The sequence below is a fragment of the Shewanella xiamenensis genome, assembly GCF_014647135.1.
In the GTDB taxonomy this organism is placed as follows: domain Bacteria; phylum Pseudomonadota; class Gammaproteobacteria; order Enterobacterales; family Shewanellaceae; genus Shewanella; species Shewanella xiamenensis.
This window is the reverse complement of the sequence record NZ_BMOP01000003.1, coordinates 287,540-345,210: the sequence shown is the minus strand read 5'-3', so window position 1 is coordinate 345,210 and position 57,671 is coordinate 287,540. Positions and strand designations below refer to the sequence as shown.

43 protein-coding genes and 2 pseudogenes (1 of these 45 cut by a window edge) are annotated in these 57,671 nt (G+C 46.5%); 29 read left to right on the top strand and 16 right to left on the bottom strand.

Going from position 1 to position 57,671, the window contains the following annotated elements; all coding sequences use genetic code 11:
* The 12 genes from IEY09_RS04710 to IEY09_RS04655 form a co-directional block, all read left to right on the top strand.
* On the top strand, positions 1 to 829 hold the 3' portion of the coding sequence (locus IEY09_RS04710; protein WP_011715793.1) for a cytochrome b. It extends 386 nt beyond the left edge of the window; the window shows 829 of its 1,215 coding nt (coding positions 387–1,215); the start codon falls outside the window, past its left edge; its stop codon occupies positions 827 to 829.
* Positions 829 to 1,527 carry a cytochrome c1 gene (locus tag IEY09_RS04705; protein WP_055647225.1) on the top strand — a complete coding sequence of 233 codons (699 nt, stop codon included), beginning with the start codon at positions 829 to 831 and terminating at the stop codon, positions 1,525 to 1,527. The genes IEY09_RS04710 and IEY09_RS04705 overlap by 1 nt, the downstream gene beginning before the upstream one ends.
* Before the next feature lie 96 nt (positions 1,528 to 1,623).
* A complete protein-coding gene (gene sspA / locus IEY09_RS04700) occupies positions 1,624 to 2,253 on the top strand; it encodes a stringent starvation protein SspA (protein WP_037414175.1) in 630 nt (209 codons plus the stop codon).
* Entirely contained in the window at positions 2,253 to 2,690 is a 438-nt protein-coding gene (locus tag IEY09_RS04695) for a ClpXP protease specificity-enhancing factor (RefSeq protein ID WP_037414173.1), read from the top strand. The genes sspA and IEY09_RS04695 overlap by 1 nt, the downstream gene beginning before the upstream one ends.
* 155 nt (positions 2,691 to 2,845) lie before the next feature.
* The gene (locus IEY09_RS04690) at positions 2,846 to 3,421 is read left to right on the top strand and encodes an anthranilate synthase component II (protein WP_037426997.1); all 576 of its coding nucleotides are present in this window, start codon (positions 2,846 to 2,848) and stop codon (positions 3,419 to 3,421) included.
* Between the two features lie 175 nt (positions 3,422 to 3,596).
* Positions 3,597 to 6,077: a S9 family peptidase gene (locus IEY09_RS04685; protein WP_188870062.1), complete on the top strand. Its 2,481-nt coding sequence runs from the start codon at positions 3,597 to 3,599 to the stop codon at positions 6,075 to 6,077.
* Positions 6,078 to 6,276: 199 nt separating this feature from the next.
* Positions 6,277 to 7,422 (top strand): HDOD domain-containing protein, encoded by a 1,146-nt coding sequence (locus IEY09_RS04680; RefSeq protein WP_055648508.1) that lies wholly within the window; start codon positions 6,277 to 6,279, stop codon positions 7,420 to 7,422.
* 55 nt (positions 7,423 to 7,477) lie between these two features.
* Positions 7,478 to 8,389 carry an alpha/beta hydrolase gene (locus IEY09_RS04675; RefSeq protein ID WP_188870060.1) on the top strand — a complete coding sequence of 304 codons (912 nt, stop codon included), beginning with the start codon at positions 7,478 to 7,480 and terminating at the stop codon, positions 8,387 to 8,389.
* 308 nt (positions 8,390 to 8,697) lie between these two features.
* A complete protein-coding gene (locus IEY09_RS04670; RefSeq protein WP_188870058.1) occupies positions 8,698 to 9,915 on the top strand; it encodes an aspartate aminotransferase family protein in 1,218 nt (405 codons plus the stop codon).
* A gap of 127 nt (positions 9,916 to 10,042) precedes the next feature.
* Positions 10,043 to 11,062: an arginine N-succinyltransferase gene (gene astA, locus IEY09_RS04665; protein WP_188870056.1), complete on the top strand. Its 1,020-nt coding sequence runs from the start codon at positions 10,043 to 10,045 to the stop codon at positions 11,060 to 11,062.
* An 8-nt stretch (positions 11,063 to 11,070) separates the two neighbouring features.
* Complete coding sequence (gene astD, locus IEY09_RS04660) at positions 11,071 to 12,534, top strand: succinylglutamate-semialdehyde dehydrogenase (protein WP_188870054.1); 1,464 nt, start codon at positions 11,071 to 11,073, stop codon at positions 12,532 to 12,534.
* A gap of 164 nt (positions 12,535 to 12,698) precedes the next feature.
* Positions 12,699 to 13,502: a DUF1338 domain-containing protein gene (locus IEY09_RS04655; RefSeq protein WP_047539775.1), complete on the top strand. Its 804-nt coding sequence runs from the start codon at positions 12,699 to 12,701 to the stop codon at positions 13,500 to 13,502.
* A 144-nt stretch (positions 13,503 to 13,646) separates the two neighbouring features.
* On the opposite strand, the gene IEY09_RS04650 is transcribed toward IEY09_RS04655, so the two are convergent.
* The 4 genes from IEY09_RS04650 to crp form a co-directional block, all read right to left on the bottom strand.
* Positions 13,647 to 14,975: an ATP-binding protein gene (locus tag IEY09_RS04650; RefSeq protein ID WP_188870052.1), complete on the bottom strand. Its 1,329-nt coding sequence runs from the start codon at positions 14,973 to 14,975 to the stop codon at positions 13,647 to 13,649.
* Positions 14,972 to 15,646, bottom strand: coding sequence for a response regulator transcription factor (locus IEY09_RS04645; protein WP_037414152.1), 675 nt, complete (start codon positions 15,644 to 15,646; stop codon positions 14,972 to 14,974). The genes IEY09_RS04650 and IEY09_RS04645 overlap by 4 nt, the downstream gene beginning before the upstream one ends.
* Positions 15,627 to 15,974: a PepSY domain-containing protein gene (locus IEY09_RS04640; RefSeq protein WP_037414150.1), complete on the bottom strand. Its 348-nt coding sequence runs from the start codon at positions 15,972 to 15,974 to the stop codon at positions 15,627 to 15,629. Before IEY09_RS04640 ends, IEY09_RS04645 begins: the two co-directional genes overlap by 20 nt.
* Before the next feature lie 82 nt (positions 15,975 to 16,056).
* Positions 16,057 to 16,692 carry a cAMP-activated global transcriptional regulator CRP gene (gene crp, locus IEY09_RS04635; protein WP_011070954.1) on the bottom strand — a complete coding sequence of 212 codons (636 nt, stop codon included), beginning with the start codon at positions 16,690 to 16,692 and terminating at the stop codon, positions 16,057 to 16,059.
* A 421-nt stretch (positions 16,693 to 17,113) separates the two neighbouring features.
* Here crp and IEY09_RS04630 point away from each other — a divergent pair, with 421 nt between their 5' ends.
* A complete protein-coding gene (locus IEY09_RS04630) occupies positions 17,114 to 17,893 on the top strand; it encodes a tetratricopeptide repeat protein (protein ID WP_037414147.1) in 780 nt (259 codons plus the stop codon).
* A 68-nt stretch (positions 17,894 to 17,961) separates the two neighbouring features.
* On the opposite strand, the gene thpR is transcribed toward IEY09_RS04630, so the two are convergent.
* Positions 17,962 to 18,537 (bottom strand): RNA 2',3'-cyclic phosphodiesterase, encoded by a 576-nt coding sequence (gene thpR / locus IEY09_RS04625; RefSeq protein ID WP_188870050.1) that lies wholly within the window; start codon positions 18,535 to 18,537, stop codon positions 17,962 to 17,964.
* 171 nt (positions 18,538 to 18,708) lie between these two features.
* On the opposite strand from thpR, the gene IEY09_RS04620 reads away from it, so the two are divergent.
* From IEY09_RS04620 to IEY09_RS04585, 8 genes and pseudogenes are all read left to right on the top strand, one after another.
* Positions 18,709 to 20,895 carry a putative bifunctional diguanylate cyclase/phosphodiesterase gene (locus IEY09_RS04620; protein WP_055648512.1) on the top strand — a complete coding sequence of 729 codons (2,187 nt, stop codon included), beginning with the start codon at positions 18,709 to 18,711 and terminating at the stop codon, positions 20,893 to 20,895.
* A gap of 206 nt (positions 20,896 to 21,101) precedes the next feature.
* Positions 21,102 to 23,108, top strand: coding sequence for a TonB-dependent copper receptor (locus IEY09_RS04615; RefSeq protein ID WP_188870048.1), 2,007 nt, complete (start codon positions 21,102 to 21,104; stop codon positions 23,106 to 23,108).
* A gap of 169 nt (positions 23,109 to 23,277) precedes the next feature.
* Positions 23,278 to 25,806, top strand: a complete 2,529-nt coding sequence (gene hrpB / locus IEY09_RS04610; protein WP_188870046.1) for an ATP-dependent helicase HrpB — start codon at positions 23,278 to 23,280, stop codon at positions 25,804 to 25,806.
* A gap of 77 nt (positions 25,807 to 25,883) precedes the next feature.
* A complete protein-coding gene (mrcB, locus tag IEY09_RS04605) occupies positions 25,884 to 28,190 on the top strand; it encodes a penicillin-binding protein 1B (protein WP_080612339.1) in 2,307 nt (768 codons plus the stop codon).
* Positions 28,191 to 28,267: 77 nt separating this feature from the next.
* Positions 28,268 to 28,546, top strand: coding sequence for a peptidylprolyl isomerase (locus tag IEY09_RS04600; protein WP_011070961.1), 279 nt, complete (start codon positions 28,268 to 28,270; stop codon positions 28,544 to 28,546).
* A gap of 193 nt (positions 28,547 to 28,739) precedes the next feature.
* Complete coding sequence (locus IEY09_RS04595) at positions 28,740 to 29,219, top strand: hypothetical protein (protein ID WP_188870044.1); 480 nt, start codon at positions 28,740 to 28,742, stop codon at positions 29,217 to 29,219.
* Between the two features lie 149 nt (positions 29,220 to 29,368).
* Positions 29,369 to 30,393 (top strand): annotated as a pseudogene (locus IEY09_RS04590) (transposase).
* A 320-nt stretch (positions 30,394 to 30,713) separates the two neighbouring features.
* Positions 30,714 to 31,193 (top strand): hypothetical protein, encoded by a 480-nt coding sequence (locus IEY09_RS04585; protein WP_188870042.1) that lies wholly within the window; start codon positions 30,714 to 30,716, stop codon positions 31,191 to 31,193.
* A gap of 302 nt (positions 31,194 to 31,495) precedes the next feature.
* Here IEY09_RS04585 and IEY09_RS04580 read toward each other — a convergent pair whose 3' ends face one another.
* Positions 31,496 to 34,609, bottom strand: a complete 3,114-nt coding sequence (locus IEY09_RS04580; RefSeq protein WP_188870040.1) for a M9 family metallopeptidase — start codon at positions 34,607 to 34,609, stop codon at positions 31,496 to 31,498.
* 449 nt (positions 34,610 to 35,058) lie between these two features.
* Between IEY09_RS04580 and IEY09_RS04575 the strand changes: the two genes are divergently transcribed.
* Positions 35,059 to 36,057 (top strand): NAD(P)H-quinone oxidoreductase, encoded by a 999-nt coding sequence (locus IEY09_RS04575; RefSeq protein ID WP_188870038.1) that lies wholly within the window; start codon positions 35,059 to 35,061, stop codon positions 36,055 to 36,057.
* 321 nt (positions 36,058 to 36,378) lie between these two features.
* The gene (locus IEY09_RS04570; RefSeq protein ID WP_037414254.1) at positions 36,379 to 36,783 is read left to right on the top strand and encodes a hypothetical protein; all 405 of its coding nucleotides are present in this window, start codon (positions 36,379 to 36,381) and stop codon (positions 36,781 to 36,783) included.
* A 101-nt stretch (positions 36,784 to 36,884) separates the two neighbouring features.
* Here the strand turns inward: IEY09_RS04570 and IEY09_RS04565 are convergent, their stop codons facing one another.
* The 5 genes from IEY09_RS04565 to cutA form a co-directional block, all read right to left on the bottom strand.
* Positions 36,885 to 37,916 carry an aldose epimerase family protein gene (locus tag IEY09_RS04565; RefSeq protein ID WP_188870036.1) on the bottom strand — a complete coding sequence of 344 codons (1,032 nt, stop codon included), beginning with the start codon at positions 37,914 to 37,916 and terminating at the stop codon, positions 36,885 to 36,887.
* A gap of 141 nt (positions 37,917 to 38,057) precedes the next feature.
* Entirely contained in the window at positions 38,058 to 39,203 is a 1,146-nt protein-coding gene (galK, locus tag IEY09_RS04560) for a galactokinase (RefSeq protein WP_055647537.1), read from the bottom strand.
* Between the two features lie 298 nt (positions 39,204 to 39,501).
* Positions 39,502 to 41,142: a cation:proton antiporter domain-containing protein gene (locus IEY09_RS04555; protein ID WP_037430346.1), complete on the bottom strand. Its 1,641-nt coding sequence runs from the start codon at positions 41,140 to 41,142 to the stop codon at positions 39,502 to 39,504.
* Between the two features lie 151 nt (positions 41,143 to 41,293).
* Positions 41,294 to 43,135 (bottom strand): protein-disulfide reductase DsbD, encoded by a 1,842-nt coding sequence (locus tag IEY09_RS04550; RefSeq protein WP_188870034.1) that lies wholly within the window; start codon positions 43,133 to 43,135, stop codon positions 41,294 to 41,296.
* On the bottom strand, positions 43,132 to 43,455 hold the full coding sequence (gene cutA / locus IEY09_RS04545; RefSeq protein WP_188870032.1) for a divalent-cation tolerance protein CutA: 324 nt from the start codon (positions 43,453 to 43,455) through the stop codon (positions 43,132 to 43,134). Before cutA ends, IEY09_RS04550 begins: the two co-directional genes overlap by 4 nt.
* A 222-nt stretch (positions 43,456 to 43,677) precedes the next feature.
* On the opposite strand from cutA, the gene IEY09_RS04540 reads away from it, so the two are divergent.
* A complete protein-coding gene (locus tag IEY09_RS04540; protein ID WP_188870030.1) occupies positions 43,678 to 44,268 on the top strand; it encodes an FxsA family protein in 591 nt (196 codons plus the stop codon).
* Positions 44,269 to 44,422: 154 nt separating this feature from the next.
* Here the strand turns inward: IEY09_RS04540 and IEY09_RS04535 are convergent, their stop codons facing one another.
* Together IEY09_RS04535 and IEY09_RS04530 are read right to left on the bottom strand one after the other, a co-directional pair.
* A complete protein-coding gene (locus IEY09_RS04535) occupies positions 44,423 to 47,506 on the bottom strand; it encodes an efflux RND transporter permease subunit (protein WP_088586156.1) in 3,084 nt (1,027 codons plus the stop codon).
* A gap of 3 nt (positions 47,507 to 47,509) precedes the next feature.
* Positions 47,510 to 48,592: an efflux RND transporter periplasmic adaptor subunit gene (locus IEY09_RS04530; RefSeq protein ID WP_188870028.1), complete on the bottom strand. Its 1,083-nt coding sequence runs from the start codon at positions 48,590 to 48,592 to the stop codon at positions 47,510 to 47,512.
* Between the two features lie 128 nt (positions 48,593 to 48,720).
* Here IEY09_RS04530 and IEY09_RS04525 point away from each other — a divergent pair, with 128 nt between their 5' ends.
* Positions 48,721 to 49,710 (top strand): LysR family transcriptional regulator, encoded by a 990-nt coding sequence (locus IEY09_RS04525; RefSeq protein ID WP_109277898.1) that lies wholly within the window; start codon positions 48,721 to 48,723, stop codon positions 49,708 to 49,710.
* Here IEY09_RS04525 and IEY09_RS04520 read toward each other — a convergent pair.
* Positions 49,707 to 51,065 (bottom strand): MATE family efflux transporter, encoded by a 1,359-nt coding sequence (locus tag IEY09_RS04520; protein ID WP_140907373.1) that lies wholly within the window; start codon positions 51,063 to 51,065, stop codon positions 49,707 to 49,709. The genes IEY09_RS04525 and IEY09_RS04520 overlap by 4 nt on opposite strands.
* Before the next feature lie 227 nt (positions 51,066 to 51,292).
* On the opposite strand from IEY09_RS04520, the gene IEY09_RS04515 reads away from it, so the two are divergent.
* From IEY09_RS04515 to IEY09_RS04500, 4 genes and pseudogenes are all read left to right on the top strand, one after another.
* Positions 51,293 to 51,583: a co-chaperone GroES gene (locus IEY09_RS04515; protein ID WP_011071021.1), complete on the top strand. Its 291-nt coding sequence runs from the start codon at positions 51,293 to 51,295 to the stop codon at positions 51,581 to 51,583.
* A 58-nt stretch (positions 51,584 to 51,641) separates the two neighbouring features.
* Positions 51,642 to 53,279, top strand: coding sequence for a chaperonin GroEL (gene groL / locus IEY09_RS04510; protein WP_037430013.1), 1,638 nt, complete (start codon positions 51,642 to 51,644; stop codon positions 53,277 to 53,279).
* 425 nt (positions 53,280 to 53,704) lie between these two features.
* Positions 53,705 to 53,941 (top strand): type II toxin-antitoxin system antitoxin HipB, encoded by a 237-nt coding sequence (gene hipB, locus IEY09_RS04505; RefSeq protein ID WP_105253052.1) that lies wholly within the window; start codon positions 53,705 to 53,707, stop codon positions 53,939 to 53,941.
* Positions 53,942 to 53,944: 3 nt separating this feature from the next.
* Positions 53,945 to 54,088: pseudogene (locus tag IEY09_RS04500) on the top strand (type II toxin-antitoxin system HipA family toxin); the annotation flags it as partial.
* Positions 54,089 to 54,496: 408 nt separating this feature from the next.
* Here the strand turns inward: IEY09_RS04500 and IEY09_RS04495 are convergent.
* The gene (locus IEY09_RS04495) at positions 54,497 to 54,796 is read right to left on the bottom strand and encodes a type II toxin-antitoxin system HicB family antitoxin (protein ID WP_188870027.1); all 300 of its coding nucleotides are present in this window, start codon (positions 54,794 to 54,796) and stop codon (positions 54,497 to 54,499) included.
* Positions 54,797 to 55,385: 589 nt separating this feature from the next.
* Entirely contained in the window at positions 55,386 to 57,662 is a 2,277-nt protein-coding gene (locus IEY09_RS04490; protein WP_188870025.1) for an NACHT domain-containing protein, read from the bottom strand.
* Between the last annotated feature and the right edge of the window lie 9 nt (positions 57,663 to 57,671).

The following is a 57,671-nucleotide window of genomic DNA, read 5'->3' as shown; positions in this document are numbered from 1 at the left end:
GCTGATGGCTGAAGCCTTTATGGGTTACTTGTTGCCATGGGGACAAATGTCTTACTGGGGTGCGCAGGTAATTATTTCTCTGTTCGGTGCTATCCCTGTTATCGGTGATGACTTAACTCTATGGATCCGTGGTGACTACGTGATCTCTGGCGCCACACTGAACCGTTTCTTTGCTCTGCACGTTATCGCACTGCCATTAGTGTTAGTGGTTTTAGTGTTCTTACACTTAATCGCTCTGCACGAAGTGGGTTCAAACAACCCAGACGGTATCGAAATCAAGAAGAACAAAGACGAGAATGGCTGGCCAGTTGATGGTATTCCATTCCACCCATACTACACAGTTAAAGATATTATGGGCGTTGCGGGCTTCCTGATTGTGTTCTGTTACGTGCTGTTCTTCATCCCAGAAGGCGGCGGTTACTTCCTTGAAAAGCCAAACTTTGAAGCGGCTAACCCAATGAAGACACCTGAGCATATTGCGCCTGTATGGTACTTTACACCTTTCTACGCCATCTTACGTGCTGTTCCCGATAAATTGGGCGGTGTGGTTATGATGGGGCTGTCGATTGCAGTACTGTTCGTATTGCCTTGGTTAGATCGTTGTAAAGTGAAGTCAATTCGCTACCGCAGCACGCTGCACAAGTTGAACATCGCTCAGTTCGCTGTATCGTTCATCGTCTTAGGTTATTTAGGCGCTGTACCTGCAACACCAGAGCTGACTATTGTTGCACGTATCTTCACTGTGACGTATTTCGGCTACTTCTTATTACTGTGGTTATACAGCAAAAATGAGAAAACTAAGCCTGTTCCAGCGAGGTTGACACACTAATGAAAAAATTACTGATTGCATTAGTTACATTGCTCCCAACGCTGGCGATGGCCGCAACTGGACACAATGTACATTTAGAAAAAGCCAACGTTGATCTGCATGATAAGGCTTCTTTAGAGCGTGGTCTGGATATGTTCCAACACTATTGCTCTGGTTGTCATAGCACTCAGTATCAACGCTATGAGCGTGTGGCGAACGATCTCGGTATTTCTGCCGATGATATGCGTAGCAAGTACATGTTTACCGATGCCAAAATCGGTGAGCTGATGCAAAACGCAATTCCACATAAAGATGCGGCTAAGTGGTTCGGTGCAACACCACCAGATCTTACCTTAGTGGCACGGGTTCGTGGCGAAGATTGGGTGTATTCATACCTCAAAGGCTTCTATAAAGATCCAAGCCGCCCATTTGGCGTAAATAACACTGTATTCCCTTCTGTGGGTATGCCACATGTTCTTGAAGAACTGCAAGGCACGCCTGTTAAGCAAGAAGATGGTACAATTGTGGTTTCTGGTGGTAAGTTAAATGCTGAAGAGTATGACCAAGCGGTACGTGATATCACTGGTTTCTTAGTTTATTCAGCTGAACCTGTTAAGTTAGAGCGTCAAGCTTTAGGTTGGTGGGTGCTCGGATTCCTGTTTATATTCTTTATTGTGGCCTACCTCTTGAAGAAAGAGTATTGGAAAGATGTACACTAGGCACCAATAACGGGTAAAATATAGTATCCGCATAGTGTAAACGGGGGGCTTTGCCCCTCGTTTACTTTTGTTTTATTTCGACTCTGGAGGGTATCAATGGCTGTTGCTGCCAACAAACGCTCTGTCATGACACTGTTTTCAGGTGCTGATGATCTTTATAGCCATCAAGTCCGTATCGTGTTAGCTGAGAAAGGGGTTACTGTTGATGTTTTACAGGTCGACCCTAATGAAATGCCAGAGGATTTACTCGAAGTAAATCCTTATAACTCAGTACCTACTTTATTAGACCGTGAGCTCGTACTCTATGAGTCACGTATCATTATGGAATACTTGGATGAGCGTTTCCCTCATCCACCTTTGATGCCTGTTTACCCTGTATCTCGTGGTCAAAGCCGCTTGATGATGCATCGTATCGATACTGATTGGTACTCACTCGTCGCACGTATTCGTAAAGGTGACCGCGCAGAGGCTGCTCGTAAAGAGCTGACTGAAAGTTTACTGTCAATCGCGCCAGTATTTGCTGAAATGCCTTACTTTATGAGTGAAGAATTTGGTTTAGCGGATTGTTACCTCGGCCCATTATTATGGCGTTTGCCTGTATTGGGTATTGAGTTAGACAGCCGCGTAGCAAAAGACATCAAAGCTTACATGACACGTATTTTTGAGCGTGAATCTTTTAAAGCTTCGTTGACTGAAGCTGAACGCGAAATGCGCATGGGTATGTAATGAAAGCGTTGACTCCAAATCGTCCTTATTTACTCAGGGCTTACTACGATTGGTTGATGGATAACCAATTAACACCTCACGTTGTGGTTGATGCCTTTGTCAAGGGCACTCAAGTACCGCAGCAATATGTGAAGGATGGCCAGATTGTATTAAATATCGCGGCTGGTGCAGTGGGCAATTTGCAAATTGGTAATGAATTTGTGGAGTTCAATGCGCGTTTTGGTGGTGTACCTCAGCAGGTATTATTGCCAATGGCTTCGATTGTGGCCATTTACGCTCGTGAAAATGGCGCTGGGACTGTCTTCGATATTGAAGATGCGTACTTAGTCGAAGAGGAAGCCGAATCGGCCTTGTCTATCATTGAGACAAAAGACAAGCCAACCGAACCAACGGATGAACCGCCTAAGCGTCGTAGCCATTTAACCTTAGTCAAATAAGTTACTTGTGCTCTGATCTATACTATGGAAAGCCAGTCAATTGACTGGCTTTTTGTTTTTTTAATGCTTAATCCCAAGCTGGTGCTGTGGTAGCATTTGCGCCGCATTTCAGCCGTGGAGTGCATCGACTTCCCATTTGAGCCAATGGATTTTGTATGTTGCTAATGATCGACAATTACGACTCTTTTACCTTTAACTTAGTGCAGTATTTTCAGCAGTTAGGGCAAGAGATCGTGGTTAAACGCAATGATGAAATCAGCTTAGCGGAAATCGAGGTGTTATCGCCGAGTCATTTAGTCATCTCTCCTGGCCCTTGCTCACCCAACGAAGCGGGGATTTCCTTGGCAGCAATTGAGCATTTTGCTACTCGTTTACCGATCCTTGGCGTGTGCTTAGGACATCAAGCCATGGCGCAGGTGTTTGGGGCCAAAGTCGTGCGAGCACAGCGGGTGATGCACGGTAAAGTTAGCGAGATTACCCATACTGGTGAGCGCCTGTTTAAAGGGTTAAATCAGCCATTAACGGTAACTCGCTACCATTCCTTACTGGTTGATACCATACCTGACGGTTTTGTGCTGGATGCTTGGTTTGATGACCCGAACCATGGACGCGAAATTATGGCGATGAGTCATAAAGAGTTGCCGCTCTTTGGTGTGCAATTTCACCCCGAGTCGATTCTCACCGAGCAAGGGCATGAATTGTTGGCAAATTTCTTATCTCAATCGGCTTAGGTTGAATCCAAAAAATCGATTTTGCTCTACTCTTTGTTACAAGATTTCTCCTTCATTTAAGCAAATATGTCGCTCAAGTGTGATATAACTGCCGCAAAACGATGCCTGCTCACGTACTCATGGAGTTAGCTCCAAAGTGTAACTAGGGCTGCGATAACAATAAAAGGAAGGACAAATGAACAGCGTAATGCGAAATTTGGGTTTAAGTGCGTTAGCCGTTGCGGTATTGACGAGTTGCGCCGCCACCTCAACCGAAACGGCAACTCCCACGACCACACCACAGGCTTATCAAGTCCCTTTAGCTCAGCCTCCCCAAGTTTCACAACCGCTTACGCTGAATCAAATTATGGCGAACCCCGATTGGATGGGGATTTTCGCTAAGGAAGCCTACTGGAGCGATGACAGTCAGAGCGTTTTCTTTGCGCGCCAACCCAGTGCATCGCCATTACGGAATTATTATCAGCAGGGCATTAATGACAGCCGCGCCGTTGAACTGGCCATCGATAAGCTACATGCGGCTGATCAACAGTTTGGTGTGTTCGATAGCACTAAAGCTAACAAGGCGTATCTCTACCAAGGCAATATTTTTGTTAAGCATTTAAGCTCTGGCAAAATCACCCAGCTTACCCGCCAGCGCACTGCCATCAGTGGCCTGCGTTACCTTAACAATGGCGATATCGCCTATTGGCAAGGGGATAATGTTTTCCAAATCCATCAAGACAGTGGATTAGTGGAGCAGTTGGCTGAAATCAAAATGGCGAAAGCGCCTGAAGGTGTGAAAGAACCCAGCAGCTACTTAGCCAAGCAGCAGCACAGACTCATTCAATATGTGGCGTTGCAGCAGGAAAATGCCAAAGCCAAAGAACAGTTTAAGAACGAGCTGCAAAAGAGCGATCCGACCCTCGCCGCTAACACTTGGTATCTAGGTGATGCCGAGGTGGTGTCTGAGCTAAGTCTGTCGCCAGACGGTCGCTATCTGTTTGTAGCCCTAACCGATAAAAATTACACCGGCAGCAGTGAACACGACATCATGCCAAACTACCTCGGTAGCGAAGGCTATATCGACCCTGTGCCCGTGCGTGCCCGTGTCGCGGAAGATAATCCACCAGGACAGCGCTTTGTGGTGTTAGACCTCAATGAGCATAAACAGATCGATGTAACTATCGAAGGCTTAACCGGCTTCGATGAAGACGTTTTAGCTAAGGTTAAGAGTGAAAACGCTAAAGCAAAAGGTGAGTCATATCAAAGTACTAAGGCTCCACGTAAAATCCAGCTGATGCAGGATTGGGGCTGGACTCAAAGCGCGATTCAATGGCATGAGTCTGAGAACAAATTGGCGGTGATGGTCGAAGCGACCGATAACAAAGATCGTTGGATTGCCAGTGTCGATCTGGCAAAGGGCAAGTTTATCACCGAGCATCGCCTGCATGATGATGCTTGGGTGAACTACGACTATAACCAATTTGGCTGGTTACCCGGTACTGACAGTCTGTACTATCTCTCTGAAGAAACAGGTTATTCCCAGCTTTATATCAAGGCTCGTGGCGAAAAGCCCCGCGCTTTGACTCAAGGTAAGTTTGTGGTGAGTGATATTACCCTATCGCCCGATGCAAACTACATCTACTACAAGGCTAACCAAAGCCACCCTGGTATTTACAATGTTCACCGTGTGAATATCGCCTCGGGCAAAAACGAGCAATTAACTCAGTGGGACGGTAACTTAGATTACAGCTTAAGCCCCGATGGCACTAAGTTGCTGCTGAATGCCTCTCGCCGTACAGAGCCGAATGAGCTGTATGTTCAACCGATTGGCGGTGAGTTAAAACAGCTCACGTCATACACCAGCGATGCCTTTAAGCAATATCCATGGCAAGCACCCGAAGTAGTTGCCGTTCCTTCAAACCATGGCGCTGGCCAAGTGTATGCGCGGGTTTATTTGCCGCAGGGTTATGACAAATCTCGCGCCGAGAAATATCCTGCCGTTATCTTTAACCATGGCGCAGGTTACTTACAAAATGCCGATTATGGCTTTAGTGGTTACTTCCGTGAGTTTATGTTCCACAACCTACTGACCCAACAAGGCTATGTAGTGATGGACATGGATTACCGTGGTTCTAAAGGCTATGGTCGCGATTGGCGCACGGCGATTTATCGCAATATGGGGCATCCTGAAGTCGAAGATTTAAAAGATGGCGTGACTTGGATGGGCCAAAATGCCAACGTGGATATTAAGCGCGTCGGTACCTATGGCGGTTCTTACGGCGGTTTCTTAACCTTTATGTCCTTATTTACTGAGCCGGAATTATTCCAAGCAGGCGCAGCACTGCGCCCTGTGGCGGATTGGGCACATTACAACGCGCCATACACCTCCAATATTTTAAACACGCCGGATGTTGACCCTATCGCCTATGAGCGTAGCTCGCCTATCGAACATGCCCAAGGCTTGACTAAGCCATTACTGATCATGAGTGGCGTGATGGATGATAACGTGTTTTTCCAAGATAGCGTGCGCATGGTGCAGCATCTTATCGAGCTGGAAAAACCGATGTTCGAAACGGCGATTTATCCGGTTGAGCCCCACGGCTTCCGTCAGCCATCGAGCTGGTTAGACGAATATCGCCGTATTTACAAACTCTTTGAACAAGAGCTTAAGTAAATCTCGCGAAAGTATTAAGGCCTCAATATGAGGCCTTTTTGTTGCGTGGATTTCGGCGCGAGTGAATCTAATCAGGGTTGTAAAATAGTCACTTGTTTGCTTATTGCCAAGAGGTAACCTATATGCTGAAATTGCAATGTTTTTAACGATTTTAGCGTATGCGCGCCACTTAGCACGGGCGAGATAGGAAAGGTAAACTGTGGCGATATCGGTAGCGGGCGGCGTCAGACCTGGCAAAATTTTAGAGATAGAACATAGGCTCTATCAGCAACTTATTCTCGGTAAACAAAAAGCCAGTCCTACTCTATTGGATGATTTAGACCAAGAGCTTGAGGCTGATGCTAATAAACTCGATGTAGAGCGAGAGGCGATACTGTCACGGCTACTTAAACAAATTCAAGCTCGAGAAGTATTTGAGGCCATTTCAAAGCAACTTATTGACACAGTGAATAATGCTATTGAGCATCAATTAGCTTCCCCTGAGTTAGTGCTAGCCAAGTCGGATATTAACGAATCGCAAGTCCTGCTACTTGAATTACTGCTGGCTAAAAATCTTGATGCCACAAGATTAAGACCTTTAATCAGCAATTTAAGCTGGTTATGCCGCGATTTAACCAATATGGTTAATAGTCCTGCATTTCGGGCGCGTCGCCCGCAGAGTTCCGATGTACGCGTCACCGATATCAAATTAGTGATGAATTACATTGGCATCGAAAACCTGCGCACTATTATTCCTTATTTTTGCCTGCGTAATTGGCTGCCCAGTGGCAACGCTAAGTTACTCTGGACCACCCGCAAGTTGTGGCGCTATAGCATTGTCAGCGGAATAGCAGCGAATGCGTTAGCGCAGCTTCATAATACTGACTCAGCACTCGTCTATAGTGGTGCATTAATGAATCAGTTGGGCACTTCAGTCGTGCTGAGTCTTAGTGCGCGTTTATTTGATAAAACTTGGGGCAATTGGATCCGTGAGGCAAGCTCAAGTCGAGATAAAGAAGTGTACGATGCTGTTATTGCCACCGAATTCCCTGCTAAAGTGGTTTTTGAGCAAGTGTTAGCCCATGGACATAAGCTTAATTGGCAACTATTAGAGTTACTTAAGTTTGAACAGAGTCCATTAACTCAATTGCTTAAAGAGTTGGACCAAACCTTAACTTACCGCGAACTCTCGATGCCGGCCGCATTAGTGGCACGGGCGAATTGTTATGCTAAGGTGCTGTTGCTTGAAGAGATGCGCCAAATCGAGCCGCAGGAAAAACGCTTAATGTTCGATTATTACGAGCTCAGCGAGCAGGAAGTGCTGCGCCTAAAAGCACAAAATTATCGGAAGTTGGATCTGCTGTAATCTGCATGCCGTTCCCATCGGTGTCGAATTGCGGCACTGATGTGGAGAACGGAAAATGCCAAGCTGGCAAGCTTCTGTATTAAATACTATTTTATCCTATGTGGCACGGCCATCGATCAGCCGAGGTAAAGCCAAACTTCCCCTAAGCCAAGTACGGCAACGTTTATTAGAGCTGGATAAGCGCTGGTTGCCATGGCCTGAAAAGCTCGTTACGGCTTCAATTCCCTTACAACATTCCACACTACTGCATTACGTGCTGCTCAATGACATGCCGCGTTTGGGCAATCTATTTTACATTCGTGGCGGCGGATTCTGTTTTAAAACTCCCCATGCCCACGCAAGACTGGTGGCCGATATCAGCGAACGTTGTCGCCTCGATACGTTTATCCCTGATTATCGTTTAGCGCCAGAGCATCCGTATCCCGCGCCCTGTGACGATGTACTCGAGGCATACCTGCACTTAATTGAGTTGAAAGGCAGCGATAACCTAGTGCTGATGGGCGATTCTGCTGGCGGTAATTTAGCCTTAAGTCTGTTGCTCGAACTTAAAAAGCGCCATCTGCCCATGCCTAAAGCCTGTGTGTTGTTGTCTCCAGCGCTGGATTTAGCGATTACCGGCGATACCGAGCTGATTTTAGGCGCGGATGACCCGTTTTTTACCATTGAGTCGCTATTACGGCTGCGCGGGGCGTATCTTGCTGGGGCGAATCCTATGTCAGAACGGGTTTCACCTTTACAGGGGAACTTGGCAGACCTGCCACCACTCTTAGTGATTGCCGGTACGCGTGAGCTGCTTTTACAGGACTCAGAACGACTGGTTATGCAAGTTAAGGCTAGTGGTGGCGCGGTAGAATCGCGTTTTTATCACAACATGCCCCATGTTTTTCCCCTGTTCCATCTGTTGCCCGAAGCGCTTGAGGCGAGGGAACAAATTGCGGATTTTGTGCTTTCACAGCTGATTCGTTAAAATTGTGTAGTTATTCATATTCGGTGAATAGCTAGCAAAAATAGAGGTAAATAACTTTTTTTCTGACTAAATATGCTAAATGCCTCTGGCGTAAACGCTTGTATAGTTCTTAAACTGCAATCTTTATGCACTTTGGCATTAAGCATGGTGAATGTTGTTTGTGAAAAACTGGTATTTTGATCACAATTTCGCTAATAATGGCTATTAATAGACACAAGCATACCCTGTATCACTAACTCAAGATAAAGATACGTTGGGGACTCAGACGGCTCCCGATGCCGTTACATTTAAACAAAGGATGAAGAAGAATGAGCGTTGATATGAAGTTGAATCGTGCCCAGTTTGATGCGGTTATGGTGCCTAACTATGCGCCTGCTGCCGTGATCCCAGTACGTGGCGAAGGCAGCCGTGTATGGGATCAAGAGGGTAACGAATTTATCGATTTTGCTGGCGGTATTGCAGTAAATTGCTTAGGTCACTGTCATCCCGCCTTAGTGAATGCCTTAAAAACCCAAGGTGAAAAATTATGGCACCTGTCTAACGTAATGACCAACGAGCCTGCACTCGAGCTGGCCACTAAGTTAGTCAATAGCACTTTTGCTGAGCGTGTCTATTTTGCCAACTCTGGCGCCGAAGCCAACGAAGCGGCACTGAAATTAGCCCGTCGTTATGCTTTAGAAAAATACGGCGTAGAGAAAGATGAAATCATCGCCTTCGATAAAGCCTTCCACGGTCGTACTTTTTTCACTGTGAGCGTTGGTGGTCAAGCGGCCTATTCCGATGGTTTTGGTCCAAAACCGCAAAGCATCACCCACTTACCTTATAACGATGTTGCGGCATTAGAAGCGGCCGTATCGGATAAAACCTGCGCCATCATGCTAGAGCCGCTGCAAGGTGAGGGCGGTATTATTAATGCTGATCCTGCGTTCCTCAAAGCGGTGCGTGAACTGGCTAATAAACACAATGCACTGGTGATTTTCGACGAAGTACAAACCGGTGTTGGCCGTACGGGTGAACTTTATGCTTACATGGGCACCGACATTGTGCCGGATATTCTGACCACGGCTAAAGCGCTGGGCGGTGGTTTCCCGATCGCAGCTATGCTGACGACCGCAGAAATTGCTGAGCACTTGAAAGTCGGTACTCACGGTTCAACCTACGGTGGTAACCCATTAGCTTGCGCTATCGGCAACGCGGTATTAGATGTGGTTAACACGCCAGAAGTCTTGAATGGTGTGAAACATCGCGAGCAGTTATTACGCGATGGTCTGAACAAAATTAATGAAAAATATCATGTTTTCTCTGAAATTCGCGGTAAAGGCTTGCTGTTAGGGGCGGTCCTTAATGAACAGTACCAAGGTCGTTCACGTGACTTTTTAGTAGCGTCTGTTGCTGAAGGCTTAATGAGCCTGATGGCGGGTGCTAATGTGGTACGTTTTGCTCCTTCACTGGTGATCCCTGAGGCAGATATTGCAGAGGGCCTAGCACGTTTTGAGCGTGCTGTGGCGAGCATCGCTGCTGCCTAAGCGACCAAAGGAGTGCTGAATTTTATTCGCACTCCTTTTTTGTCAGGGAATACTTGCGTGTATCTATCCTGTCTTTTTTAAGATAGGCGCCTTGATGCACAGCAAGCTTAAGTGAGGAGACACTAAGATGTTAATCATACGTCCTATTAAGGCAGGCGATTTTGAATCTCTATATCAAATCGCCGAAGAGTCTGGCCATGGCTTTACCTCATTGCCAGTCAATGCCGATTTGCTTAGGCATAAAATTGCCCGTGCAGAAGCCTCATTCGTTAAGGTGGTTGATAAGCCCTTCGATGAAGGCTATTTGATGGTACTCGAGGATACCGCGACCCGCGAAGTGGTTGGTACTTGTGCCATTGAAGCCGCAGTGGGTATGGAGGATGCCTTCTACCACTATCGCCTCGGGACAGAGGTTTATCATTCTGAGCAAATCGAAGTTCGCAACGAGGTCGAAACCTTAACCCTGTGCCACGATTACACTGGCGCTGCTGAGCTTTGTACCCTGTTTTTACGGGAACCCTATCGTAAGGGGAATAATGGCCGCATGTTGTCACGCAGCCGTTTTCTGTTTTTAGCTCAACACGCTAAGCGTTTTGGCGAGACTGTGATTGCCGAAATGCGTGGTGTGAGCGATGCCGATGGTCATTCCCCCTTCTATGGTTGGCTGCAAAAAAACTTTTTAGGTATTGATTTTGTTCAGGCCGATTACCTGTCGGGTCTAGGCAAAAAAGCCTTTATGGCGGAGATGATGCCCCGCAACCCCGTGTACGTTTGCCTGCTGCCAGAAGAAGCACAAAAAGTGATAGGCGAAGTGCACACCAATACCCGTCCAGCCTTGAGTCTGCTTCAGGCCGAAGGCTTTAGATGCCGTGGTTATGTGGATATTTTCGATGGTGGTCCAACGGTGGAATGCCGTCTCACAGATATCCGCGCCGTGCGTGAGAGCCGTCTGCTGACTGTAGATATTGGTGAAATGCCTGAATCTGATAAGCAATTTATTATCTCTAACACTCAATTAGCCAATTACCGTGCGACCTCCGCTTGTCTTGCTGTGGATGACAAAACCGAGCAGGTGGTAATTAGTCCAGAACTCGCCGAGGGTTTGTTACTCGCAAAAGGCGATCAAATCCGTATTTTGGCAATGTAGGAATGCAAATGACACATTTTATTAAAGGCCAGTGGCAAGCTGGCAAGGGTCATGATGTGACCTCTAGCAACCCAGCAAATGGCGAAATTATTTGGCGCGGCCAAACGGCGACAGCCGATCAAGTCAACGCTGCCGTCGATGCCGCCCGTGAAGCTCAGTTCGATTGGTTTATGTTAGGTTTTGATGCGCGTCTAAAGATAGTTGAAGCTTATCGTAGCCAACTCGAAGCGAACAAAGCCGAATTAGCCGAAACGATCGCTCAGGAAACCGGTAAACCCCAGTGGGAAACGGCGACAGAAGTTGCTGCCATGATTGGTAAGATTGGCCTGTCGGCAACGGCTTATAACAAGCGCACCGGCACTGAAGCCAATGACACGCCAGCAGGGCGCGCCGTGCTACGCCATAAGCCTCACGGTGTGGTTGCTGTGTTTGGGCCCTATAACTTCCCAGGGCATTTACCCAATGGTCATATAGTGCCAGCATTGCTTGCGGGCAATACCGTGGTGTTTAAGCCCTCTGAATTGACGCCTAAAGTGGCCGAGTTAATGGTCTCTCTCTGGGAAAAAGCGGGTCTGCCCGCGGGTGTAATCAACTTAGTCCAAGGTGAAGTCGATACGGGTAAGGCGCTGGCGTCGCACCCACAACTCGACGGGCTGTTCTTTACCGGCAGTTCTCGCACCGGTCACCTGTTGCACCAGCAATATGCGGGTCATCCAGGTAAGATCCTCGCCTTAGAAATGGGCGGTAATAACCCGCTGATTATTAAAGGCGTGGCCGATATTAAAGCCGCTGTGCACGATATTCTGCAATCGGCCTATATTTCATCAGGCCAGCGTTGTACCTGTGCCCGCAGGCTCTATGTTGAGCAAGGCGAGCAGGGCGATGCCTTAGTAGCCAAGCTGGTTGAAGCGGTGAAACAGATTAAAGTCGGCCCTTGGAACGCGCAGCCACAACCATTTATGGGCTCAATGATTTCCGAAGCGGCAGCGAAAGGTATGGTGGCGGCGCAGGCTAACTTGCAGAGCTTAGGCGGCGTGTCGCTGGTTGAACTCACTCATTTGCAGGCGGGAACGGGCTTAGTCTCACCCGGGCTTATCGATGTCACAGCGGTGAGCGAGTTACCCGATGAGGAATACTTTGGACCATTGCTGCAATTAGTGCGCTACAGTGATTTTGACCAAGCGATTAAGCTGGCTAACCAAACCCGTTATGGCTTATCCGCAGGTATCTTGGCCGATAGCCGTGATGATTATGAGTATTTCCTTGCTCGCATTCGTGCGGGGATTGTGAACTGGAACAAGCAGATCACTGGTGCTTCGGGTGCTGCGCCCTTTGGTGGCGTAGGCGCTTCGGGTAACCACAGGGCGAGTGCATTTTATGCCGCAGACTACTGTGCTTATCCCGTTGCCTCCGTTGAGGCCGATGCGGTGAGCCTACCTGCAAGTTTAAGTCCAGGGTTAAGTTTAGAGTGACATCATTGAGGAAGAACCTAGGTTCTTCCTTTTTCATTACAAGCAGTAACGTTACTTGGGCTGCTACTGAGCGCCGTTGTGCAGCAAGTAGCTAGGGTCGTTACATTGAGTGCGAGCGGCAAAACAATACGCACTATAGTCGCAGCACAATAAAAGGAGTTTTTATGCACACAGATATCAATGCGTTATTTGCCGCCCTCTGGCAAGACTATATTCAAATGACCCCATCTGCGGCCAAGGTGCACGAGCTACTTGGACACGGCAAGCCGATTATCAACGACCATATCGCTCTGCGTACTTTTAATATCGCTAAGGTGAATTTAGCCGTATTAGCAGAGCACTTTACTTCTTTAGGTTATGTGGCCTGCGGTGACTATAAGTTTGAACAGAAAAAACTGGTGGCAAAGCATTTTGAGCACCCAGATGCGACTCAACCTAAGGTGTTTATTTCTGAGCTATTGGTGGAAGAGTTTAGCCCATCACTGCAAAGCACTATCCAAGGCTTGATTGCCCAAGTGGATGAGCAAGCGACGAAAGCGGATAACTTTATCTATTCGGGTCGTCATTGGACGCTGGATGCTAAAACCTACGAGACGCTGCTCGAAGAGAGTGAATATGCGGCTTGGGTTGCAGCTTTTGGTTACCGCGCCAATCATTTTACGGTTTCTATCAACCACCTAGAGGGTTTTGATACCTTAGAGTCGGTAAATGATGCACTCAAGCAAGCGGGTTTTGTGCTCAATAGCTCAGGTGGCGAAATCAAAGGTTCACCAGAGGTGTTACTGGAGCAATCATCGACCATGGCCGATAAAATCGCTGTGGTATTTAGCGATACAACGGTTGAGATCCCAAGCTGCTTCTATGAATTCGCCCTGCGTTATCCAAAGGCGAATGGTGAGCTGTATACCGGCTTTGTGGCCGCATCAGCCGATAAGATTTTTGAGAGCACCAACGCGAAAAAAGCCTAATAAATTAGGTTGTTGCTGACTTAATCTCAAACAAAAACGCCATCAATTGATGGCGTTTTTTATGGGTGGCACTTAGAGCAAATAGCTAGGACAACAATAGTTAGCTCAACACATGTTCGCTAAACACTCTTAGCTAAGCACTCGTTAGCCAAAGACTAGTTCAATACTGAGGCCAGATAAGTGGCTGCTGTGTTTAAACTTAAGTTCAATGCCATATTGTTCGGCAATTTCCTTCACTATCGATAAACCTAGGCCATGGCCCATGACGGATTCATCAAGCCGCGTGCCCCTTTGGGTGAGTTTATCGAGTTCGTCGTCAGCAACACCTGGGCCATCATCGTCGATGCTAAGGCAGAGTTTATTTTGTGCCTTCCACAGTTTTACCGCGACTTGACTGCCCGCCCATTTAAAGGCGTTATCGAGCAAATTCCCTAAGAGCTCCATACCATCTTCCCTATGAATAGGCAGGCGCTGGATACTAGGATCGAGCTCAAAGTCGCAGTTGATGTTTTTGCTTCTGTGCACTTTGTTGAGGGTATTGGCGAGGCTGTGGAGATCCCTCGGTACCACTAACTGGGCGGCAGGTAACATATCACCGGTGATCCGCGCCGCCGCAAGTTTACGCTCGACCATTTTATGGATAGCGTCGAGTTGCTGTTGCAGCGCCATGGCGGTATCGGGATCTTTTAGCCCCAAGGCTTCTACCTGTTGCTGCATCACTGCCAGTGGGGTTTTGAGCCCATGGCTTAAGTTGCCTAAGTTATTGCGGCTACGCTCAATTTGCTTGGCGGTGTATTCCAATAACTCGTTGTAGGTCTTCGCCAGCGGTTGCACTTCGGGCGGAATGTTATTCAGCTCTAAGGCGTTAATTTCGCCTTCTTGTAGGCGTGACAGTGCATGTTGGATCTGTTTTACGGGTTTAAATGATTGGCGCAGGATCAGGAAGATACCAGCGATCATGGCCACTAACATGGCGAGGTTAACCCCAAGCTTAGTGCCGTAGACTTCACTAAATACCCGCCGACCAATACTCAAATCTTGTGCGACAGTAAGCGTAGCGGTCACATTGGCACTGCTGGAATTTAATCCAAGAGATAACAACTGCATATCATTATTTTTAGGTCCCTTTGCTTGCCAGACACGGGTTTGGTTTGGCGCTAAAGGTTCGATATCGAGCTGCATATCCCACAGGGAGCGGGAGCGGATCACTTCATTGGGCAGGTTTAGCTGGAAATAACGCCCCGAATAGGCGGGGCGGTAGAAGCTCGACAGTTGGCTCTGATCGATGTGGATTTCCCCATTATTGAAATGGGTTGCCAGCATAATGTGTTCTAAATCTTCTTCTAAGCGATTGATAATCGAGTCGTGAAACGCTTGGCGCAGCATGGACTCAAATAATACGAGTCCAACTACTGTGCCTAATACCAATAAGCCCGTTAACCATAAACTGAGCTTAGTGCGAATCGAGATCATGCAGTCACGCCGTGGAAGATATAACCTTGACCGCGGCGGGTTTCTATCGCAGTTTTACCGAGTTTTTTGCGCAGATGAGTCACGTAAACTTCAACCACATTACTCTCTTTCTCGTCGTCAAACTGATAGAGTTTGTCCGTCAGTTGAGCCTTAGATAACAGCTTCTTAGGTGACATGAGGAAGATTTTTAACAGCCTGAATTCCATGGCCGTCAATTCATATAAATGCTCGCCAACGCTGACGGTTTGTTCGGCTTCATCTAAGGTGACGCCGCCATAGCTCAACTGTTTGCTGGAATTATTTAAACGGCCATGGGCGCGATGAATAAGCGCTTGGATACGCGCTAATAGCTCCTGTGCGTGGAAGGGTTTTCCTAAATAATCATCGGCACCGGCATTGAAACCTTCGACCTTTTCATGCCATTGGCTGCGGGCGGTTAACATAATAACAGGGGTGCTAATGCCTTGATTACGCCAGCCTTCGAGTAATTCCAGCCCATTGCCATCGGGGAGACCAATATCTAAGATCACGCAGTCGTATTGGGTTTCTTTAACGAGGTAATCGGCTTCAACCGCTTTATCAGTAATATCGGTAACGTAGCCAGCCTGTTTGAGTTGTTTCTCCAGTTCGGAGACCAACATCGGATTATCTTCAACGAGTAGCAGTTTCATGTTTTCGACATTCGCTCGGTAGTGCGGTGGAGTGTTCAAGTTGACCGTTGGTGGCATCAATACTCAGATTCACTATTTGGCCGCGTTGCACTTTGATTTGCAAATCATAGCGCCATTTATGATCTTCTTGATAGAGATGTGCGTCAATTAGTTCACCTTGGCAGAATTGATTGACCACGGCTAGGGTGCCATTGAGTGATAGAATTTGCCCAGAGTTGACTAAAGCCTTGGCTTGATAATGTTCTAATTCAATCGGTTCGGCGTTAATTATTGTTGGATGCACCAGCGTAAACAGACTGAAAAAACAGATAAATAACAGCCGTTTCATTTATGCTCCCCAATAAAAAATGGCCTAGATTTTATGCTAGGCCACTTTAATGAAACAGGCTTAAATCAAGCTGAAGTCTAACTTAACGGGTGCCATATACCACAATGGTTTTACCGTGTGCTTGAATGAGATTTTGTTCTTCAAGCATCTTTAAGATACGACCCACAGTTTCGCGGGAACAACCAACGATCTGACCAATTTCTTGGCGAGTGATCTTAATTTGCATGCCGTCTGGGTGAGTCATGGCATCAGGTTGTTTTGCTAAATGCAACAATGTTTGGGCAATACGGCCTGCCACATCGAGGAATGCTAAATTACCGACTTTCTGGCTAGTGCTCTGTAGGCGGTATGCCATTTGAGCCGAAAGCTTCATCAGAATTTCGGGGTTAACTTGGATTAATTGCTTGAACTTCTTGTAAGAGATTTCAGCAATTTCACATGCTTGTTTTGCACGAACCCAAGCAGTACGTTCAGCTTGTTCTTCGAACAATCCTAACTCACCGATAAAGTCGCCTTGATTAAGATAAGATAGGATCATTTCCTTACCTTCTTCATCTTTAATCAATACCGCAACAGAACCTTTTACGATGTAATAAAGGGTATCTGAGTCTTCACCAGCATGGATCAAGGTGCTTTTAGCGGGATACTTATGAATGTGACAGTGTGATAAAAACCATTCCAAAGTTGGGTCCGGTTTTGGCTTACCAATCAGAGCCATGTCGATGTTCCTCGATTGATTAAAACGAAAGTAAGAATATTCTAAATAAGCATTTTACGTCAATTACACCCATAAAAACTTGATGGACATCTTAGTTTAGAATGAGTGAATAAATGCAATTAACCAACTAAAATTAGAGCTTATTTTGCTACTTTAGTGATATTAGTCAACTAAATCGGTGTCAAACTCACTGGATTCACTTAACTCTGTAGAGTTAATCACATCTTATAAAGGCTTTTAAGGGTTTTTTGTGAGTAAAATAATCGTAAACCTTAGTGGCCTGACATTGTGAGTCGAGCAATTTAAAAATCAGCGGTGATTTTTCCCTTTATTTAAGGTCAATTGAACCTATTTAGACTCGACTTATGGGGTTAATTCTGGCTAACTTGGGGACGCGGTTGTTTTTCGAAGAGGTTACCACGTGAAATACAGACAATGGGTTTTCGGTGCAGGATTGACTTTATCCGTTGGATTAAGTTCTGCTGCATACGCATTTTCTATCCCGCAGCCCGCAAATGAAATTGCGGCGAGTAAATTTGTGCATATTCAAGTTCAGGCGGAGCAAGGTGATGCCGATGCGCAATTTTTACTGGGACTGATGTTTCTCTCTGGACGTTATGTGCAGCAAGAAGTGCCATCAGGACTGCACTGGATAACTCTCGCCGCCGAGCAACAACACGAAAAGGCGCAGCAAACTTTGGCTGATCTCTCCTTTGAAGGCCAATTGATTAAACGAGACTTAGCTGTGGCCGAGCGTTGGTATAAGGATATGGGGGAGCGTGGTAATCGTTGGGCACAGTTTCGTTTAGGCTTTATTTACGCTTCGGGTGGTGATGGCGTTAAGCGCAATTGCGGCAAAGCGGTAGAGCAATTTTCCCGTGTTGGCGATGATATTGCCCTTGGCAATGTGGCTTGGATTCTCGCAACTTGCCCTGAGGCCGAATACCGTGATGGCAATAAAGCGCTTCAGTTATCTCTACAGCTCCTTAAGGTCAACGAAAACGATCCCACTAATCTCGACAATTTGGCCGCGGCCTATGCGGAAGTGGGCGATTTTGGCGCAGCCGTTTCGACGCAGCAAAAAGCGATTGCAGCTTTGAAGATGACGGCTGAAGCGACTAAAACCGATGAATTTAAGCAGCGTTTACATAGCTATGAGCAGAAACGCGCCTACCGTGAGACACTGCGTTTGCTCGATTAAACCCGTTAGTGTTTTATTATCTTTATCAGCCCGAGCTATGCTCGGGCTGATTGTTTCTGACGTTTTATTTATTGGGCGGATTCAGGCTGTTCGAGCGGCCAAGAATGTAAGATGTGATATTCCATCCCACGATTACCGCTTGAAGAAAGGTACAAATGAAGCTGTTCGGGAGCGAGCGTTAGTTCAGTTATTGGTGTATTCGCTAGATCTTTGAGGAGAAGTTCGTTATCAAAGATGCTCAATGACTTGGCTTTTCTAAACAAGCTGATATGCGGTCGAAATGGATGTTCGCTCTGATGCAATTGCAACTGCTGCGCTAAATCTTGCGCCTGCGATGCCAATAACGCCAACGCAGGGCTAACCCTATCTCCCTTTAAACAACATACCTGTGCCTTGGGCCAAACGGCGAGCTTATCCAGTTGTACAGTAAATCGTGGCCGATACAGTTTATCAACGGCTTCGAGCAGCAGTGTCTTTTGAGACTGATTGGCTAAGCCTAAAAAAGCGAGGGTGAGATGAAAATTCGCTTTGCTTACGGGTTTTGCATGGGGCGTTAACTGTTGTGCTAAGCATTGCTGCAATTGCAGCAGTGGCATGCGTTGAGTCTCATTAAGGGCGAATCCAAGAAATAGTCGTTGTAACACTCTTTATCTCCGCTACCTGCTCAAATGCCAAACATAAGCTATGCTTTTGTTTGGTAATACAGAAAGGCCCGTGGTCATTATTCATCATCGGCTTTCGATGACTTGAATTTGTTTCTGGGAAGTGTAGCAATAATACCTTAAATGGAATTGTAGGTAAGGAAATCCCTTTTCATGTCAGATGGTTTAGCAAATTCACTCCAACAGGCATTAGTGACGATTTTTAGCGAAACGCCGCTAGAAACCCTAGAGCAAAATGTTGATAGAGCATTAGAGGCGATTACACTTCAGTTGCACTGTGATGGGGTGTTTGTGCTAACGGGGAGTTTATCCCTCGACCATTTACGCACCCGTAATTTGTATTTAAAACCGCAATTTAGCCAGGGCCAGCAGACTCGCGTTTGGCCGCTTGCGCGTATGCCTTTTTTTCGCTCCCTTGTGAGAAACCCCAAGCTGCTGAATCTACCCGATGTGAATACATTACCGCCAGAAGCTCAGGCGGAGCGGGCATTGTTACGGGATTGGGATGTCAAAAGTCTACTGGTGTTACCCCCCGTCGTATTTGGAGAAACCCGTATTGCCCTTGGGGCGGTAAATTGCTCCGAATGCTGTGAGTGGACCGAGGAGTTTATTCAGGAGTTTCAACATGCGGCTGTGATGATTGGTTCGGCGATGGAGCTGACTCGTATCGCCCATGATATGTTAGCGAGTGAAAACAAATATCGCGAAGTCTTTAATCAATTGCCCTTGGCTTGTGCTTTGCTGGATAAACAAAATCAACTGACGATGCTGAATAAAGTGGCGCTGCAAACCTTGCCAGTGCAGCATGGATACGATTTATTCAGCATGGTGCGCGATGAAGAGCACGCGATGCTCTCCGATACGTTGCATATGGTGCGTGAAGGCGTATTAGGGCAAGCTTGGTGCGAATTGCCGCTTAAATCGCTGCATCAATTAGAGTGGTTAAGGCTCAGTTTTAGTCAGATCCACGGTGATAAGGACACCCTGGTTATGATTGCCGAAGATGTGAGTGAAAAGTATCGGCTGGCCGATGAGCTCTCTTTTCATGCTAACTACGATGCTCTTACCGGATTGCCCAATCGGCTGCACTTTGAGGCATTACTCGATAATTTGCTGCATAGCAAAGATGATATGCCTACCTGTGTTGCCTTTATCGATGTCGATCAATTTCAAGTGATCAACAATGTTAGCGGTCATCAAGCGGGGGATAAGTTACTGTGCCAGTTAACATTGCGGCTTAAACAACTGGTGCGCAAGGGCGATATCGTTGCTCGGCTTGGTGGTGATGAGTTCGGTATTTTAATGCATTACTGCAATGTAGATTCGGCGCAGCATATTGCTAAGCGGATTTGTACTCAGTTAGCAACCCACGAATTTATCTGGGAAAACCGCTGCCACAATGTTAGCGTCAGTATGGGGATAGCTAAGTTCGACAGGTCGGCCTCTGATATTTATACCGTGATGAGTCATGCTGATGCGGCCTGTCGACTCGCCAAAGATAAGGGGCGAAATGGCTGGCATTTATACAGTGCTAAAGATCCTAAAATGACTCGTCTTTACACTGAAATGATGGCCTCGGTAGATATTGTTAGTGCCCTCGCGTTAAATCAATTTGAGCTTTATTTTCAAAGTATTGCACCACTAAATTGCGAAGAGCCAGGATTACATTTAGAAGTGCTGCTCCGTATGGTGCAGCCCAATGGCAACATTGTTTCGCCAGCAATTTTCCTACCTGCCGCTGAGCGTTATAACTTGGCCGCCAAAGTCGACTTGTGGGTCATTGATAATCTACTGAAGTGGGGGAGTAGCCATTTAGCGATTTGGCAGCAATTGGGGCTGGTATCCGTCAACCTTTCGGCGACGTCTTTGGGTGATAGCGAGTTTATGAATTGGCTTGAAATGCGGCTAATGACTGAACCTGAGTTGGTGGATAAACTCTGCATTGAGATCACCGAAACCGCCGCCGTAAGCCAATTAGATCAAGCAACTAAATTGATTGAAGTGCTTAGGCCATTAAATTGCCAGCTCGCACTGGATGACTTTGGTGCGGGATTTTCAAGTTTCGCTTATCTAAAACGTTTAAATGTGGATTACGTCAAAATCGATGGTCAGTTTGTTATCAACCTGTGTGACGATGATGCGGATCAAGCAATCATCAAAGCCATCTGTCAGCTCGGACAAGATATGGGATTTGATGTGGTAGCCGAGTTTGTTGAATCGACAGAAATTGGTTTAAAATTAAAGAGCTTAGGAGTGGATTATGCTCAAGGTTATGCGATTAATAAACCCGCGCCATTGCTAACATTAACCTCTGGATTGGCCGAGCCTTGGCTGCTGTAACGGCAGTTATCCTTCATGTGAGTTTTTATACTTCTGCAATTCTTAATTTGTAAGTGACTCATTTATCACTATTTACCTTAATGTGAGCCCATGCAACTTAGGCTGCGACAGATTGTCGCGCCAAGCCGAGTTTTGATTGCACTTATATCACCAGTCATAACAATACCCCCACAAAAATCATTAAAAACAATATGTAGGGGAATGTCATGCCGTATCAACCTATCAAATTAGCGCTTATTTTAGCGGGTGTTTTAGGCACTGCTGCGCCTCAACTGGCTTGGTCTGCTGAGGCGACCGACTGTGGTGATGACCAAAAATGTAAAGATTATCTGCTGGTTACCGCTGATGTGATGCGTCAGCCAGTACACTTAGTGAGTGATCCCAAACAAAATCGATTGCCATTACCCGCCTATGATGGCTCAGGGTTTTTACGCACGATTCCGGGATTTAATATCACCCGTAAAGGCGGCTCTGGCGGCGATCCGATGTTTCGTGGCTTGGGTGGTTCGCGCTTAAACATCGTTGACGATGGCCAGCATGTGTATGGTGCCTGTGGTGGACGTATGGATCCGCCAACCAATTATATTTATCCCGAAACTTACGATCAGATAACGGTTATTAAAGGCCCGCAGACGGTGAAATATGGCCCTGTCGGCACCGCGGGCACAATTCTGTTTGAGAAAAACCGCCATCGTTTTAATCAAGCGGATCTTGAAGGGCGTGCCAGTGCGACGGGTGGCAGTTTTGATAGACGAGATGCCATGGTGGAGTTGAGTGCCGGTGATAAGAATTACTACCTTGATTTTGATATTAATCAATCGAGTAGTGATCATTATCAGGACGGCAATGGCAATAAGGTGCAATCCAGTTATGACCGCCAAAACGCCAATCTTGCCCTAGGTTGGACACCTACTGAGCGTACCGTTGTGGAGTTAGCTTACGGTGAGTCGAGCGGTGAGGCAGAGTATGCCGACAGATTAAATAAGGCTCGCCAAATTGATAACCGTGATGCGGCGGTGCTCATACAACATGAGTTTGAGTCGACCTGGCTGGCCGCAGTCGAGTTACAAGCCTTTAGCAATAAGAACGACCATATTATGGACCGATTTGATGAAGGGGTGAATTCTGGCTCGAATGTGCGTCGGATGACCGACGGTGGTCATCTTTGGTTTGATTTAACCCCGCTCGATGGCCTCGAATTAACATTGGGGCTGGATTATATGTCTAGCGCGCATGATGGCCGCAGTATGGCGCCCGGCGATGTTGGCTTAGACGACTTACTCAATAAGCCGTTTAAGGAAGATATGCGCTATAAAAACTATGGCCTGTTTGCCGAATCCCGTTACGGCTTTGATAACCAAGGTTCAGGTAATAGTAGTTTGCACGCTGGACTGAGAGTTGATCGCTGGGATAGTGAATTGTTAATCGCCCAGCAGGGTGAGCGGGAGGATACCCTCTACAGCGGTTATGTGCGTTATGAATATCAACTCGATGCTCATCAATACTATGCTGGATTTGGCTCGGCGCAACGCGTGCCAGACTATTGGGAGATCATGAAGGCTAGCGCCGATAATCCCGCACAGAAAGCCTTTGATCTTAAGGCTGAAACGACCAATCAATTTGATATAGGCTGGATTTACCAAGGTCCGGTTGAAGCGTCAGTGTCACTCTTTTTCGGTGAGATTAATGACTATATTTTGATTGATTCGACCAGCAACACCACGGTAGCCCGTAATATTGATGCCAGCTTATTCGGTGGCGAAGCAAGCCTAGACTATGCGCTTAATGAGCAATGGTCGACTCAACTTACCTTAAGTTATACCCATGGTGAAAACGATACCGACAAGGTCGCACTTGGGCAAATATCGCCGTTAGAGGCAAGATTAATTGTTAATTATCAATGGCAAGCTTGGACAATGGCGGCGCAGTGGCGGCTAGTTGCATCGCAGGATCGTTATACCTTAGGCCATGGCAACATCGTGGGCCAAGACTTAGGCCCAAGTAGTGGCTTTGGTACCTTGGCACTCAATGCTTCTTGGTCATACAGCAAGGATTTATCCTTTATCTTCGGTGTCGAAAACCTGTTTGATGCAACCTACGCAGAGCATGTGAGTAAGGCCGGTACGGGTAATGATCTGCCTGGCAGTGAGGCCATGTTCAGGGTCAACGAGCCGGGGCGTAATCTCTGGGCTAAGCTGACCTATCAGTTCTAACTCGGCTTATTTGTGCTATTAGCGCCCCGAGAGCCTTGCTGTCGGGGCGATGCTATTTTTAGCAAGCCAATGCCAAACTGCGACATATCAAAGCAGAGGCTGCGGGAGGGACACTGCCTAAGGCCTATGTTAAACTGCCACATTATTTTTCCCTGTTGATACTGTTGCATTGAACAATCTACCTATTCATTCCTTACTGCCATCTCTGCGTGATGCCTTTGCAACGCATGCCCAAGTGATCCTCGAGGCACCCACAGGCGCGGGTAAATCCACCGCCTTGCCTTTAGCTATCTTGGATTGGGCTGAGGTTTCTGGGCGGATTTTAATGCTGGAACCTCGACGTGTGGCCGCCCGCAGTGTGGCGCAATTTATTGCCAGTTGTCGGCAGCAGGCGGTAGGGCAAGAGGTCGGTTTTAGGGTGCGCGGTGAGTCAAAGGTCAGTGGTGAGACTCGGCTTGAGATCGTTACCGAAGGGATATTAACCCGAATGATCCAGCAAGATCCTGAATTGACGGGGATCGATATGATCATTTTCGATGAGATCCACGAGCGACATTTGACCACAGATCTTGGTTTAGCCCTCGCTCTCGAAGTGCAAAGCTCACTGCGGGATGACTTAAAAATCCTCGCCATGTCGGCAACCTTATCTGGCATTGCGCTCAGTGAGTTAATGCCAAACGCAGCCCTGCTCAAGAGTGAAGGGCGCAGTTTTCCGGTTGAAATCATCTACCGTGCTGTCGCGGGCCAGCAGCATTGGCTCGATCATTTGAGTCGCACCGTGCTCGATAGTGCTACCTCAATAACGGATAGTGCGGCCTCAATAACGGATAGTGGCCCGCAGGATATACTGGTGTTTTTACCCGGTAAGGCGGAAATCCTCAGGGTGGCGCAGTATTTGGCGGAGCGCCTCGATGGTAGCCGTGTGGCAATTTGTCCGCTTTATGGCGAGTTGTCTGCGCAGGAACAGGATAGGGCGATTAAGGCAGACGATAGTGGCAGGCGCAAAATAGTGCTCTCCACCAACGTTGCCGAGTCGAGCCTCACCATTGAAGGCATTGGGCTGGTTATCGATAGTGGCTATAAACGCCAAGCGAGTTTTAACCCTAAAACTGGGGTCACGCGCTTAAGCCTTAAACGTATTAGCCAAGCTTCGGCAACCCAACGTGCTGGTCGCGCTGGCCGTTTAGCGGCGGGCGTGTGTATTCGATTATGGGGCCAAGAAGAGCATCAACGTCTGCTCAAAGCCGATGAGCCCGAAATCAGCCAAGCCGACTTAGTCTCAATGGCCCATGACTGTGCCTATTGGGGCGCAAAATCCTTCAGCGATTTGCTGTTATTGACAGCGCCGCCGAGCGTGAACGAAGCGCTGGCGTGGCAACTGCTGCAGCACTTAGGTGTGGTCGATGGGCAAAACAAACTCACTCAGCATGGTAAAGCCGCCTATGAGCTGGGCTGTCATCCGCGCCTCGCGCACATGTTATTAGCTGCTAAATCCCATTCTACAGAACTTGCGGCCTTGGCCTGCCTGCTCGCGGGCATTTTAGAGGCGCGGGGATTGCCACGCAAAGGCGCAGATATCATGAATTACTTGCATTTTGCCACCCAAGGCAGTGCGGGGCAGCAGGCCAAGCAATGGCTTAAAAAGCTGGCGCTAGATAAGCAATTCTCTCAGGCCGATTTAGTGGCCATCGCTTCCCATGCCCATCATCAGGATGTTGGTTTGCTGTTGGCGCTGGCGTATCCCGACCGCATTGCCAAATCCCGTGGCGTTGAGGGTTATCAATTGGCCAATGGAACGGGTGTGGTGCTCAACGCCGAAGATGCCTTAGCGCAAACGCCTTGGCTGGTGGTGGCTGATTTTCAAGAAACCGAAGGTAAAAATGCTGGGCGGATCTATTTAGCTTGTCCGTTACAACCGAGCCTATTTGAGCATGAGTTGGTCGACTTGGTTGATACTCATGAGCTGTGCGGTTGGGATGAAACCAAAGGTCGCGCTGTTGCTGAGCGGCAAGCAAAAGTCGGGCAGATTTTATTGAAATCAGAGGCTATCCCTAATCCGAATCGCGGCCAAATTGTGGCGGCATTAGTGAGTTATATCCGTCAGCAAGGCTTACAAATTCTTAATTGGAACGCTAACTTAGCGCAGTTTCAAGCGCGATTGCATTTAGCGCGTGAGTTAGATCCGAATGCTGATTGGCCGGATATGAGCGATGCCGCGCTGCTGGCAAACCTTGAAACATGGCTGGCGCCTTACCTTGAAAATGTGAATAATCTGCCGCAATTACAAAAACTCGATTGCTTTAGTTTAGTGATGAATCAATTGAGTTGGTCGCAGCAGCAGGCGCTTGATTCACTGTTGCCGACCTCATGGCCTTTAGCCACGGGCACTTTCGCGCCCATAGTTTACGAGACTTCGGGTCGCGCCTTACTGCGGGTTCGCTTGCAGGAAACCTTTGGTATGGCTGACAGCCCGCTACTAGCCCAAGGTAAGCTGAAGGTGACGATGGAGTTGCTGTCTCCGGCGCAGCGCCCTTTGGCACTGACGGCAGATCTCGCCAGTTTTTGGCAAGGGCCCTATGTTGAAGTGAAAAAAGAAATGCGTGGGCGTTACCCTAAACACCTGTGGCCGGACGACCCTGCCAATACGCTACCGACAAAATATACCAAGAAGAAAACCTTAGGTTTATCTCAGTCATAGCCTTTAGACTGCTTTGATTTACAACCTTGTGTTGTGCCTGTGACTGATGCCGTTAACGCATAAATGATGAAGTAGATATGACAACTCATACGACAAAAAAAGCGCCAGCCCAACGTAAAGCGAAGCGAAGCCGTGGCCTATTTGGGCAAATTTGGTCGCTCACCTGGAAGCTCGCCTTAATCGGCCTCGCCGTTGTGACCTTCTACGGTATTTACCTCGACCAAATTATCGCCCGTAAGTTTGAAGGGCAAAAATGGCATTTACCTGCACAAGTTTTTAGCCGTTCCATGGCCTTATACCCAGGAGCAGCGGTGAGTCATCCACAGTTGATGGCCGAGTTAAAACTACTTGGCTATCGCAAAGTGGCGAACCCCCGCGAGGTAGGCGAGTTTTCGGCATCGAGCACCAAAATCGAATTATGGCGTCGACCCTTTTTACATCCCGAAGGCGATCAGCCAGAACAGCGAGTGATGATCACCTTCGATAGCGAAGGCGTCAGCTCTATTGCCCGAATGGAGGATAAGCGCCAGTTAGCGGTATTCCATTTAGAACCCGTTTTACTTGACCGCATGATCACCGGCGATGGCGAAGACAGGCTCTTTGTCTCTACCGAAGATATGCCCAAACATATTGTGCAGGCACTATTGCTGGTGGAAGACCGCAGTTTTTACGAGCACCACGGGGTGAACCCCTTCGCGATTCTGCGTGCTGCTTTTGTAAATATCAGCGCAGGGCGTACCGTGCAGGGCGGTTCGACACTGACCCAGCAGTTGGCGAAAAACTTCTTTCTTTCAAGCGAGCGCTCATTGTTGCGTAAGGTTCGCGAAGCCTTAATGGCGGTAATTATTGATTTTCGTTACAGCAAGGAAGAAATTCTCGAGGCTTATCTCAACGAAGTGTATATGGGGCAAGATAAATCCCGTGCCGTGCATGGTATGGGGCTGGCTTCGCAATTCTATTTTGGTCGTCCCATCGGTGAGTTAACCACGGCGCAGCAAGCCTTTTTAGTGGCGGCGATTAAGGGGCCATCTTACTACAACCCATGGCGCTACCCAGAGCGCAGCTTAGAGCGCCGCGATTTAGTGCTGCGGTTATTGATGGAGTCGGGCGAGCTGACTACCGCGCAATACAAGGTGGCGGTGGAGTCGCCCTTAGGTTTGCGTAATGCCAATAAGCCTGTGCATCAAAAATTACCTGCGTTTTATGCCTTGGTTAAACAAGAGGTTAATGAGCGCTACGGCGATGCGTTATTAAAACAATCTGGGGTGAAGATTTATACCACACTCGATCCAATGGCGCAGGAGGCCGCCGAAATTGCCGTGACTCAAACCTTTAAGAGCTTAGATAAGGGCAATAAGTCGTTGCAGATTGGTATGGTGGTCACCGACAAATACACTGGCGGTATCGCGGCTATGGTGGGTGATAAAACGCCGGGCTTTGACGGTTATAACCGCGCAGTGGAGATCCGCAGACCGATTGGCTCGCTTATCAAGCCATTTGTGTACGCCACCGCTTTGGCACCAAATAGTCAATTTACTTTGGCCACGCCACTTAAAGATCAGCCGATTACCCTAAAGAATGAGCAAGGCAAAACCTGGTCACCGCAGAACTTTGATAAGACCTTTAGCGGCCAAGTTTCGTTGTTAACGGCGCTTAAAAAATCGATGAACGTGCCGACGGTAAACCTTGGGATTGCCGTTGGGGTCGATGCCGTGGCAACCACCTTGGCTAAGTCGGGCTGGTCGGAGCCGCTTAACGAATATCCATCGATGCTACTGGGCGCGGTGAATGGCTCGCCCTTAATGGTGGCGCAGGTTTATCAAACCCTCGCCGATAGCGGCGCTTACCGTAAACTCACCACAGTCACCGCCGTGCTCGATAGTGATAATCAGCCTTTACCCGTAACGCGTTCAGCCAAAGAGCAAGCGATTACGCCAGATACCGACTTTTTGGTGCAATATGCCATGCAGCAAGTGGTGCGCTCGGGTACGGCAACGCGCTTAGGCAATGCCTTCCCCGGTGTGGCGCTGGCGGGTAAAACTGGTACCAGTAACGATAGCCGTGATTCTTGGTTCGCCGGTTTTGATGAGCGTAACGTGGCTGCGATTTGGGTCGGTCGCGACGATAATGGTAAAACCACTCTTTATGGTAGCAGCGGTGCGATGGCGGTATACCAAGCCTTCTTGAAGGAGCGTCCACCCATTGGGCTGCGTTCTATTCCGCCATCGGGTGTGATCCAAGGCTATTTTGACCGAGATACGGGTGAAGCCAAGGAAGCGGGATGCAGTAATACTGAGGCATTACCCGCCCTGAGAGGCACTTATAATCCAGCTAAAAACTGCGGCGAGCCGTTGCAGTGGTGGCAGAAGATTTTGGGTCAGTAATACTTATTTTTCATAGGCAAAGATATAACGGCGGTGCAACTTAATTGCACCGCTGTTTTTGATAAAGAGAGTGCAAGATGTTTAAAACCGCAGCCGCAGTGCATATCCTTGTTAAACACAAAGAGCAGGCGGAAGATATTATTAAGCAATTGAATAACGGTGCTAATTTTGGCGCCTTAGCGAAACGTTATTCCTCATGTCCCTCAGCGAAAAAGGGCGGCGATCTCGGTGAGTTTAAGCGTGGGCAAATGGTGCCGCAGTTCGATAAAGTCGCTTTTTCCGGTGAGCTACTGGTGCCACATCTCGTTAAAACCAAGTTTGGCTGGCATGTGGTTAAGGTGCTGTATCGCACTTAACTACTTAGCTCGCAAGTCTTTAGTTACTGTATTTTTTGTATGTTTCGTCTTATTTTTCTATCGCCCGTTAATAAAGTCAGTTTTATATCATGAGCAAAAATAGTCATAACAAGCTGCGTCATTTGCAGTCTTCGGCTGCGTCGATGCTCACAAGTTCGCGCGCTTACGCGGGTTGTTATATTTCTGGAGAGTCATGGCTACTTGGCAATTTTTAGTCGTATTAATCCCAGCCACTTGGGCTGAGGAAAATAGCTATAGCTCATCTTCACTTTACGATGAAGAAGGCTACGATACCGAGATTGCTTGGAGAGACTGGAAGCTTGACTCAGCGTTTCAAGATGTACTTGGAGACATTCTACCTCCATCAAAGTCATGGCATAAGAAGCTGCTGACCTGGGGAGGTGAAAAATATAGCGACATTCAGGTATGGTTAAAGGACGATGCAATCGATGGTATCCATATACGGCTGGATCTGAATCAGGAGCTAAACGAAATTATTATCAAGTTGGTTAAAGCGGCCAATTCTCTCAATTGTGCGTTATTCTTCCCAGAGCTTAAGTCAGTGGTTGAGGCCAACGAGTTCGAGTTAAAAAATGCCATTAAAAAGTCCAATGCAGCTAAGTTCGTCCATAATCCGCAAGAGTTTCTAAATGAAATTAGCAAGAAAACATAACAAATAAGGATAGGCCGCGCGTAGCCGCGATCTTATCCCAAGTGTTGAGCAGGCAAAACAGGCAAAGGCAAAACTGGACACCCAGCCTTAATCGCGCGGTAGTTAACCTTCGACTATGCTTTGGTTAAGCATTGAACAAGGAGGTTTGTATGCCGCGCCCTCGTAGAACTCAGATAAGTCTTGAACTCTCACCTTAACATCAGTCCCTATTACCATTGCTGTAGCCGCGTTGTTCGGCGGGCTTTTTTATGTGGTGATGATAGTTACTCAGGTAAAAACTATGACCATCGCCGTGGTTGGGTAGAGTCATTATTGTTCGAACTTGCAGCTGTTTTTGCTATTGATGTGGCCGCGTTTGCTGTGATGTCGAATCATCTGCATGTGGTGCTGCGAGTCGATATCGAGACGGCCAATCGTTGGACAGACCGCGAAGTGCTTGAGCAGTGGCATAAGTTGTTTAAAGGCGATGAATTAACACAAAAATTCGTTAAAGGTGAGTTAGTTGAAGCGCATGAGGTGAGCAGATTAAAGCATTCAATCGCCCTTTATCGCAGTCGATTATGCGACATTAGCTGGTTTATGCGCTGTCTCAATGAACCGATTGCAAGGCAAGCCAATCAAGAAGATAACTGCACAGGCAGGTTCTGGGAAGGTCGGTTTCCCCATTTATTTTATAGAGAATCAAGCCCTACTCGATGAAGCTGCGGTGTTAGCCTGCATGACTTATGTTGATTACTCTTTATTAAAAGAAAGTCCCATTAGATCACAACTCGCTGATACACCTGAACAATCCGACCATACCAGCATTCAGCTACGTATTCGGGCCGCATTAAAAGGTGAACAGCCGAGCAATCTCCTGCCTTTTATTGGCAATGAGCACGACAACCAACCCAATGGCATTGCGTTTGCCTTAACGGATTACCTTCAATTGGTGGAAGATACAGGGCGAATCATTCGCAATGATAAACGTGGATACATCAGTGAAAGTAGCGGTAAGTTACTGAACAGATTAAATATCCCCCATGACAATTGGCTCAAACTGACCACCGAATTTGGCAAGCTATTTCATGGCCCCGTGGGAACCTTGCAAGCACTAACCGATTACTGCAAACATCTTGAAAAGCGACGACGGCACTTTGCCGCAAGCTGTCAGCACTTTCATTGCAACAGATAGCGACTATATCCCTTCGACAGCAATCATTGCCTAACACTTCCCAAGCACTATGGGATGACTTACCTCGTCTGAAATAAACCATTTTTTAATGAATTAGCTCAATCTATTACCTCAGATGCAGTCTCAACGACTTTTGATGACTCTCATTCAAATCATTTGAGCTAGAGCTGGTTGCAGGCAAACGGAAAGTGCATTATGTTGTTGATTTAAAATGGGTGGCCAAATTTTTGTTAATTTAAAATGGGTGGCCAGATTTTTGGCCAATTTTCTTGGAGGGCCATTAGTTCAAATTTTCTTATCCCGAGTTGAGGTTAATTAGAATGACTACACATATTAACGACTTTTTGGTTACTCCTCTAAGTAAAGAAGACACTGAGAATATTACATCTCAAGCTCAATGGTACGGGAATTTAACTGATAAAGCTTTTGCCGATTCTCAGAAATCAGAAAAATTTATCTGGGGGTTAGTTATTGCTTCACTCCTATATGCTGAGCTTCTATTCAAAGGTGGTGCGTCGTTAGTAGCTAGTTTCCTTAATACTGAGTTTGCGACAGGGATAGGTTTATTTGGAATTGGATATCTAGCATATATGTGGCAGAGTTTGAAAAGAGGCTCCAAAGCTGCGTATCAACGGGCTTCAACTATTAGTGAAAAAATAGAAAAACAATATGGCATTCGAATAATTATGAACAATTGTGTTGTCATCAACATAGATGACCATGCGTATTTTTTTGATGTTCCTAGCATGCAGTTATCTCATCACTCAAAAAAAAGCACAAAACAGGACACCCAACCTTAATAGCGCGGTAGTTAACATCCAGCTATGCTTTGATTAAGCCTTAAACAAGGTGGTTTGTACATAGTAAATCTGGACTCCCATCCTTAATCGTGCTGCTGAGACCATTCATCATTCTGTGTCATATTAACTTCTACTTTTAATCGCGGTTAACAATGGCTGGTTTATCAAACAATTGACCACTACAAGCGCGTGAGTTTGAGGCAATGCTAAAACTGTCATAGTGTGCTAACCAATTGAAATAATAAAAATCCCTGCCGAGCAGGGATTTTTGCTTTTAGCTTTTACCGCTATAGTGCGGCTGATTAACGTAAATCTACTTGAAGGGCCACACCTGTACTTTGGCTTTCACTTTGGAGCGTAATGTAATACCAGCCAGCACTGGGATTATTGACCTTGATTTGCTCCGTAGTGCTGCCAGCGTTTGTTGAGGCGGCTTCATATTGCTGGGCATTGGCCCAGCTGCGGCCCGAGTAAAGGCTGACATCTCCAGTTCCGTGGGCCGAGCGTACTTCTAGTTGGCTTGTTCCTTCGGGAATCCACAGGTAATAGTCATTACGGCCATTGGCACTACAGACGGCATCACCCGGCGTGAGTTGGGTATAGCTCACGGGTGATTTAGTCGCACAGGCATTGGCAATTTGATTAGGAACGCTACTGCCACCACCGGCTTTAAGGTTGAAGGTCACGCCACTAAATTCACTCGTGGTATCAACCGTGATATATCGCCAGCCACGGTTTGCCGTAAAGCTAAAGGACTCTTTGTTGCCTGGATTTACACTGCTGGCTTGGGCATTGCTCGCACTTGCCCAAGTATTGGCATTAAAGTAAATATTGGCATCGCCTGTTCCCCCGATTGTGCTGACACTAAATTGGCTGTTGTCAGCATCGACCCAGAAATAAAAGCTATTACGGCCACCGCTAAGGCATTCATCTTTTCCGAGGGTTAGCTTGCCGTAATTGATGGTTGCGGCACCGCAATTGCTGGGTACTTCACCACCAGTATCGCCGCCATCACCTAAGTCGGGATCGGTATCGGCAACTAACTCAGTGGTACTCACTAGCATATCAACACCACCAAAATCGCCTTCTAGGGTGATATAGTGCCAAAGTTCATTGGGGTTTAGGCTCACTTTGATCACTTGGTAATTACCGTTGCCGATGCCATAGCCCTGATTTTTTTCAGCACTTGCCCATCCCCTTGAATCGTAATAAATATCGGCATCACCCCAACCACCGCCAATTTTGATCCAAATATCCTGAGCCGAGCGATCACTATTGGCAAAGCTAAAGCTGGCTCGGCCTTGTTTGGCGTCAATACACTCCATAGGTACCTCAAGACTGAGGCTGGCTGACTCGCTATAGCGGTATGCTTCGTTACTGACTTGGCAGGGCGAGTAATCTTTGCTGATGGTGCCCGCAGGGCCTGCCCAGTTACCTTCGCGACCACTGGCATTAGCCTGTTCATCACTTGGGCCTTTATCGACAATACCATTGTTGGTGGTGCTTAAACCACTGGTGAGCCAGCCGCGCCATTCGTTGTCATAGCGGGTGCCAATGGAATCCATAAATGCTTGATATTCAGCATATTGGTTATTACGCAGGAAGGTTAGGATCTGGCGAACATCATCGCGGTGGTTTTCAAACATAAAGCGTACGGCGAGGTAACCCCAACGGTAGATGCGATCTTGGCCAGAGTCATAGGTGTTTTTAAAGATGGTTGAGAGCATATACTCGCCCGTTTCCCCCATGGCGATGGCAGCGGGGTTGGCATCTCGGTATGAAATATATTCCGCTAATCCTTCAATCCACCAAATTGTGTTGGCGGATACGCTGCGGCCGAAATCGCCAAACAAGTTATAGCGGCCATCGAGGTAATGCACGTATTCATGCTGTAAGTTCCACACATGAAAATCAGGTTGTCGCCACTCGGCCTCATAGGCAATAAAGCGCGCTTGGTTTTTAAGTCCTGCGGGAGAGCCTTCTAAATACATGCCTCCATTGTTGGTATTGATCCCAAAAATGCTGTTGGCAAGGGATTGATATTCTGACGAGCTGCCAAAAATCACCAGTTCTAAATCATCATTGTTATCCTGTGCGACCGCCTGCATTCCGGTTTCGAGTATCGTGTGGAAATGGCTTTCTTGCTGACTTAATACTCCGCATGCCCATTTAGCTTGATCTTGGTAAAGATCTTGGGCGCGGATCTTGAGGCTGTCGGAGCATTTCCAATTGAACGGTAAGCTATCGGCGGCTAATTGCGCCTTGAAACCACAGATCTGATAAGCATTACAGTTGCTGCGATCGTAGTAATCTGCCATCTCGGCGGCAGCAAACCACAGCACCTTACTGGGATCATTTTTGCTGGTGCTATTTAAGATATTTTTGACCAATTGGGTCACTTTAGGGCGCATGGCATCAATGTAGTACAGTCTAGATAACTCTCTGACAGCATTGACTAAAACATATTCAGCATTGGTGCCGAGTAAGTCCCTATGGTTAAGTTGGAACTGGTTGAGCGCATCTAAAATGGCATGATCTCGGGCAAACAGTGCCTGCATGTCAGTATTCCACTGGGCGCGGAATAAGGTGGTAAATACGGTATTGGCGGCCGCATTCATTGCAAAGCTGGCTTGCCATGTGCTGTTGTAGTCATTAAGCACTTTGAGGGTGACAAAGTTAAAATCGGCCCCCAGTTCAGCCGAATCAATCAGGATCAGTGCTTCTTTGAGCACGCTTGCATTGGCATCGGAGAGTGTCCAAATCGCGTTATTGGCAAAAAGTGCATTAAGCGCTGATTTTAAATTGTTTTTTACCGCGCTGCTGTAGGCGGGTACGTCGCTGGGATTGTAAAACTGCACATAAAGCGCGGCGCGTACAAAGTAAATATGTGACTCAATGCCTTGGTTATCCACGCCAGTGTATTGGGGCGCCTTGGCCGCAATCGCATTAGCAACTGTGGATACATTCGCCTCACTAAATACGCTGCTTGCGTCGCTTCCCTTGAGATTAAATAGCTTACCGACACACTGTGGCGTGGACTGTGTTAGCTCATCTAACAGGGCTTGGCCCGATTTACCAACAAAGTTACTACAGTCGGCATTGGCGGCAAAGCGGCTGACTTTTGATCTCGGAGAGTTCTCGATCAACGCCTGCTGTTGTGCAGAATGTGCATCGAGGTACTCAGAGTGTGTCGGCTCGTTTGGGGAGGCTATCAAGTTGTTGCTGGGTAATAACGGCCGATGGCTTACATCAAAATTGAGTGGCGCTGACGGCGAAGCTAACGGTGCTAGCGCACTAGGGATTGCTGTGTTTTTCGCTTGTATTGAATGGTTTGGATCTTGTTGTGAATGGTTATGGGCGAGCGAGGGTGTAGCGATGGCTAAGCTAATAGCCGCGAAAAGTAGGGTCTGTTTCATGGTGTATCCATAGTTATTTTTATCTGCAAAGCAGATCTTCCTTGGGCGTTATCCGATGTATTACAGCAATTAACCTCGGACCTCATTGGTCCAACTGAATTTAATGCTTGTCTAATTCAGTTAGCGCCGAAATATCATGAAATAAATTGCATAAAATATCCAATATAAATCGATAAAAATTTACAATTTTTTCACATAGTTTTTATCGTTATGTTTTTATTGTATTTTTTATTGAACTATCGTGCGGTTAATAAAGATTGGTAATGTAGACGGCAATTGTTTTAATGTGGCATCGTTTCATTCAAGTTGCTGGCGTCCTTTTGTTACCTCGCTAACGGTCAACAAAGTTCATTCCAACATTGTTTGGGTTAATATGTTTTAACCTGAGTATGATGCCGCTATGTTTGCAGCGATAAGCCGAAATCCCAAAGTTGTACAAGGAGTTAGCTATGTCAGATTTACCAAAAGATTATGCCCATATACATATTGAACAATCCGGTGCGCCAGAGGTAATGCAACTTTCCCGTTCACCCTTACCGGTTGTCGGGGCCGGACAAGTTCTTATTCGAGTAAGTGCGGCTGGGGTGAATGGGCCGGATCTCAAGCAAAGGGCTGGAGCCTATCCGCCGCCACCCGGAGCATCGTTAATTTTAGGGCTTGAAGTGGCTGGTGAAATTTGCGCCATAGGTGAAGGCGTGACTCAATGGCAACTGGGGGATAAGGTTTGTGCTTTAGTCCCTGGTGGCGGTTATGGCGAATACACCTTGACCTATGCCGCTCATTGTTTGCCGATTCCAAAGGGATTTTCCATGGTGCAAGCTGCCGCGTTACCTGAAACCTTTTTTACCGTTTGGGGTAACTTATTTATGCGCGCCGGACTCAAGGCTGGCGAAACCGTTTTGATACACGGTGGCTCTGGTGGCATTGGCAGTACGGCGATTGCGCTGGCGAATCGTCTTGGTGCGCAAGTGATTGCGACTACTGGGCAGGATGAAAAGCGCGACTATTGCTCAGGATTAGGTGCCCATCTTGTTGTCAATTACAACACTCAGAATTTTGTCGAAGAAATCATGAGCTTTACGCAGGGTAAAGGCGTTAATGTGGTATTTGATATCGCGGGTGGCGATTTTATTAACCTCAATTTGCAAGCTCTCGCGTTGGATGGGCGTATGGTGTCGGTCTCAACTCAACGTAGTCCTAAAGCTGAGGTTAATATTCTCCAGCTGATGGCTAAGCGAATTGTCTGGACAGGTTCAACCCTAAGACCACAAACGGTTGAAGCCAAAGCTGAAATCGCAAGGCAATTACACGAACGTGTTTGGCCATTACTTGATAGCCAGCAAATCGTGCCGCATATTTTTGCAACGTACCCATTGAACGATGCGCCTAAGGCCCATAGATTAATGCAGTCGGGCGAACATAGGGGCAAAGTGGTATTAACATTTTGAATTAACTCAGCTACAAGTTGTAACCTCTTATCGCTTCAATAATTTAATGGTTATAGGTGCATAATTAAAACTTGATGTGATGTTTTTTTAGACTAAAGTCGTTAGTGACAAATTTTTTTAGAGACTTTGGCCGAAATTAATGCGTAATAAGTGAAAATTTCATGGTTTGAGGCATTGATTATCGAAAATATTCTGTAAAAATACCCAGTTGAAAACGTCAGAGACTTTCCGGCGCTATTCGTGGATCAAAGCAAGCGTCGCTTCGCTTATTCAGACTAAAAAACTCATAGTGTATGTGTTGATTTAAGGGTATTGGCATATATGTATAACACAGCAAAGAAACAGGTTTGGTATGGTGAGCTGAGAACATCGAAGGGCAATGCGATTGTCGTCCACGACAACCAGCTGCCAGAGGCTTCCCCTGGACGAATTTACCTCTACAATACCGACCGTGATGCCATTGTTGAGTATGTAGAAGACATAGTAAAAGTGAACCTATACGACTTAGATGAGGCCGCATTAAAAGCTGCTGAGGCTAAGTTTAGCGGTGCATGGAAAGCGGCTCGCGCTCAATTTATGAGCAAGCATCAAGCTCGTATTGATCTGAACAACGTTAAGGATTCTGGCCCAGTACGTAAGGCTAAACCTGAGGTTGAGCCTGAAATCGAAACCGATGCAATTGGTGCTGATTTCGATGAAGATTGGGGCGATGATTTCGACGATTAATATCCAATTTGCTTCGGCAACATTGGATAAAGGTAAGGAATGAAACGACTTTATTCCTTACCAGCCTTTCTTTTTAATTCCTACAGATGTTCATTTCAACTTTAGTCAACAATATCAAATTGATATCGACTAATATGATGATAGATTTTCCCTGGTACTAACCAGGCATCATCACCCAATTGCGGTTGATTGGGCGAGTCAGGCAGCTTTTGCGGTTCAATACACACGCCCTGATGTTGGTGCAAACTTTGTTGGTTTCGTCCCACGGTTCCCGCTAAAAAGTTAGCGCAGTAGAGTTGTACGCCAGGCTGATTGGTAAATACCGTCATGGCGCGGCCGCTGACAGGACTGCTTAAACAACCAAAGCGGCGTAGTGAACCATCGGGGTTATCCATCAAATAGCAATGATCATAACCTTGGGTGCTTGTTAGTTCGGGAGCGTGAAGTTTTTCGCCAAGGGAAACACTTTGAGTTAAATCGAAAATACTATCTTTAACCTCAGCAATTCCTGTCGGGATGCCGACTTCATTCATCGTCAAATAGCGTGTCGCATCGATTTGTATCTGGTGCTGATAATTATTGCTCGTACCATCCAGATTAAAATAGCTGTGCTGCGTCAGGCTCACTGGACAAGGTTTATCTATGGAGGCCAGCATTTCTACATAGAGATTATTGGCGGCAAGGCGATAGTCTAATTGCACCGTGCAATTACCGGGGAAGCCCATATCGCCATCTGGACTCACTAAGGTTAATCTTACCCCATCGGGAAGCGGGCCTAAGTGCCAGTTCTTTCTGTTAAAACCTTCGCGGCCACCATGTAAGCAGTTGCTAGCCTGATTGATATTCAGTTGATAGGTTTGCCCTTGATATTGCAGCTTGCCAAGGGCTATACGATTGGCAAAGCGGCCTGCAATGGCGCCAAGGTGGGCATTTTGAGTCAGGTAATCTTCGGCACTGTCGCAGCCTAGAACGATATTGGCGCGCTCGCCCTGTTTATCGGGCGTCCAAAGCGCGCGAATAATGCCGCCTAAACTGAGCACTTCCAAGGCGATGATGCCATTGTCTATCCGCACGCGTTCAATTTCGCCGCCGCGGGGATCGGTCCAAGGATCTAATACACTGAAACGCACCATTTAGTTTCCCTCAATGTCAAAATGCCTACCGTAGATTATTTAACCGTTTGATTTTGCCTCTTAAAAACAACAAATACCACACAATTCATGGTTGAATTCGTATGGTATTCGTGGGGAGAGTTAGCAGGTGCAATTAAGTGTTTAGCTGTCGATACGGCCCGCGCCAGCACTTGCTGAACAGAGATAAACGGTTGCATCTATCCCTGTTTGCTCGAAAAATGTCTGTTCGACCGCAGAAACTACCGCATCGGTAAGCTCATGGTCGACGAGCGCGACCACGCAGCCATCGGTCATGCGTATGCCACCGCGTTCGCCAATCACTTGGCTAACAATATCCACCAAAGTGTCAAATTCAGGCAGTGTTACCTCAAAATCATCTCGCAGTGATTGATGAGACTGAGCCATTAATAGGCTGAATTTAGAAATATTATTTTGCTCTAGTGCCCGAGCTGCACTCTGAGTGCGTTTATTCTCGGTGACTACGTGTTTGGCGCGGCGATAAAGGGTTTCATCCAATTTATCCTTGGCACTTTCAAGCTGACGCAGTTCAAGATGGCGCAGAGCGTCTAAACCAAAAAATTCGGCAGCTTGGGCGCATTCCTCACGTCGCTGCTGGCTAATTGCCGCTAATCGTTGTTTCTCAATATGCGCATCAATGATGATCAGGCTGAGATTCTCAGGGATTGCAATCGCTTCGCTATCAAGGTCAAGGCAGTCGATGAGCAGGGCATGATCCGGCTCGCCCATAGCGCAAACCATGTGATCCATAATGCTGCAAGCCGATGCGACGTACCGATATTCGCCACGTTGGGCCAATTGTGCCACTGCCATCGGTGAGAGATGCAATTGGCTGCTGTCACTAATGGCTGTGCCAAAGGCGACGACCAAGGCGCCAGAGGAAGATAATCCTGCTGCGAGCGGTACATCGCCTACCACGGCTAAATCTAAGCCCTTGGCAATGAGCCCTGTGTTGGCCATCGCCGCGGTGAACCCTTTTAAATAATTTACCCAACCGTCCTCGGGATGGATTTCGGTTTCTTTGCCGAAGGTCCATTCTTTAATTTGCCCGGGAAAGGCATCAGCAACGGCGCGAAACTTGTTGTCTTCACGGCGTTTAACGGCAATCACCGTATGAAAATTAATGGCGGCAGGCAAAACAAAGCCGTCGTTGTAATCCGTGTATTCACCGATCAGATTTACTCGACCTGGGGCTTGATATAAATCATCGGCTTTAGTGCCAAAGGTTTGGACAAATAACTTGGTGGCGCGCTGCGCAGGGTTCGACATGCTGAGAAGACTTCCAAAAAAGCTGGGCTAATTTCGTTCTTGTCTTCGATTTATATCACGACTAAGTCGGCGATGTAACTGAGATTTTCTATGGCATTGACGATAAGCTTGTCAGAGAAAACCGATAGTCAAAAACGCCGCAATGTTTGAGCGTGTGTAAGTGCGTTAAGGTGATTGATTTTTAGTGGTTTTGATAGGTTTTATCGGGTGAGGTAATGACTCAGGTTAATCCCTTTCCTGAGTCATTTTTAACCTAAATAGGATGAGTTTTATTCATGATAACAAACGTAAACACGCCTTAAACCGCGGCAGAATGTTGTTTGTTGTCATCGTCTAGGTCGGCAACTGCCTTCGTTTCAGAGTCTGGTAGTAACTCATGAACCACATGGTCGACAAAACCCGCACCCGCCGCTTCGTATAGATTGTAAACGCTGTGCACACCAGAACTTCTGAGTGATGCGGCATCTTCTCCATATTGTACGATTGCGCTCAGTTTACCTTGATAATTCAGCTTCTTAAGTTGCTCAACAGCGAAGAGATTCCCCGCATGATGCGGCATTGCCAGCAGCACTAACTCAAGATTGGGCGCTTTATCAAGCTTCTCCCAAAAGTCGGTATCGGAAGCGTCCCCTTGCACTACATTACGGCCTTTAGCGCGGTGTAAATCGACCAGGTCTTGCTTATGCTCAATCCCGAGGATCTCACCGTCGAATCGGGCACGCAGTTCATCGTAGGCTCCACTACCGATACGCCCCATCCCTAGGATTAAAAAGCGTGGATTACCAATGGCAATGGGGCGATCTTCTGGGTGCAATGGGCGTTTTTCTAACCTAACGAGTCGCTGTTGGAAGCGTTGATAAATATTTCCGACCGTAGCATTGAGCGGCGCTGCTAATAAAAAGCTAAAGCTTAAGGCCACGGCAATAATCACCAACCATTGTGACGGTAGCCAGCCTTTGCTGGTGGCAACCGCAGCGACGATCAGACCAAACTCGGAGAAGTTACCTAGGTTAAAGGAACCTAACATCGAGGTGCGCGAACGTAATTTAAAGCGAGTAAGAATATAGACAAACAATAGGATTTTTAGCGGTACTAACAGTACTAATAATGTAGCCAGCACGATATCCGAAATCGTGGGTAAGCCATTGAGACCAATGGTTAAGAAGAAGGCGACAAGAAAGAGTTCTTTAAAATAGAACAATGATTTAGCCAGCTCAGAGGCTTTTTTATGTCCTGCGAGCAGAATACCAATAACTAATGCGCCGAGATCCGGTTTTAAGCCAACGGATTCAAATAACCAAGCGCCGACAACCAGTGCCATTACTAATCCAAATAGCACTAATAATTCACCGTGGCCAACACGGTCAAAGGCTTTATAAATCAGTGGTTTGGCCAGAGGTAATAACAATAACGCAAATGCCCACACCGAAGGCACATCGCCCTTAGAAATGGTTAAAAAGAGTACGGCAAAAATATCCTGCATAATCAGGATACCAATAGCAACACGGCCATACAGGGATTGCATATCCCCTTTATCTTCTAAGACCTTTACCGCAAAAACGGTACTGGAGAAGCTTAACGCAAATGCCAGTAAGGTTAACTGCTCAATCCCTAAACTGGTAAGCTGAGATAATCCTAATAACCCTAATATTTTGAGAATAGGGACGAATACTAGGATCGATAGCATCAAATGCACACTCGACCCCGCCCACACTTCAGCCTTAAATAGACTGCGAATATCGAGTTTTAAACCAATCGCAAACAGCAGTAGCGTAACCCCTAAATTGGCGAGTTCTTGCAGCAGTGGCAGGCTTTCTTTTTCAATACCTAATACAAAGAGTACAAAGCCCGCCACTAAGTAGCCGATGAGTGGGGGCAGTCCTATACGGCTAACGAGCATGCCGCAAATAAGAGTGATAATGAGGATAGCTGGTTCCATAATGCTCCAATCTAAAAAGTCCACGATAAACAAGGATTGTATAAGAAATCGATGACAGCGCGATAAAAAAGCGGACTTTTAATGAAAAAAGTCCGCTTTTTGTTGATTTTACGCTAAAACGCCGCAGAGGAGTGTTAGCGTTTAGTCGAGATTATTTCACCAAGTGATCTAAATGAGCTGCAAACTCCTTGGGACCCATAAAGCCGGTTACCCTTAAATCTTCTCGCTGTTCACCTTGCTCGTTAAACATCAATAATGTCGGTAAACCGAGGACATTGTATTTTTCAAGCAGAGCGACATCCACAGCATCACTCTTAGTGACATCCGCTTGCAGCAGCACGATTTTGTTCATTCGCGCTAATACTTCGGCGTCTTTAAAGGTAATGGCTTCAAACTCTTTACAAGCCACACACCAGTCAGCGTAGAGATCCAGCATCACAGGCTTACCAACTGCCGTGGCAGCGGCAATTTCGCGGTCCAAATCTTCAATGGATTTTATCCGTTTAAAGCCATGGGCTTGCTCAGTCGTTGTCGCAGTCGCAACCGGACTGTGGCTAAAGCCAAAGTGACCCATCACGGCTTGGAAGCCATAGGAGAAGCTTGCCAGCAGGGTTAAGGTGAGTAGCACTGAGCGTACGGTTTGTTTCCAGTTAAAGGCGCTGAGCTTATTTTGGTGCATCAGGTAACCGGTGAAGCTAATGCCCCAAAGCGACCAAAGCATATCGGAAACCACGCCCGTCCAAATACGGCCAAGCATCACAATCGATACTGCAATCAGCAGGAAGCCAAACACGGTTTTAATGATATTCATCCAAGCGCCAGCGCGAGGCAGTAACTTACCACCCGAGGTGCCGATGATAAGTAGTGGTACGCCCATGCCCATACTCAGTACATACAGCGCGAGGAAGCCTTGTAATAAATCCCCGGTTTGCGCCACATAGACTAAGGCGCCAGAAAGTGGAGCCGTGGTGCAAGGCGAGGCGACCAATCCTGAGATCACTCCCATCAAAAATACGCCAATCAGATTGCCGCCTTTTTGATTGTTGGAAATCGAGTTCATCTTCTCCTGCCAGCTTGAAGGCAGTTTGAGATCGTACAAGCCAAACATGGATAAACTGAGTACAAAGAACAGGATGGCTAATACCACGAGCACAGCGGGATGTTGCAGCGCCGCTTGGTATTTCATCCCCGCCGACGCGACGACTAAACCTAAAATCGAGTAGGTGATTGCCATACCTTGCACATAGGCCATCGACAGGGTGAAGGCTTTGGCGGTCGACAGTTTTTGCCCTTGACCAACAATAATGCCCGATAAAATCGGATACATGGGGAATACGCAAGGGGTGAGCGCTAAGCCAATCCCTAAGCCGAAGAAGATCACTAAGGTCCAGAGTAAACTGTCGTTAGACAACATCTGGCTTAGGCTATCCTGCTGAGTAATCGGCTTAGCAGGGGCGCTGCTTGCTTTGGCATCTGTGTCAGTGGCGGCAGGCTTGGTATTTTCGCCGCTGTCTGCGCTAGAGGCGATTTGCCCATCATTAGCTGCTACCGGTTTTAAGCTGACATCGCGCTTGGTTGGTGGATAACAGAGTTTACCCTCGGCGCAGCCCATAAAGGTGACGCTTAAGGTACTGTTTTCATCCGCTTGCTTTAGGCCAACGGGAATGTCGATATAGGTGTAGTAAACCTCTTGTTCACCAAAATACTCATCGTTATGGGGCTTGCCCTTTGGTAGGTCAATAGTGCCCAATTCAGCGCCATTGACACTAAATTTGAGTTTATCGCGGTACATGTAGTAGCCGTCTGCAATCACCCAATTAAGGGTAACCTTATTGCCTTCCTGCTTAAAATCAAAGGCAAAGGCTTGATCAACGGGCATTAACTCAGGTTCGCTTTTTAGAAAACCAAAGTTATTCGCAAAAGCATTGCCACTTAGAGTGAGAGGCGCGAGAAGCAATAATGCAGTAAAGGTAAGGCTAAGTAGTTTTTTCATGGCTGAGTGTTATCTTTTATCCAATCTAAGTAGGCTGGTAGCCCGTGAGTGACGGGTACGGCAATAATTTCAGGCACTTGATAAGGGTGAAGTTTAAGCACAAGCTGTTCTAACTCTGGATAGAGAGTTTGTAAACATTTAATGTGTAAGCTAATTTCTTGCTCTTCACAGATTTTTCCTTCCCACGTATAGACCGAGCGGATGGGTGCTGAAATATGCACACAAGCCGCGATACGCGCTTCCACTAACGCATGGGCGATGCGATTGGCATGAACGTCGTCTGGACAGCTAGTGCTGACCATTAAATACTGAGGTTGCATAGTGTGGGTATCGTCCCCTAACAATCTTAAACTTCGCTTAAGCCTATTAGGCTAAGCTACTTTACGTGTTTTTATGGTCTCATACATTAACGGCTTAACGAAAGAGTGAGCTAACTATCAGAAGTTTCACCGCTTTAGCGCAGTCTGCGCCCTAATGACTTGAATTAAGACCGGATTGCCCCCATTTAGTTTTCAAACGAGCAAGATAAATCTGAGGTCGGTATGTTTTTAATCCTATTTTTATTATTTGTGCTGATCCCAGTTGTTGAGCTGTCAGTGTTAATCCGCGTGGGTGAGGTGCTGGGTACTTGGACCACTATTGGCCTTGTATTATTTACTGCTGTATTGGGCGTGTCTTTAGTACGCAGTCAAGGATTAAGTACTCTAATGCAAGTGCAGCAAAAACTCGCGCGCGGTGAGGCGCCAGGGCAAGAAATTGTCGAAGGTATGATGCTAGCCATGGCGGGGGTGTTGCTGGTTATCCCTGGATTTGTGACTGATTTTATTGGTTTATTGTTGCTCACTCCTTTAACCCGTCGTCCGATAGCAGCCTTAGTGTTTAAACGTATGCAACTGCGAGTGGTGTCGGGCTTACAAGGCGGTATGCACGGCGGTTTTGGTGCGGGTCCCTTTGGCTCTCATTCTGGCTCACAAACAAATCCTTTCGATCAACCTCCCTTTGAGCAAAATAAACATGCCGATGGCAATGTGTACGAAGGCGACTTTGAACATAAGGCCGACCCTAGCGATAAACGTCCTGAAAGCCATCAATTGGTGGATAAAGACGAGCAACCCAAAGATCCAAAGGCGTAATCCGCTTTTCAGCTCGACTTTCTTTCCTCTGTGTAAAGCCTCAAGTTATCGGGGTTAGCCGCTATTCTTCGACATCCCAATATGAAAAGGCCAATCGATGCTAATAAGCAGCATCGATCGGCCACGCCGGGAAGCGTTTAGGGGGAGTGGCGGGCTAGTGTTTCTCGCTCGCCACCGCATTCGGTTTGATGTTAAAGGCCAAGCTGTACATCACTGGCAGCACGATAAGGGTCAGCAGCGACGCAAAACCTAAACCAAAGATGATAGTGATCGCCATGGAGCCGAAAAAGGCGTCGGGGATCAGAGGTATCATCCCGAGCATGGTCGTGATCGCCGCCATCATCACAGGGCGAACGCGGCTAACACAGGAATCGATTAAAGCTAAATAGGCGGCTTTGCCTTCACTGAGTTCGAGGTTGATCTGGTCAACCAATACAATACCGTTTTTAATCACCATGCCCGATAGACTCAGTAGTCCCAGCAGCGCCATAAAGCTAAAGGGCGCGTCGAAAATCAATAATCCCGCCGATACCCCAATCAAGGCCAATGGCACGGTAAACCAAATCACTAACGGCTGGCGTACCGAGTTAAACAGGAACACTGTGATTAAAAACATCGCCAAGTAACCCAGTGGAATTGAGCTAAATACCGCGGTTTGGGCTTCGCCCGCCGTTTCATACTCGCCACCCCATTCTAAGTGGTAACCCGCAGGCAAGCTGATGGCTTCGACCTTAGCTTTGACTTTACGTAATACTGAGTCGGCGGTTTCATCGCTACCCAGTTTAGGGTCGGCTAAAACGGCTAACATCCGCATCCGATCGCGACGTTTTACTAAGGGGTTTTCCCATTGAGTATCGAAGCTGCTTACAACTTGCGTTGCTGGTACAAAGGTGCTGTGCTCGCTACTCCAGATTTGCAGTTTCCACAGGCTGTCCGCCTGTAAACGTTCCTCGGCGGGTGCGCGGGCAACGATGGGGAGTAAATGGCTGGTTTCACGGTACAGGCCAATCTGTTTGCCGCTAAAGTTAACTAACAGTGCGTTATCCAGATCCTGTTTACTGATCCCCGTTTCCCTTGCTTGAGCATTTTCTAATTGCGGACGAATTAAAGTCACTTGGTTGCGCCAGTCATGGCGAATACCGTCCATACTCGGCTCCGCATGGAAGATGGCTTCGGCTTGAGCGCCTAGAGTACGCAGTACTTCGGGATCATCACCGTAGAAGCGAGCCTCAATCTTCGCGGCGGGAGAAGGGCCGTTTTCCATGTTCTTTAATCTGAACTGTGCCTGCGGGAATCTCTGATTTAAAAAGGTTTCTAGCTCTGGCATATAGACTTTTAAGGAGGCTAAATCTGCCATTTCAATAATGAGCTGCGCATAGGCTGGATAGCCCTTTTCGGGTTGATAGGGCAACACAAACCGCTGCGCACCTTGGCCAATGACCGTTGTTAAGTGTTTTAAGCCACTATGTTGTTCCTCGGCTTGCTTGAGTAACTGCTGCTCAATATCGGCGGTAAAGCGTTCAGTGCCTTTAATATCTGTACCTTCTGGCATCCAAATATCGACAAAGAAGATGGGCGTATTAGATGCTGGGAAGAACACATTCTTGATATGACCAAAGCCAATCACTGCGCTAACGAGCATGGCACCGACTAATAAAATGCTGGCGATTCTAAAACGTAGGGCAAAGGTTAAGCTCGCGCGGTATATGCTAAAGAACCAGCCCTTGTATGGGTCCTGCTCTTCCTCATCTGCGGGGGCATCTTTAAACAGCAAATGGCAGAAGAAAGGCGTCAGGGTGATCGCGGTAATCCAACTGATAAATAAGGAAATCATCAACACTTGGAACAGTGAGCGACAAAACTCCCCCGCGGCATTTTGCGATAAGCCAATCGGTGCAAAGGCTATAATCGCAATAACGGTGGCACCAAGCAGTGGCCACTGAGTTTGCGACACAATTTGTTTGGCGGCTTCGAGGCGAGTCTTACCACGACGCAGACCAATCAAAATGCCTTCTGTCACCACAATGGCGTTATCGACCAACATGCCCAAAGCAATAATCAGCGCGCCGAGGGAGATCAGTTGCAGTTCAATACCTAGCACTTTCATCACGATAAAAGTACCGAGAATGGTCAACAGTAAGATGACCCCCATCAATAAGCCTGAGCGTAAACCCATAAACAGCAAGAGTACGGCAATAACGATGGCAATCGATTCTAATAGATTGATCAAAAAGCCATTTACTGTGTCATCCACCGCCAAACTTTGGTTATAAACCGTGTCTAAGCTCATCCCTATTGGGCGCTGAGACTCCAGTTCGGCAAGGCGCTCGCTAACGCTTTTACCCACTTCGACCACGTTGACGCCACTTGAAAAGGAAATCCCAAGGGAGAGGGCGGCTTCGCCACGGTTGTGATAGAGCACGTCAGGGGTTTCATCATAATCTTTTTCTATATGGGCAATATCACCAAGATAGATAAGCTCAGTGCTGCCGGGCGGGCTGACGATCAGACGTGCGAGATCCTGCACACTGCTAAATTCTCCGGTGGGATGGATGCGAATACGATTATCGCCCACCACTAAACTGCCCGCGTTGGAGACCACGTTTTGATTGTTAATCAGGCCGTGGATATAGCTTTGATCTAACCCCAGTGCCGAGAGTTTTTGTTGTGATATTTCAATCACAACCTGCTCAGTTACGCTGCCCGCAACTGAAACCTTTTTGACCCCTGGCACCAGTACCAGTTCGCGGCGCAAATAATCGGCATAATTGCTTAATTCACGGTTACTATAGTCAGGCCCTGAGAGATTAAACAAAATGCCGTACACATCGCCAAAGTCGTCATAGACTTTGGGCGTGCTAGTGCCGGGAGGCAGTTGTCCTGCGGTGTCGTTGACCTTACGACGTACTTCATCCCACACCTGCGGCAGGCTCGTTTTGTCATAGGTTTCTTTGACCTCAATTTGGATCTGCGACAAACCCGCACTGTTAATGGAGGTTACGTGCTTAACCGCATCGAGCTGCTGCAAGGCATCTTCGAGGGGAAGGGTGACTTCTTCTTCCACTTGCTCTGGCGATGCACCCGGATAGGCGGTGATCACTAGGGCTTCTTTAATGGTAAATTCGGGAAACTCTAACTGCCCAAGACCGGTAAAGCTCACACTACCGCCCACGAGTAGCAGTAATACAAACATCCAACTGATGACTTTGTGGCGGATTGAATACTCAGCAATATTCATGGATTAAACTCCGCGCTGCCAGCGTAGTGGTTTGACTTTCATCCCGTCGGATAATTGGGATACACCTGCACTGACAATTAAATCGCCATTATTAATACCGCCAAGCACTTCAACACCTTCACTGGTGACTCGGCCTAAGGTGACAGCAGCGGGTTTCACTTCGCCCGATTGCGTTTGATAGACCCACACTTGGACGCGGCCATCCTGATCGCGTTTATCGATAGCGGTGACTGGCACTATGGCCGATGCTGCTTGGCTTGGGCTTTTCATTAAGGCTAGTGTTAATTCAGCGCTCATCCCTGGAAGTAATTGAATATCCTTGGGTTGTGGTAGGGAAAACACCACTTCATAGGCCTGAGTGCCGGGCGTAACTTGGGTGGAGTACTCCTTGAATTTCGCATCAAACTCCATGCCTGCTAATGCACTAAAACGCACTTTAGCGACAAACTTTTGCTGCTGGATATAAGTGTTTAAACCCGCGGCCATTGACTCGGGGACTTGAATACTCACATCGAGCAAATGGTTGTTTTGTAGGGTTAATATTCCTTGATTAGCCTGCACAATTTGGTGGTTATCCACTAAACGTTTGGCCACAGTGCCACTAAAAGGGGCGATAAGCTTGGTATAACTTAACTGGTCACGGGCGGCAGCTAAGGCGGCTTTGGCCGATTTAAGCTGTGCTTGGGCGCTATCAAACTCGGCTTGGGAGATTAATTTACGCTTTAGGAGTTCGGTTTTACGCTGAAAATCCGCCGCTAACAGTTCATGGTCTGCTTCGCGGGTCATTAAATTGTTATAGGCATCCCTGTCGTCCAGTTTAGCCAATAGGCTACCTTGGTTAACACTTTGCCCCTCTACCAGCGCCAACTCTGTGAGTTGCCCAGAAATGCGAAAGGACAATTCTGCGCGGCTATTGGCGCTCACCCGAGCGGGGAAGGTTCTAAAATCTCCACCCTCGAGTTTGGCAACCTCAAACAGTTTTACGGGTCTGATGACACTCGCCTGTACCGAGCTTTCCGCTGGCGTGCAGGCTGTAAGCAGGGCTGGCAATAACGCCGCCAAGGGAATAAGTCGATAAGCTTTCATGGTGGAGAGTCCTCAATAACAATTTATCAGCATTTCAGGGGCGCGAAGATATCAGCTAAAGTTGTTGCAATAAACGGGATACTTTGGGATTATCAATCCCACATAATGAGATTGATATTAAGTTAAAAATGAAGACAGAGGACCTCGCGTTATTTCACCGAATCGCTGAAACCGGCAGTTTGATTGAAGCGGCGGATTTGCTTAACTTACCAAAATCGACCGTGAGTCGGCGTTTACAGGCATTGGAAGATGAGCTGAATATCAAGCTATTCCACCGACAGAGCCGCTCGATGACGCTGACCTCGGCGGGAAGCCATTTTTACCAACGTTCACAGAATATCTTGGCGCAGCTCGATGAAACTCTGTTTGAGATGACTAACGAAGATGCTGAGATCAGTGGCCATCTCCGCATTCAAATGTTTCCTATCCACAGTATGAATGTGTTGATGCAAGCCATTTTCCGTTTTATGGATCTGCATCCCAAGCTCACGGTTGAAGTGATTAGTAGCGCAGAATCTGTTGATATGGTGAAGAATAATCTCGATGTAGCCTTTGTGGTCGAACCCGCATTAGATACCTTAGATTTAGTGGTGCGGCCGATATTCACCACGGATTTGCGTTTTTATGCCAGTCCCCAATACCTAGTGCAACATGGTATGCCGCAGACTCCACAGGAGATTGAGTCCCATAATGTGGCCTTATTTAGGCTCTCAAATGGCAAGATCTTTAATGAGTTATGGATTGGTGCCGAACAGGAAGTTCGGGTTCGGGGAAATTTCTGCTCCAACAGTGTTGAAGTGGCGGTAGAGTTTGCCCTGCAAGGGCGCGGCATTGTGTATGCGCCTGCGGAAGTGGTGGCTGATTTTGTGGCTTCAGGGCAGCTAATTACCCTGTTACCTGAGATAGAGTCCCATCCCGGCGAATGCTATTTAGCCTATCCATCAAGACGTTATGTAAGCTTGGCCAGCAGACGCTTTATCGACTTTATTATTAAAGAACTGGCGCCGAAAGGTGTACCAACTAATCTCAGCACGCAAAGTGTGCGCCGAGTTTGTAAGGCATCGGAGGAGCCCTTCCCACCCAATGATGTGCGTTTTAGCCTAAAAAGCACAACCTAAATCGCGTCGGCGGTCGTGACCTTGGTCGGCTCGCAAATCCGCTGCGCTAAGTAATAACAGGCAATCCCCATCAAGAGGTTGGTGATGGGGAGCGCGAGTAATAAGCCTTTTACGCCATCAATATAAGATCCCAGCGCCGCCAGTGGCAGCATCAATAGCACTAAGCGGCACAGGTTAATCACTAACGAACTCATCGGCCTATGGTAGGCATTAAGCGCCGTGGCAAAGATAATCACAATTCCCAGCGGGCCATAGGCGCAGGGTAGCACCAGAATATAAAAACTTAACCACTCTAGCACCTGCGGATCGGTACTAAATAAATTCGCGAGTGGCTGGGCCAAAAACGCCAGCGGAATATAGAGTAAGGTTTGGAATACAAAGATAAATTTAAGCGATAGCAGCAAAGCCTGCTTCGCCCTTTGGGGTTGACCAGCACCGAGATTTTGCGCGATAAACGGCATGAGGCTCGATGATAATGCCATCACCACAATTAATAACACCGATTCTAAGCGCGTACCCGCACCAAACGCTGCCACCGCGCTATGGTCGATATGGGCCAGCATCGCCATAATCACCGCATTGGCGAGCGGATTGATTAAATTCATCAAGGCCGCAGGCTGGGCAATATGGGCAAGTTTACTCCAGTTGGCACGCATTCTATCGATATCAAATACCGCCCGCTCAAGCATCCGCCGCTTGATGATCAGCAAATAACCCGAGAGCGACAATGCGACAAGCCATGAGAACAGGGTGGCAATCGCTGCCCCTTGGATCTCTAAACGGGGAAAAGGTCCAATACCGAAGATAAGCAAAGGATCGAGGATTAAGTTAATCAGCGCCGCCAGCATCATTATCATCGCTGGTGAGCGAGTGTCGCCCGTGGAGCGTAAGCCTTGGTTGCCCACCATCAATAACACCAACAGTGGCGCGCCCACATACCAATACATCATATAGTCATGAATGAGTGGCAAGCTGGTTTCATTGGCGCCAAGTAAACTAAACAGTGGCTCGATAAAAATACTGCCAAGGGCGGATAAACTGGCGATAAGGATAAAGGTCAGCAGCAGCGCATCGTGCAAAAACACCTTGGCACGTGGCGCATTACCCGAGCCAATCAGCCTGCCAAGGTTAGTAGAAACGCCTGCACCCACACCAATGGCAATGCTGGAAATAATTAACGTTACTGGAAAGGTAAAACTGATTGCAGCTAAAGGCTCTGTCCCTAATTGGCTGATAAAAAAAGTGTCAGCGAGGCTAAAACCTAGAATGGTCATAATGCCAATCAAGTTAGGGAGGCTCATGTTGAGCAGTACACGACCAATTGGCGCGCTAAGCAGCCCGTGTCTGTCTTTCATGGGGAAAATAGTGCCTTGTTTGCGAGCGGAGGCGAGATTCTAGCAGGATTGTGCCCGCTTGAAAAAACCGACATCAAAAATTTGAATTTTTTTTTGTAAAGGCACTTGGATCTGGCAGGGGTTAACCCCATATCACACACATCAAAGGGGAAGGCGGAAATGCCTCCTCTTTTTCATCACAAAATCGCCTCGATTGTTGGGCATTAAATCATTAGGAGAGTTCATAGATGAATATTCGTCCATTACATGACCGCGTAATCGTTAAGCGTTTAGAAGTTGAATCAACTTCTGCGGGTGGCATTGTATTAACAGGCAGCGCCGCCGAAAAATCGACTCGCGGGGAAGTCCTTGCAGTAGGTAATGGCCGTATTTTAGAAAACGGCACTGTAAGACCTCTGGATGTGAAAGTGGGTGATGTAGTGATCTTCAATGAAGGTTACGGTGTTAAGAAAGAAAAAATCGACGGTCAAGAAGTCTTGATCCTGTCGGAAGCTGACCTGATGGCCATCGTAGGTTAATCCACGACATCAATTCGACATTCCAATTAATCATTAAAAATGTAAAGGATATTCAATTATGGCAGCTAAAGAAGTTGTATTTGGTAACGACGCACGCGTAAAAATGCTGGCTGGTGTAAACATTCTGGCTAACGCAGTTAAAGTGACCTTAGGCCCTAAAGGCCGTAACGTAGTATTAGACAAGAGCTTTGGCTCACCACTGATCACTAAAGACGGTGTGTCTGTTGCAAAAGAAATCGAATTAGAAGACAAATTCGAAAACATGGGCGCGCAAATGGTGAAAGAAGTTGCTTCTAAAGCCAACGACGCCGCCGGTGACGGTACCACTACTGCAACTGTTCTGGCACAAGCCATTGTCACTGAAGGCTTAAAAGCCGTTGCAGCGGGTATGAACCCAATGGACTTAAAGCGCGGTATCGATAAAGCCGTGATTGCCGCCGTTGCTGAACTGAAAAACCTTTCTCAAGATTGCGCTGACTCAAAAGCGATCGCTCAAGTCGGTACTATCTCTGCAAACTCTGACGAGTCAATCGGCCAAATCATTGCCACTGCAATGGAAAAAGTCGGTAAAGAAGGTGTGATCACCGTTGAAGAAGGTCAAGCACTGGAAAACGAACTGGACGTAGTAGAAGGTATGCAGTTCGACCGTGGCTACCTGTCTCCATACTTCATCAACAAGCCAGAAACCGGCAGCGTTGAATTAGATCACCCATTCGTACTGTTAGTCGACAAGAAAATCTCTAACATCCGCGAACTGTTACCAATCCTTGAAGGTCTGGCAAAAACTGGTAAGCCATTACTGATCGTTGCCGAAGATGTTGAAGGCGAAGCCTTAGCTACGCTAGTTGTTAACAACATGCGCGGTATCGTGAAAGTGGCAGCGGTTAAAGCCCCAGGCTTTGGTGACCGTCGTAAAGCCATGCTGCAAGACGTAGCGATTTTAACTGGCGGTACTGTAATCGCTGAAGAAATCGGCCTAGAGCTTGAAAAAGCAACCCTAGAAGATTTAGGTACTGCTAAGCGTGTTGTGATCACTAAAGACAACACCACCATCATCGATGGTAACGGTGAACAAGCGCAAATCGAAGCGCGCGTTAGCCAAATCAAGCAACAAATCGAAGAATCAACTTCAGACTACGACAAAGAAAAACTGCAAGAGCGTATGGCTAAATTAGCTGGCGGCGTTGCGGTAATCAAAGTCGGTGCTGCGACCGAAGTTGAAATGAAAGAGAAAAAAGCTCGTGTAGAAGACGCGCTGCACGCAACCCGTGCTGCGGTTGAAGAAGGTGTGGTTCCTGGCGGCGGTGTTGCTCTGGTACGTGTAGCTTCTAAGATTGCTGACGTTGAAGTAGCTAACGAAGACCAAAAACACGGTGTGGTTATTGCCCTACGTGCAATGGAAGCGCCACTACGTCAAATCGCGACCAACGCAGGTGAAGAAGCCTCAGTTGTGGCGAACAACGTTAAAAACGGCAGCGGTAACTACGGTTACAACGCGGGCAACGACACCTACGGTGACATGTTAGAAATGGGTATCCTTGACCCAACTAAAGTAACCCGTAGCGCACTGCAATTCGCAGCGTCTATCGCAGGCCTGATGATCACCACCGAAGCAATGGTAGCTGAACTGCCAAAGTCTGATGCGCCTGATATGGGCGGTATGGGTGGAATGGGCGGAATGGGCGGCATGATGTAATTTTTGCTGGTTTAAATCGGTGATTACGGCGTTGCTGCTCGCTCACATACAAACAACGTATGCTACGCTCACAGCGCCTTGTACTAACACGATTTATCCTGCGCAAAAAGTATCGGTGGTCTTTAGCTTAATCGCTTAAAACCCAACTTCTTGTAAGAGAAAAATGAAAGCCCCGACTCAGGTAACTGAGTCGGGGTTTTGTTTTTGGACTGGTAATTGGGGGAAGCGGCGTTTTTCAAGCTAGGTGTACTTACCTACACTTTTTGGGTTTTAAGCATTGAAAATTGCTTTTAAAGTGTAACATTGTACACTTTTAGTGGGTTTGTCATTATCAACAATCAAAAAGTGTACGTATATACACTTTTTGATTGAATGAGACTGTTATTAAGGCTAAGGTGTAGGAAGTTACACTTTTGGAGACGATAATGGCATCACCGCTAAATCAACAATCCCTCGGCTTGTTAATTAAAGAACGCAGGAAAAGTGCTGCTCTTACTCAAGACGTGGCGGCCATGTTGTGCGGCGTAACCAAAAAAACGCTGATCCGAGTTGAAAAGGGTGAGGATGTTTATATCTCAACCGTATTCAAAATCCTTGATGGTCTGGGGATTGATATCGTTTCGGTTCAAACCAGCGACACAGAAACTAACGGCTGGTATTAACCTATGAGTACAGCTAAAACGCTTACGCTAGAGATGCACCTCGGTGATTTAATTATCGGGGAATTATCCTTTGATGCCACGACCGACACCTTTGCGGTGTATTACACCAAAGATTGGCAGCAAAGTGGATTTCCACTTTCACCAACTAGTGTGATCGCTAGCAAAACTTGCTAGACATTGCGGCCTAACGGCCGAGGTGAATCAAAGTCGTGGGGCTTCACCCCCTGATTTTTTAATAAAGAGTCGACCAAGGAGGACTGCTCGTCCTATCCTCCTTGCCTATTGTTTTCACATCAGCCAAGACGCCCCTAACGGAGTTGAAAGCCCCTTGGGCATTTAGCGTCCTTATGCTATCGCGTCAGACGCTCGTCCCTGATTCGACTGACGCTATCTCGGCATCCATGCCTCGCTCACGCAACGAACGCAAATGCCCTGCGGCAACTCCGAGGGGAGGGTGAACTTCTGTAGCTTTGGTGCCGGCTGTTAAACCCAAAAGAGTTATGGATGTCCCATCTTTCGGTTAGACTGTCCCATCTTTCGTTAAACCCAAAAGAGTTATGCCTGTCCTTTTTTTCTGACGGCCTTGCCTAAGTAGGGCTCCAAGTCAACGTCGATGATCGCCCAAGCCCAGCCTTGGTAATCTTTATTCTTTTGCAAGGTAGCCAGATCACTAGCCTTTGGTGGTAACTCCTCACGCTCGGCCAATTCTTCTAAGTACATTTCAACGGCTTCCTTTGCGTTTGATAACGCCTCTTCTAAAGTATCGCCTGCCGAAAAACAGTTAGGTATATCTGGAAACACTACTCCGTAAGCGTGTTTACTGTCGCCAGTCTCAATTGCAATTGGATATAACATTCTTATCACCTTCATTGTGGGTAAGTGATTGTAAAAGAGTTATGGATGTCCCATCTTTTCTTTATTGTAAAAAGAGTTATGGATGTCCCATCTTTCCCTACACTTTTTGGGATTTAAGCACTGAAATTGTTGCCAAAAGTGTAACATCGTATACTTTTGCAGGTGGTTTGACGGTCCCATCTTTTTTTAGTGTGATCGCTAGCAAAACTTGCTAGTCATTGCGGCCTAACGGCCGAGGTGAATCAAAGTCGTGGGGCTTCACCCCACACCCGACCAAAAGGGGAAAAGCGCCTGTTCCCCTTTTGGATATCCCCCTGCGTCCCCAACGGAGTTGAAAGCCCCTTGGGCATTTAGCGTCCTTATGCTATCGCGTCAGACGCTCGTCCCTGATTCGACTGACGCTATCTCGGCATCCATGCCTCGCTCACGCAACGAACACAAATGCCCTGCGGCAACTCCGAGGGGGGTGAACTTCTGTAGCCTTGGTGCCGGCTGTTAAACCCAAAAGAGTTATGGATGTCCCATCTTTGCAGATATTCTAGCCTCGAATCTTTCACTGTTTATGACCTATCTTTTATATTAAAGATAGTTATTTTTTTAATTTACTGTAATCAATTTTATTATCTATGGATTCGTTGTAAAGCTTTAGAATTCCAGCGTTAAAGTTTTTTGATGTTTTTCTGTTCTTGTTTATCTTTTTTTGAACCTTTTTTATTGCTAAAGATTTGTAATTATTAATTGTGTCTTCATGGCCTAAAGCTAATTGTATAATTATAGGAATGTTTTCCTTGTGGTTAAGGATGAATTCATCATATTCATTTTTACTTGATAAATAGCTTTTTACGGCGGAAATTAAGAACAAGCTGTAAATTGACTCGTCGGAATTATTTGACTCTTTTTCTATCTCTTTTGAAATTTCATTAAGGGCATTATTAAAGAATTTATAACCATAGCCATATTCCATTAAGGACTTGAAAATAGCTAGAATATGAATTGGGGGTATTTTTGAAAATATTTTGTTACTTTCGCCATCAAGAATGTTTTTGTAATACATGCCAGCGTCTATGAACATTTCCTTTACTATATTTTTAATGTTAGCGTATGGGCTTTGGTAACCGGCAAGGAGAAATCCTGCCATGTTTACAAGTCGAGAGATTCTATGCCCTTCATGGTTTAATGGGATTTGAGATATTTCATCAAGTAATTCTGGGCAGTCTCTCTTGAGTCCAACATAAAAGAAATAAGTGTTTATGGCATAAGGGTGAAATATATCTGCATCTAAAGTAACTTTATATTTTGATGATAAACTTCTAGCGTAGAAAAATTCTAAAAAAGAACGGTGCTTAAAGTATATTGTGTCATTGTTTTTGTTATATGAGATAATTCCTGAACGCTCTATTAGTTCAGTGAATAAAAGATTTGAATTTATATCAAGATTTCGTTGTGATAAGTAATCATGGAAAATTTGTTTTCCTTCACTCTTTGACATAAACTCTAATGAGTTTTCATACATGTATTCTGATATTTTTATAACTAAAGCATCTAGTGCATCAAATTGTTTCTGTGTTTTTAATCCTTTGTCTATATCCCATCTACCCAGTGATATTTCACAAAATTTAGAGTACAACTCTGTTAAATTACTTGGTAAATCTTGGTTTCCTTCTGAAATTAGTCTCGCTAGGATAATGGCTGCTATAGGTGTTTTAGGTAATACTTTGAACAAATCTGATCTTTTAAGGTCTTCAAGTATTTGATATTTTGAATCTAAATTCTGACAGAATTCTTCAATAAATTTTATTATGCCAGTAACTTTTAATGGTTTTATTCTGTAGTTGTTATTTCTGTAGATATCTAATGTTTCAATTTTTTCATTAGATATTTCTCTGCTTGCAATTACTAGATTTATATTGTTTGATGAAGATGTTTTTTCTATGAGGGTAGATATTTTTTCTGCTAGAGTATCTTCTTCAATTTTAATCTCATCGAGACCATCTATAAGATAGAGGAATTTTCTGGAGTTATCCTCTTGGACTCCATACTTAATTTGCAGTTCATTTAAATTTTCTAAAATATTAAATGTGTCATTGAAGGCATCTCTAGCAGTAATGTAGATTGGTATTATTCTCTTTTCCCTGTAAACGTCTAGATCGGAGTATTTTTCAATTAATCTGTTAAGTAGTTTAGTCTTACCACCTCCCATCTGTGATTCAATAAATGAAACTCTAGATGTTTCTACAATTTTGTATATATCTATTATTGGATTTTTTCGACTTATATCTGGTTCATTTTTCTCAATTTCTTGTTCTAAGTATTTATTGTTAAATATATTCCCGACAAGACTTGATTGATTTTCTCTTTGTGCTTTGCTGCATCGCTGTTCATTTAGTAGTTTAGTGTCACCAATTGCAACTCCTAAACCAAAATCTGGAAAATATTTCTCAGCTAAATTTAAAAGTGAGTTAATGTCTACAAATTTTATTTTTTGAGTTTTAAATTTGTCATATATTTTTTCTTTTGCATTTTCAGAAATGGTTCCATTGACCACTATCCATATTTCAGATAGATATATTTCTTTTTTTCCATTAGCGCTTAATCTTCTGAGCGCACATTCATCAATTTGTTCAGTTACACTGCTAATGTTTTGTGTTATTTTACCAATTTTAGCAACTATTCCAATGTGTTCAGTGTCTCCAAGCTCTTCGGACAGTTTTGTAAGTATGAAATCAGCACCTTTCTCATTGGTTCCATGTGTATACTCAACTTTTTGTATAGTTGGCATCTTGAGGAAGATAGTTTCTAGAAAAGGATGAAAGTTTTTTACTTCATTATCAATGTTTTGAATTCTGTTTTTTAAGTTTCCATTCATATGATTTCC

Bases quoted from the DNA above. Each gene is read 5' to 3' on its own strand.
- IEY09_RS04705 (WP_055647225.1), top strand. From the start codon at position 829: ATGAAAAAATTACTGATTGCATTAGTTACATTGCTCCCAACGCTGGCG.
- sspA (WP_037414175.1), top strand. From the start codon at position 1,624: ATGGCTGTTGCTGCCAACAAACGCTCTGTCATGACACTGTTTTCAGGT.
- IEY09_RS04695 (WP_037414173.1), top strand. From the start codon at position 2,253: ATGAAAGCGTTGACTCCAAATCGTCCTTATTTACTCAGGGCTTACTAC.
- IEY09_RS04690 (WP_037426997.1), top strand. From the start codon at position 2,846: ATGTTGCTAATGATCGACAATTACGACTCTTTTACCTTTAACTTAGTG.
- IEY09_RS04685 (WP_188870062.1), top strand. From the start codon at position 3,597: ATGAACAGCGTAATGCGAAATTTGGGTTTAAGTGCGTTAGCCGTTGCG.
- IEY09_RS04675 (WP_188870060.1), top strand. From the start codon at position 7,478: ATGCCAAGCTGGCAAGCTTCTGTATTAAATACTATTTTATCCTATGTG.
- IEY09_RS04670 (WP_188870058.1), top strand. From the start codon at position 8,698: ATGAGCGTTGATATGAAGTTGAATCGTGCCCAGTTTGATGCGGTTATG.
- astA (WP_188870056.1), top strand. From the start codon at position 10,043: ATGTTAATCATACGTCCTATTAAGGCAGGCGATTTTGAATCTCTATAT.
- astD (WP_188870054.1), top strand. From the start codon at position 11,071: ATGACACATTTTATTAAAGGCCAGTGGCAAGCTGGCAAGGGTCATGAT.
- IEY09_RS04655 (WP_047539775.1), top strand. From the start codon at position 12,699: ATGCACACAGATATCAATGCGTTATTTGCCGCCCTCTGGCAAGACTAT.
- IEY09_RS04650 (WP_188870052.1), bottom strand. From the start codon at position 14,975: ATGATCTCGATTCGCACTAAGCTCAGTTTATGGTTAACGGGCTTATTG.
- IEY09_RS04645 (WP_037414152.1), bottom strand. From the start codon at position 15,646: ATGAAACTGCTACTCGTTGAAGATAATCCGATGTTGGTCTCCGAACTG.
- IEY09_RS04640 (WP_037414150.1), bottom strand. From the start codon at position 15,974: ATGAAACGGCTGTTATTTATCTGTTTTTTCAGTCTGTTTACGCTGGTG.
- crp (WP_011070954.1), bottom strand. From the start codon at position 16,692: ATGGCTCTGATTGGTAAGCCAAAACCGGACCCAACTTTGGAATGGTTT.
- IEY09_RS04620 (WP_055648512.1), top strand. From the start codon at position 18,709: ATGTCAGATGGTTTAGCAAATTCACTCCAACAGGCATTAGTGACGATT.
- IEY09_RS04615 (WP_188870048.1), top strand. From the start codon at position 21,102: ATGCCGTATCAACCTATCAAATTAGCGCTTATTTTAGCGGGTGTTTTA.
- mrcB (WP_080612339.1), top strand. From the start codon at position 25,884: ATGACAACTCATACGACAAAAAAAGCGCCAGCCCAACGTAAAGCGAAG.
- IEY09_RS04600 (WP_011070961.1), top strand. From the start codon at position 28,268: ATGTTTAAAACCGCAGCCGCAGTGCATATCCTTGTTAAACACAAAGAG.
- IEY09_RS04595 (WP_188870044.1), top strand. From the start codon at position 28,740: ATGGCTACTTGGCAATTTTTAGTCGTATTAATCCCAGCCACTTGGGCT.
- IEY09_RS04585 (WP_188870042.1), top strand. From the start codon at position 30,714: ATGACTACACATATTAACGACTTTTTGGTTACTCCTCTAAGTAAAGAA.
- IEY09_RS04580 (WP_188870040.1), bottom strand. From the start codon at position 34,609: ATGAAACAGACCCTACTTTTCGCGGCTATTAGCTTAGCCATCGCTACA.
- IEY09_RS04575 (WP_188870038.1), top strand. From the start codon at position 35,059: ATGTCAGATTTACCAAAAGATTATGCCCATATACATATTGAACAATCC.
- IEY09_RS04570 (WP_037414254.1), top strand. From the start codon at position 36,379: ATGTATAACACAGCAAAGAAACAGGTTTGGTATGGTGAGCTGAGAACA.
- IEY09_RS04565 (WP_188870036.1), bottom strand. From the start codon at position 37,916: ATGGTGCGTTTCAGTGTATTAGATCCTTGGACCGATCCCCGCGGCGGC.
- galK (WP_055647537.1), bottom strand. From the start codon at position 39,203: ATGTCGAACCCTGCGCAGCGCGCCACCAAGTTATTTGTCCAAACCTTT.
- IEY09_RS04555 (WP_037430346.1), bottom strand. From the start codon at position 41,142: ATGGAACCAGCTATCCTCATTATCACTCTTATTTGCGGCATGCTCGTT.
- IEY09_RS04550 (WP_188870034.1), bottom strand. From the start codon at position 43,135: ATGAAAAAACTACTTAGCCTTACCTTTACTGCATTATTGCTTCTCGCG.
- cutA (WP_188870032.1), bottom strand. From the start codon at position 43,455: ATGCAACCTCAGTATTTAATGGTCAGCACTAGCTGTCCAGACGACGTT.
- IEY09_RS04540 (WP_188870030.1), top strand. From the start codon at position 43,678: ATGTTTTTAATCCTATTTTTATTATTTGTGCTGATCCCAGTTGTTGAG.
- IEY09_RS04535 (WP_088586156.1), bottom strand. From the start codon at position 47,506: ATGAATATTGCTGAGTATTCAATCCGCCACAAAGTCATCAGTTGGATG.
- IEY09_RS04530 (WP_188870028.1), bottom strand. From the start codon at position 48,592: ATGAAAGCTTATCGACTTATTCCCTTGGCGGCGTTATTGCCAGCCCTG.
- IEY09_RS04525 (WP_109277898.1), top strand. From the start codon at position 48,721: ATGAAGACAGAGGACCTCGCGTTATTTCACCGAATCGCTGAAACCGGC.
- IEY09_RS04520 (WP_140907373.1), bottom strand. From the start codon at position 51,065: ATGAAAGACAGACACGGGCTGCTTAGCGCGCCAATTGGTCGTGTACTG.
- IEY09_RS04515 (WP_011071021.1), top strand. From the start codon at position 51,293: ATGAATATTCGTCCATTACATGACCGCGTAATCGTTAAGCGTTTAGAA.
- groL (WP_037430013.1), top strand. From the start codon at position 51,642: ATGGCAGCTAAAGAAGTTGTATTTGGTAACGACGCACGCGTAAAAATG.
- hipB (WP_105253052.1), top strand. From the start codon at position 53,705: ATGGCATCACCGCTAAATCAACAATCCCTCGGCTTGTTAATTAAAGAA.
- IEY09_RS04495 (WP_188870027.1), bottom strand. From the start codon at position 54,796: ATGTTATATCCAATTGCAATTGAGACTGGCGACAGTAAACACGCTTAC.
- IEY09_RS04490 (WP_188870025.1), bottom strand. From the start codon at position 57,662: ATGAATGGAAACTTAAAAAACAGAATTCAAAACATTGATAATGAAGTA.